General features: G+C 55.5%; 56 protein-coding genes (2 of these 56 only partly in view). 27 read left to right on the forward strand and 29 right to left on the reverse strand.

The genetic code is table 11. The features are described from left to right. On the reverse strand, positions 1-58 hold the 5' end (the start) of the coding sequence (locus PZBJ_RS04540) for a TRAP transporter small permease (RefSeq protein ID WP_101761396.1). It extends 449 nt beyond the left edge of the window; 58 of the gene's 507 nt are visible here — the first part of the coding sequence; the start codon lies at positions 56-58; its stop codon lies off the left edge, out of view. A 48-nt stretch (positions 59-106) separates the two neighbouring features. Further along, positions 107-1,084 carry a TRAP transporter substrate-binding protein gene (locus tag PZBJ_RS04545; protein WP_101761397.1) on the reverse strand — a complete coding sequence of 326 codons (978 nt, stop codon included), beginning with the start codon at positions 1,082-1,084 and terminating at the stop codon, positions 107-109. A gap of 368 nt (positions 1,085-1,452) precedes the next feature. Here PZBJ_RS04545 and PZBJ_RS04550 point away from each other — a divergent pair, with 368 nt between their 5' ends. From PZBJ_RS04550 to PZBJ_RS04590, 9 genes are all read left to right on the forward strand, one after another. Beyond that, entirely contained in the window at positions 1,453-2,448 is a 996-nt protein-coding gene (locus PZBJ_RS04550; RefSeq protein WP_101761398.1) for an MsnO8 family LLM class oxidoreductase, read from the forward strand. A gap of 22 nt (positions 2,449-2,470) precedes the next feature. Then, positions 2,471-3,628, forward strand: coding sequence for an amidohydrolase (locus PZBJ_RS04555; protein WP_101761399.1), 1,158 nt, complete (start codon positions 2,471-2,473; stop codon positions 3,626-3,628). An 82-nt stretch (positions 3,629-3,710) separates the two neighbouring features. Further along, on the forward strand, positions 3,711-5,024 hold the full coding sequence (locus PZBJ_RS04560; RefSeq protein ID WP_101761400.1) for an LLM class flavin-dependent oxidoreductase: 1,314 nt from the start codon (positions 3,711-3,713) through the stop codon (positions 5,022-5,024). Positions 5,025-5,042: 18 nt separating this feature from the next. Further along, entirely contained in the window at positions 5,043-5,975 is a 933-nt protein-coding gene (locus tag PZBJ_RS04565) for an ABC transporter substrate-binding protein (protein ID WP_101761401.1), read from the forward strand. A gap of 9 nt (positions 5,976-5,984) precedes the next feature. Continuing rightward, positions 5,985-6,497, forward strand: coding sequence for a GNAT family N-acetyltransferase (locus PZBJ_RS04570; RefSeq protein ID WP_101761402.1), 513 nt, complete (start codon positions 5,985-5,987; stop codon positions 6,495-6,497). A 9-nt stretch (positions 6,498-6,506) separates the two neighbouring features. Then, positions 6,507-7,433 carry an amino acid ABC transporter permease gene (locus tag PZBJ_RS04575; RefSeq protein WP_101761403.1) on the forward strand — a complete coding sequence of 309 codons (927 nt, stop codon included), beginning with the start codon at positions 6,507-6,509 and terminating at the stop codon, positions 7,431-7,433. After that, positions 7,417-8,211, forward strand: a complete 795-nt coding sequence (locus PZBJ_RS04580) for an amino acid ABC transporter ATP-binding protein (RefSeq protein WP_101761404.1) — start codon at positions 7,417-7,419, stop codon at positions 8,209-8,211. The genes PZBJ_RS04575 and PZBJ_RS04580 overlap by 17 nt, the downstream gene beginning before the upstream one ends. Beyond that, positions 8,211-9,116, forward strand: coding sequence for an ABC transporter substrate-binding protein (locus tag PZBJ_RS04585; RefSeq protein WP_101761405.1), 906 nt, complete (start codon positions 8,211-8,213; stop codon positions 9,114-9,116). Before PZBJ_RS04580 ends, PZBJ_RS04585 begins: the two co-directional genes overlap by 1 nt. 330 nt (positions 9,117-9,446) lie before the next feature. Then, the gene (locus PZBJ_RS04590; protein WP_240632876.1) at positions 9,447-9,872 is read left to right on the forward strand and encodes a hypothetical protein; all 426 of its coding nucleotides are present in this window, start codon (positions 9,447-9,449) and stop codon (positions 9,870-9,872) included. Between the two features lie 52 nt (positions 9,873-9,924). Here PZBJ_RS04590 and PZBJ_RS04595 read toward each other — a convergent pair whose 3' ends face one another. Then, the gene (locus tag PZBJ_RS04595) at positions 9,925-11,286 is read right to left on the reverse strand and encodes a putative bifunctional diguanylate cyclase/phosphodiesterase (RefSeq protein WP_101761407.1); all 1,362 of its coding nucleotides are present in this window, start codon (positions 11,284-11,286) and stop codon (positions 9,925-9,927) included. 198 nt (positions 11,287-11,484) lie between these two features. On the opposite strand from PZBJ_RS04595, the gene PZBJ_RS04600 reads away from it, so the two are divergent. From PZBJ_RS04600 to PZBJ_RS04610, 3 genes are all read left to right on the forward strand, one after another. Next, a complete protein-coding gene (locus PZBJ_RS04600; protein ID WP_101761408.1) occupies positions 11,485-12,045 on the forward strand; it encodes a non-canonical purine NTP pyrophosphatase in 561 nt (186 codons plus the stop codon). Further along, positions 12,042-12,836, forward strand: a complete 795-nt coding sequence (locus PZBJ_RS04605) for an SIR2 family protein (protein ID WP_008108794.1) — start codon at positions 12,042-12,044, stop codon at positions 12,834-12,836. The genes PZBJ_RS04600 and PZBJ_RS04605 overlap by 4 nt, the downstream gene beginning before the upstream one ends. Positions 12,837-12,909: 73 nt before the next feature. Then, positions 12,910-13,257: a YebG family protein gene (locus PZBJ_RS04610; protein ID WP_101761409.1), complete on the forward strand. Its 348-nt coding sequence runs from the start codon at positions 12,910-12,912 to the stop codon at positions 13,255-13,257. A 42-nt stretch (positions 13,258-13,299) separates the two neighbouring features. Here PZBJ_RS04610 and PZBJ_RS04615 read toward each other — a convergent pair whose 3' ends face one another. Continuing rightward, on the reverse strand, positions 13,300-14,406 hold the full coding sequence (locus PZBJ_RS04615) for a Fic family protein (RefSeq protein WP_420818497.1): 1,107 nt from the start codon (positions 14,404-14,406) through the stop codon (positions 13,300-13,302). 273 nt (positions 14,407-14,679) lie between these two features. On the opposite strand from PZBJ_RS04615, the gene PZBJ_RS04620 reads away from it, so the two are divergent. Beyond that, a complete protein-coding gene (locus PZBJ_RS04620; protein WP_101761411.1) occupies positions 14,680-16,620 on the forward strand; it encodes a methyl-accepting chemotaxis protein in 1,941 nt (646 codons plus the stop codon). A gap of 11 nt (positions 16,621-16,631) precedes the next feature. On the opposite strand, the gene PZBJ_RS04625 is transcribed toward PZBJ_RS04620, so the two are convergent. Next, positions 16,632-17,849, reverse strand: a complete 1,218-nt coding sequence (locus tag PZBJ_RS04625) for an MFS transporter (protein WP_101761412.1) — start codon at positions 17,847-17,849, stop codon at positions 16,632-16,634. Positions 17,850-17,928: 79 nt separating this feature from the next. Further along, a complete protein-coding gene (locus PZBJ_RS04630; protein WP_101761413.1) occupies positions 17,929-18,927 on the reverse strand; it encodes a GlxA family transcriptional regulator in 999 nt (332 codons plus the stop codon). Between the two features lie 108 nt (positions 18,928-19,035). Between PZBJ_RS04630 and PZBJ_RS04635 the strand changes: the two genes are divergently transcribed. After that, positions 19,036-19,872 carry an alpha/beta fold hydrolase gene (locus PZBJ_RS04635; RefSeq protein ID WP_101761414.1) on the forward strand — a complete coding sequence of 279 codons (837 nt, stop codon included), beginning with the start codon at positions 19,036-19,038 and terminating at the stop codon, positions 19,870-19,872. Between the two features lie 80 nt (positions 19,873-19,952). On the opposite strand, the gene PZBJ_RS04640 is transcribed toward PZBJ_RS04635, so the two are convergent. Beyond that, the gene (locus PZBJ_RS04640) at positions 19,953-20,918 is read right to left on the reverse strand and encodes a GlxA family transcriptional regulator (RefSeq protein ID WP_101761415.1); all 966 of its coding nucleotides are present in this window, start codon (positions 20,916-20,918) and stop codon (positions 19,953-19,955) included. 113 nt (positions 20,919-21,031) lie between these two features. On the opposite strand from PZBJ_RS04640, the gene PZBJ_RS04645 reads away from it, so the two are divergent. Then, complete coding sequence (locus tag PZBJ_RS04645) at positions 21,032-21,673, forward strand: HD domain-containing protein (protein WP_101761416.1); 642 nt, start codon at positions 21,032-21,034, stop codon at positions 21,671-21,673. Here PZBJ_RS04645 and PZBJ_RS04650 read toward each other — a convergent pair. Further along, complete coding sequence (locus PZBJ_RS04650) at positions 21,645-22,868, reverse strand: MFS transporter (RefSeq protein ID WP_101761417.1); 1,224 nt, start codon at positions 22,866-22,868, stop codon at positions 21,645-21,647. The two genes, PZBJ_RS04645 and PZBJ_RS04650, sit on opposite strands and share 29 nt — an antisense overlap. Before the next feature lie 137 nt (positions 22,869-23,005). Here PZBJ_RS04650 and PZBJ_RS04655 point away from each other — a divergent pair, with 137 nt between their 5' ends. Continuing rightward, the gene (locus tag PZBJ_RS04655; protein WP_101761774.1) at positions 23,006-23,629 is read left to right on the forward strand and encodes a TetR/AcrR family transcriptional regulator; all 624 of its coding nucleotides are present in this window, start codon (positions 23,006-23,008) and stop codon (positions 23,627-23,629) included. Between the two features lie 5 nt (positions 23,630-23,634). Here the strand turns inward: PZBJ_RS04655 and PZBJ_RS04660 are convergent, their stop codons facing one another. Further along, positions 23,635-24,750 carry a metallophosphoesterase gene (locus tag PZBJ_RS04660; RefSeq protein ID WP_101761418.1) on the reverse strand — a complete coding sequence of 372 codons (1,116 nt, stop codon included), beginning with the start codon at positions 24,748-24,750 and terminating at the stop codon, positions 23,635-23,637. Positions 24,751-24,874: 124 nt separating this feature from the next. Between PZBJ_RS04660 and PZBJ_RS04665 the strand changes: the two genes are divergently transcribed. Beyond that, on the forward strand, positions 24,875-25,228 hold the full coding sequence (locus PZBJ_RS04665; protein WP_101761419.1) for an MmcQ/YjbR family DNA-binding protein: 354 nt from the start codon (positions 24,875-24,877) through the stop codon (positions 25,226-25,228). Here PZBJ_RS04665 and cybB read toward each other — a convergent pair. Then, positions 25,212-25,766 carry a cytochrome b561 gene (gene cybB, locus PZBJ_RS04670; RefSeq protein ID WP_101761420.1) on the reverse strand — a complete coding sequence of 185 codons (555 nt, stop codon included), beginning with the start codon at positions 25,764-25,766 and terminating at the stop codon, positions 25,212-25,214. The two genes, PZBJ_RS04665 and cybB, sit on opposite strands and share 17 nt — an antisense overlap. Positions 25,767-25,857: 91 nt before the next feature. Beyond that, on the reverse strand, positions 25,858-26,352 hold the full coding sequence (locus tag PZBJ_RS04675; RefSeq protein ID WP_101761421.1) for a MarR family winged helix-turn-helix transcriptional regulator: 495 nt from the start codon (positions 26,350-26,352) through the stop codon (positions 25,858-25,860). A gap of 204 nt (positions 26,353-26,556) precedes the next feature. Between PZBJ_RS04675 and PZBJ_RS04680 the strand changes: the two genes are divergently transcribed. Beyond that, positions 26,557-27,705, forward strand: a complete 1,149-nt coding sequence (locus PZBJ_RS04680; RefSeq protein WP_101761422.1) for an MFS transporter — start codon at positions 26,557-26,559, stop codon at positions 27,703-27,705. 87 nt (positions 27,706-27,792) lie between these two features. Beyond that, positions 27,793-28,215 carry a nucleotide triphosphate diphosphatase NUDT15 gene (locus PZBJ_RS04685; protein ID WP_101761423.1) on the forward strand — a complete coding sequence of 141 codons (423 nt, stop codon included), beginning with the start codon at positions 27,793-27,795 and terminating at the stop codon, positions 28,213-28,215. On the opposite strand, the gene PZBJ_RS04690 is transcribed toward PZBJ_RS04685, so the two are convergent. From PZBJ_RS04690 to PZBJ_RS04700, 3 genes are read right to left on the reverse strand one after another with little or no spacing between them, the layout of a single operon-like run. Continuing rightward, on the reverse strand, positions 28,202-28,573 hold the full coding sequence (locus PZBJ_RS04690) for a RidA family protein (protein ID WP_101761424.1): 372 nt from the start codon (positions 28,571-28,573) through the stop codon (positions 28,202-28,204). The genes PZBJ_RS04685 and PZBJ_RS04690 overlap by 14 nt on opposite strands. A 10-nt stretch (positions 28,574-28,583) precedes the next feature. Continuing rightward, a complete protein-coding gene (locus tag PZBJ_RS04695) occupies positions 28,584-29,048 on the reverse strand; it encodes a GNAT family N-acetyltransferase (RefSeq protein ID WP_101761425.1) in 465 nt (154 codons plus the stop codon). 43 nt (positions 29,049-29,091) lie between these two features. Next, the gene (locus PZBJ_RS04700; RefSeq protein ID WP_101761426.1) at positions 29,092-29,787 is read right to left on the reverse strand and encodes a B3/B4 domain-containing protein; all 696 of its coding nucleotides are present in this window, start codon (positions 29,785-29,787) and stop codon (positions 29,092-29,094) included. Between the two features lie 43 nt (positions 29,788-29,830). Here PZBJ_RS04700 and PZBJ_RS04705 point away from each other — a divergent pair, with 43 nt between their 5' ends. Next, positions 29,831-30,433, forward strand: a complete 603-nt coding sequence (locus tag PZBJ_RS04705; RefSeq protein ID WP_101761427.1) for a helix-turn-helix domain-containing protein — start codon at positions 29,831-29,833, stop codon at positions 30,431-30,433. Here PZBJ_RS04705 and PZBJ_RS24480 read toward each other — a convergent pair. Then, positions 30,430-30,621, reverse strand: a complete 192-nt coding sequence (locus PZBJ_RS24480; protein ID WP_420818495.1) for a Rossmann-fold NAD(P)-binding domain-containing protein — start codon at positions 30,619-30,621, stop codon at positions 30,430-30,432. The two genes, PZBJ_RS04705 and PZBJ_RS24480, sit on opposite strands and share 4 nt — an antisense overlap. Between PZBJ_RS24480 and PZBJ_RS24300 the strand changes: the two genes are divergently transcribed. After that, on the forward strand, positions 30,620-30,790 hold the full coding sequence (locus PZBJ_RS24300) for a cupin domain-containing protein (protein ID WP_225608252.1): 171 nt from the start codon (positions 30,620-30,622) through the stop codon (positions 30,788-30,790). The genes PZBJ_RS24480 and PZBJ_RS24300 overlap by 2 nt on opposite strands. Next, a complete protein-coding gene (locus PZBJ_RS04715) occupies positions 30,766-31,113 on the forward strand; it encodes a helix-turn-helix domain-containing protein (protein WP_240632877.1) in 348 nt (115 codons plus the stop codon). Before PZBJ_RS24300 ends, PZBJ_RS04715 begins: the two co-directional genes overlap by 25 nt. Here PZBJ_RS04715 and PZBJ_RS04720 read toward each other — a convergent pair. Then, positions 31,110-31,439 (reverse strand): DUF2000 domain-containing protein, encoded by a 330-nt coding sequence (locus PZBJ_RS04720; protein WP_101761428.1) that lies wholly within the window; start codon positions 31,437-31,439, stop codon positions 31,110-31,112. The genes PZBJ_RS04715 and PZBJ_RS04720 overlap by 4 nt on opposite strands. 484 nt (positions 31,440-31,923) lie before the next feature. Here PZBJ_RS04720 and PZBJ_RS04725 point away from each other — a divergent pair, with 484 nt between their 5' ends. After that, positions 31,924-37,899: an autotransporter outer membrane beta-barrel domain-containing protein gene (locus PZBJ_RS04725; protein ID WP_101761429.1), complete on the forward strand. Its 5,976-nt coding sequence runs from the start codon at positions 31,924-31,926 to the stop codon at positions 37,897-37,899. A gap of 107 nt (positions 37,900-38,006) precedes the next feature. Here PZBJ_RS04725 and PZBJ_RS04730 read toward each other — a convergent pair whose 3' ends face one another. The 4 genes from PZBJ_RS04730 to PZBJ_RS04745 are packed head-to-tail and all read right to left on the reverse strand — an operon-like array spanning position 38,007 to position 41,388. Then, positions 38,007-38,843 carry a metal ABC transporter permease gene (locus PZBJ_RS04730; RefSeq protein WP_101761430.1) on the reverse strand — a complete coding sequence of 279 codons (837 nt, stop codon included), beginning with the start codon at positions 38,841-38,843 and terminating at the stop codon, positions 38,007-38,009. Continuing rightward, positions 38,836-39,699, reverse strand: coding sequence for an iron/manganese ABC transporter permease subunit SitC (sitC, locus tag PZBJ_RS04735; protein ID WP_101761431.1), 864 nt, complete (start codon positions 39,697-39,699; stop codon positions 38,836-38,838). The genes PZBJ_RS04730 and sitC overlap by 8 nt, the downstream gene beginning before the upstream one ends. Beyond that, positions 39,683-40,489 (reverse strand): manganese/iron ABC transporter ATP-binding protein, encoded by an 807-nt coding sequence (locus tag PZBJ_RS04740; RefSeq protein WP_101761432.1) that lies wholly within the window; start codon positions 40,487-40,489, stop codon positions 39,683-39,685. Before PZBJ_RS04740 ends, sitC begins: the two co-directional genes overlap by 17 nt. Continuing rightward, a complete protein-coding gene (locus PZBJ_RS04745) occupies positions 40,486-41,388 on the reverse strand; it encodes a metal ABC transporter substrate-binding protein (RefSeq protein WP_101761433.1) in 903 nt (300 codons plus the stop codon). The genes PZBJ_RS04740 and PZBJ_RS04745 overlap by 4 nt, the downstream gene beginning before the upstream one ends. A gap of 197 nt (positions 41,389-41,585) precedes the next feature. Between PZBJ_RS04745 and PZBJ_RS04750 the strand changes: the two genes are divergently transcribed. Then, positions 41,586-42,914, forward strand: coding sequence for an NAD(P)/FAD-dependent oxidoreductase (locus tag PZBJ_RS04750; protein WP_101761434.1), 1,329 nt, complete (start codon positions 41,586-41,588; stop codon positions 42,912-42,914). Positions 42,915-42,952: 38 nt separating this feature from the next. Here the strand turns inward: PZBJ_RS04750 and PZBJ_RS04755 are convergent, their stop codons facing one another. Next, positions 42,953-44,239, reverse strand: a complete 1,287-nt coding sequence (locus PZBJ_RS04755) for a methyl-accepting chemotaxis protein (RefSeq protein WP_101761435.1) — start codon at positions 44,237-44,239, stop codon at positions 42,953-42,955. Between the two features lie 449 nt (positions 44,240-44,688). On the opposite strand from PZBJ_RS04755, the gene PZBJ_RS04760 reads away from it, so the two are divergent. Together PZBJ_RS04760 and PZBJ_RS04765 are read left to right on the forward strand one after the other, a co-directional pair. Further along, positions 44,689-46,668, forward strand: a complete 1,980-nt coding sequence (locus tag PZBJ_RS04760) for an autotransporter outer membrane beta-barrel domain-containing protein (protein WP_101761436.1) — start codon at positions 44,689-44,691, stop codon at positions 46,666-46,668. Positions 46,669-46,988: 320 nt separating this feature from the next. Continuing rightward, a complete protein-coding gene (locus tag PZBJ_RS04765) occupies positions 46,989-48,845 on the forward strand; it encodes a putative phage tail protein (RefSeq protein WP_101761437.1) in 1,857 nt (618 codons plus the stop codon). A gap of 55 nt (positions 48,846-48,900) precedes the next feature. Here the strand turns inward: PZBJ_RS04765 and PZBJ_RS04770 are convergent, their stop codons facing one another. From PZBJ_RS04770 to PZBJ_RS04805, 8 genes are read right to left on the reverse strand one after another with little or no spacing between them, the layout of a single operon-like run. Beyond that, entirely contained in the window at positions 48,901-50,289 is a 1,389-nt protein-coding gene (locus PZBJ_RS04770) for an FAD-binding oxidoreductase (protein WP_101761438.1), read from the reverse strand. Between the two features lie 54 nt (positions 50,290-50,343). Then, positions 50,344-51,144 carry an ABC transporter permease gene (locus tag PZBJ_RS04775; protein ID WP_101761439.1) on the reverse strand — a complete coding sequence of 267 codons (801 nt, stop codon included), beginning with the start codon at positions 51,142-51,144 and terminating at the stop codon, positions 50,344-50,346. Continuing rightward, positions 51,141-51,974, reverse strand: a complete 834-nt coding sequence (locus PZBJ_RS04780) for an ABC transporter ATP-binding protein (RefSeq protein ID WP_101761440.1) — start codon at positions 51,972-51,974, stop codon at positions 51,141-51,143. The genes PZBJ_RS04775 and PZBJ_RS04780 overlap by 4 nt, the downstream gene beginning before the upstream one ends. After that, on the reverse strand, positions 51,971-52,942 hold the full coding sequence (locus PZBJ_RS04785) for an ABC transporter substrate-binding protein (RefSeq protein WP_101761441.1): 972 nt from the start codon (positions 52,940-52,942) through the stop codon (positions 51,971-51,973). Before PZBJ_RS04785 ends, PZBJ_RS04780 begins: the two co-directional genes overlap by 4 nt. A 9-nt stretch (positions 52,943-52,951) precedes the next feature. Next, positions 52,952-53,830 (reverse strand): creatininase family protein, encoded by an 879-nt coding sequence (locus PZBJ_RS04790; protein ID WP_101761442.1) that lies wholly within the window; start codon positions 53,828-53,830, stop codon positions 52,952-52,954. Positions 53,831-53,844: 14 nt separating this feature from the next. Then, complete coding sequence (locus tag PZBJ_RS04795) at positions 53,845-54,300, reverse strand: RidA family protein (protein ID WP_101761775.1); 456 nt, start codon at positions 54,298-54,300, stop codon at positions 53,845-53,847. A 7-nt stretch (positions 54,301-54,307) separates the two neighbouring features. After that, a complete protein-coding gene (locus PZBJ_RS04800; protein WP_101761443.1) occupies positions 54,308-55,489 on the reverse strand; it encodes an amidohydrolase family protein in 1,182 nt (393 codons plus the stop codon). Beyond that, positions 55,486-56,433 (reverse strand): PDR/VanB family oxidoreductase, encoded by a 948-nt coding sequence (locus PZBJ_RS04805; RefSeq protein ID WP_101761444.1) that lies wholly within the window; start codon positions 56,431-56,433, stop codon positions 55,486-55,488. Before PZBJ_RS04805 ends, PZBJ_RS04800 begins: the two co-directional genes overlap by 4 nt. A 143-nt stretch (positions 56,434-56,576) precedes the next feature. Here PZBJ_RS04805 and PZBJ_RS04810 point away from each other — a divergent pair, with 143 nt between their 5' ends. Further along, on the forward strand, positions 56,577-56,603 hold the 5' portion of the coding sequence (locus PZBJ_RS04810) for a LysR family transcriptional regulator (RefSeq protein WP_101761445.1). 894 nt of this gene lie beyond the right edge of the window; the window shows 27 of its 921 coding nt (coding positions 1-27); it begins with the start codon at positions 56,577-56,579; its stop codon lies off the right edge, out of view.

Genomic DNA, 56,603 nt, shown 5'->3' on the forward strand with positions numbered 1-56,603 from the left:
CGGCGATCGCCATGCACAGCAAATAAAGCCCATCCATCAGACGAGAGTATGCAGTCATAATGTTTACCTGATTAAAACGCCACGTAGGCACGTGGCGTGGGGAGGATTACTTCACATCAGCAATTTGTTTCATCAAATCCTGATATTTCCCGCCAAACTGATCGCGCACTGGCTGGGTGGCTTTCATGAAGGTTTCACGATCGGTTTCCTGGAAGGTCACGCCACCGGCTTTCATCTTCTCGATGGATTGTTGGGTGTAAGTTGCCCAGAGCTGACGCTCTTCCTCCTGCGCCTCTTTGCCTAATTTCTTCAGCAACGCCTGGTCGTCAGCCGAGAGGCGATTCCACAACGGTTTAGAGTAGAGAATCATTTCAGGCTGAATGAAGTGGCCGGTGAGGGTGTAGTACTTAGCGACGGGCATATAGTTGTGGGCAACAAAGGTTGGCGGGTTGTTTTCAGTGCCATCCACCACGCCGGTTTGCATGGCGCTAAACACTTCGCTCACGCCCATTGCCACCGGGTTTGCGCCCATGGCTTTTAAGGTCGCCAACGAAATCGCACTGTTTTGCACGCGGATTTTCATACCCTTAAGATCGTCGGGTTTGGCAATCGGCTTTTTGGTGATCATGTTGCGCACACCGGCGTCGGTCCAGCCGAGGAATATCATGCGGGCGTTAGGATCGTTATCGAATTTCTCGACGATATTTTTCCCGATATCACCATCAAGCACCTTGTGCATATGATCCTCATCGCGAAAAACATACGGCAAGGTTAATACGCTGGTTTCTGGCGCGATGGTGGTGACCGGTGCCAGCGAAACACGGATCATGTCAATGGCGCCCAGTTGCACCTGCTGCAGCGTCTGGTCTTCATCGCCGAGTACGCCACCGGCGTAAACCTTCATTTCTAATCGGCCATCAGTGGCTTTTTTTAGCTTCTCGCCCATGTGTTCAAGCGCCACCACGGTGGGATAACCCGCCGGTTGAACTTCGGCCACTTTAATGACCTTGGCAGAAGACACTGCCGGGCAAAACGCTGCCGCAGAGGATAACGAAACGACCAGAAGTAATTTTTTAAACGTCATGCTTTTTCTCCAGCTAAGGGGAGGCAGGAAGGTGCGGCGCATTAATTTGTCGAAGGATGCCGCGTGGTGTCAGCATAGAGAAAATAGTGGCTGGAAAAATAAGGGAATGGCGATTGGATGAATTACGTCACATTTTGAAACGATGTTTTAATAATTTTATATTGAGTGTCACATTTTCAAAACATCACCACAACAATCCATATCCTGTGGGGATAATTATGTGTTTTCAAAGGAGTTTAAACCACATGGTCCAATCTATCTCCCTGATATGCATAAAGTAAATATAGATACGACAATATCATGTTTTACGAATCCGCCTTCTCCGCCACAAACTACTCGCCATATTCATGACGAAAAGGATAAGGCGCATGTCATACCGACTGAGTTTGCTGGATAAATCGCCGATTGCCGACGGAGAGACAGCCAGCCACGCGCTACACCGCACGTTACAGCTGGCGCAGCAGGCGGAAGCCTGGGGCTATCACCGTTTCTGGTTAGCGGAACACCACAATACCGATCGTCTGGCGAGTCCGTCGCCGGAACTGCTGATCGCCTGGATCATCGGCCAGACACAACATATTCGCGTCGGCTCCGGCGGCGTGATGCTGCAACACTACAGCCCTTACAAAGTGGCGGAAAACTTCAACTTGCTGGCGTCCTTAGCGCCGGGCCGCATTGACGTTGGGGTCGGCAAAGCGCCGGGCGGCTTGCCGCTCTCAACGCGTGCGTTGCAGCTCGGTGTGCATCTGCAAGAGAAAGGCAGCTTCGCCGAGCAATTGACGCTGCTGGATAGCTGGTTGCAAGTGCCGCCAGTGGGCGATGAAGAGATTCTGCGCGCTACGCCACAGCCGCCGCGTCCGGCCAATCGCTTCCTGCTGGGTGCCAGCGAAGAGAGCGCCAAACTGGCGGCGGAACTCGGCTGGCAGCTGGTGTTTGCGGCGCATCACAACGGCGATCCGCAACTGATGGAAAAAGTCCTTAACAGCTATCGCCAGCACAGCAACGGCCAGCGCGCGCTGGTGGCGGTGCAAGTGGTGGTGGCGGACTCGCCGGCGGAAGCCGATCTACTGGTGGATAACCTGCGCGTTTATCACGTCAACGTGAAGGATGGCCCCAGCGTTAACGTCGGCAGCGTCGAGCAGGCCGAACGCTACGTGCGTCAGGGCGGTTATACCGATTACGTGATTGAACCGCGCACGCCATCGCTGCTGAAAGGCACCGCCGCGCAGGTGCATGCCAAGCTGGATGCGCTGCATCAGAATTTCGGCATTGAAGAATTCGTGATTGATACGCCGGTGGCTGAAGAGCAGGCGCGCGTGAAATCACTCGAACTGTTGGCCACTCACCGTTTAGTCACCGCATGATTCGCTGCTTCCGGAGGCAGGTATGACGCAATTTAGCGAACATCAGCTGATTGACTGGCGACGTGAGCTGCACAGCTGGCCGGAGTTATCCGGCCGCGAAGTCGAAACCACCGCGCGCCTGCGCCGCTGGTTACAGGACGCCGGTTTGCGTCTGCTGGATTATCCGCTGGAAACCGGCGTAATCGTGGAAGTGGGGCACGGCGACACGTTGATTGCGCTGCGCGCCGATATCGATGCGCTACCGATTCACGAAGCCACCGGACTCACTTACCGCTCGCGCAACAGCGGCGTAATGCATGCCTGCGGCCACGATGTTCACAGCGCGGTGATGCTGGGCGCGGCCTTGCAGCTGAAAGCCGTTGAAGATCAATTGCCGGGGCGCATCCGTATTCTGTTCCAACCGGCGGAAGAGAACGCCACCGGCGCACGCCAGTTGATCAATGCGGGCGTGCTCGACAGTGTGCAGGCGATTTTCGGCATGCACAATGAACCCGGTTTGCCGACCGGCACCTTCGCCACACGCGGCGGCGCGTTTTACGCCAATGCGGATAAATTTATCGTGCGCGTTTCCGGCAAAGGCGCGCATGCCGCGCATCCGGAAGAGGGCGTGGACAGCATTGTGGTCGCCAGCCAGATTATTCAGGCGCTGCAATCGCTCACCAGCCGCAGCTTCAATACGCTGGACAGCTTAGTGCTCAGCGTCACGCGCATCGACGCCGGCAAAACCTGGAACGTGTTGCCCGGCGAGGCCGAATTTGGCGGCACGGTGCGCACCCATGACAAACAGGTGCGCGCGGAGCTGGAGCAGCGCGCCCGCACGCTGGTGGAGAATATCGCCGCCGCCAACGGTGCCAGCGCCACCTTTAGCTGGCATCCCGGTCCGCCGGTGCTGGAGAACGATGCGCGCTGGGCGCAGTTTGCCAGCAATGTGGCGCAGCAGGTGGGCTACCGCGTGCAGACCGCTGAGTTACATCTCGGCGGCGAAGATTTCGCTTACTACTTACAGCAGATCCCCGGCGCGTTTGTCAGCATTGGCAGCGCGAGCGAATTTGGTCTGCATCATGGCGGCTTCAATCCTGATGAAGCGCTGATTGCCCCCGCTGCACACTACTTTACGCAACTGGCTCAGCAAGCGTTGCAGCACCTCAACGCGCGATGTCGTGACGCCATTCTGAACTAACGCGATTCACCCTTTAATTCCGGTTCTGTACGGCGACAGGCATGTCGCCGTCAGGCTGCGCCTTGGCAAAAGAGAGAACATTATGACTGCAAGACAACTGCGATTGGGCACCATTCTGCATGGCGCGTCCGGCAATATGTCCGCGTGGCGTCATCCGGCGGCACTGGCCGATGCCAGCATCAATTTTGATTACGCCAAACATATTGCGCGCAAGGCGGAAGCGGGCAAGCTGGATTTCCTGTTTGTTGCCGATGGCCTGTTTATTAATGAAAAATCGATTCCCCACTTCCTCAATCGCTTCGAGCCGCTGACCTTGCTGTCGGCGCTGGCGGGCGTTACCGAGCATCTTGGTTTGGTCGGCACGGTTTCCACCTCATACAGCGAGCCGTTCACCGTGGCGCGGCAGTTTTCCAGCCTCGATCATCTGAGCGGCGGTCGTGCGGGCTGGAACGTGGTGACCTCGCCGCTGGAAGGTTCGGCGAAGAACTTCTCGCGCCAGCAGCATCCGGAACACGCGCTGCGCTACCGCATCGCTGATGAGTATCTGCAAGTCGTGAAAGGGCTGTGGGATTCGTGGGAAGGCGACGCTTTCGTGCGTAATAAAGAGAGCGGCCAGTTCTTTGATCCTGAGAAGCTGCACACGCTGAATCACCACGGCGATTTCTTCCAGGTGCAAGGGCCGCTGAATATCGAACGCACGCCGCAAGGACGTCCGGTGGTGTTTCAGGCGGGCGCATCGGAAGATGGCCGCAAGCTGGCCGCTAAACACGCCGACGCCATCTTTACCCATCAGCCGACGCGCGAAGAGGCGCAGGCGTTCTACCGCGATGTGAAAAAACAGCTGGTGGCGAATGGCCGCGAACCGGGCGATCTGCACATTTTCCAGGGCGTCGGTGTGATTGTTGGCGACAGTGCGGAAGATGTGGAGCAGCAGTATCAAACCACCGCCGCGCTGGTTTCCATCAAAGATGCGCTCAACTATCTCGGTCGCTTCTTCGATCATCACGACTTCTCACAATATCCGCTGGATGAGCCGTTCCCGGAACTCGGCGATATCGGGCAAAACAGCTTCCGCAGCACCACCGACGAAATCAAACGTAAGGCGCGCGAGCATGGCCACACGCTGCGCCAGGCGGCGCTGGAAGCCGCGACGCCGCGTCCGCTGTTCCACGGCACGCCAGAGCAGGTAGCCGACGGTTTGCAGCTGTGGTTTGAGAGCGAAGCGACCGATGGCTTCATCATTCAGGGCGGCACACCAGATACATTCGAACGCTTTGTCGATCGCGTGGTACCGATTCTGCAAGCGCGCGGTTTGACCCGCAGCGAATACCCCGGAACCACGCTGCGCGCCAGCTTTGGTCTGAAAGATCCGGTTAACCAATACACACAAAAATAAAACTCGAGAATAAACGCTATGCAGAAAAAATCCCTTATTGCGCTGTTGTTGCTGGGCATGAGCAGCGCCGTATTCGCCGAAGATGTGGCGGTTAACGGTCAAAACATCAGTGTTGAAGCCAACAAAACGCCGATCAATACCGCGAAAAATGACGCCGCAGTGGCGCAGATCCCGGCTGGACATCGCTTTGCCGTGCCGGGTTCGTTCACCGTAGCGGTCGCCGCGCTGAATTCGCCGCCATTAACTGTATTCAGTGATGACAACAAAACCCTGCTCGGCAGCGAAGTGGATATCGCCCGCTTAGTCGCCGACAGCCTGGGTCTGAAACTCAACGTGGTGCCAACTTCATGGGAAGACTGGCCGCTGGGCGTGGCATCGGGCAAATACGATGCGGCGATCAGTAACGTGACCGTCACTAAAGAGCGCAAAGAGCGCTTCGATTTCGCCACCTATCGCAAAGATTCACTCGGTTTTTACGTCAAATCCAGCAGTCCAATTAAGTCGCTGACCAAAGCCGAAGATATTGCCGGACTGCGTATTATCGTCGGCTCTGGCACCAATCAGGAATCGATCCTGCTGGCCTGGGATAAAGAGAATCAGGCCAAAGGGTTGAAGCCGTTTACGCCGGTGTATACCAAAGACGATGCGGCCCAAACGCTGGCGCTGCAGTCAGGCCGCGCCGATGCCTACTTTGGTCCGAACGTAATTGGCGCCTGGAAAGCGGCGCTGACCAAGCAGACGCGTTTGGTTGGCAGCGTCGATGGCGGCTGGCCGAAAGCGGCGCACATCGCGGTGACAGTGAAGAAAGATGGCGGTTTAGTGCAGCCGATCAACACCGCGCTGAATGGCGTGATCAAAAACGGCGATTACGACAAGGTGCTGAAGCGCTGGGGTGAAGGCGTGGAGCGTATCGACAGTTCAGAGATCAATCCGGCCGGATTGGGCGATTAAGGAGGCCGCATGAGCGAGCAACTGTTCCGCGAAGTATCACCGGAAGCGCCTGAGCTGCAACCGATTTTGACCGGACTGTTTGGTGAATATACCGCGCGCTACGGCGCGTTCTTCACCAGCCAAAAAGAGGTGGAGCTGACCGAATGGTATTTACCGCCGCGCGGGCTGTTTATCGTGCTGGAGCGTGACGGCGAGATCATCGCGATGGGCGCGTATAAACCCTACGACGAGGTGACCGCTGAGTTTAAACGCATCTGGACGCGCAGCGATCTGCGTCGTCAGGGATTGGCACTGCTAATCCTGCAGGAACTGGAGCGCCGTGCGCTGCGTGCGGGCTATCAGCGCGTGTTTCTCACCACCGGTTTCCGCCAGCCGGAAGCGGTGAAGTTGTATATCGGCCACGGTTATCAGCCGCAGTTTGAGCTGCTGGAGGATATGGAGGTCTACAGCCAGCCGCCACACGATGGACGCTTGCGCTTCCTGAAAGTGATTGATGTACATAGCGTGGCGCAGGCCAGCTAAGGAGTTGTAATGCGTAATGAACCACAACGTTTAACCGTGGTGCCGGCGCGATATCCGGCACGTACCGTCGGCGCGATTGTCGCGTTGTTTATTCTGGCCAGCGTGATTGATTCGGTTGCGTTCAATCCGCGCTGGGAATGGGGCGTGTTCGCCAAATGGTTTTTTGATCCGGTGATCCTCAGCGGTTTGGGGCAAACGCTGCTGCTGACGCTGTTTGGCACCATACTCAGCCTGATTTTTGGCGGTTTGCTGGCGCTGGCGCGTCTCTCGTCATCCTGGCTGCTGAGTACGCTGGCGTTTGGCTATATCTGGCTGTTCCGCTCGCTGCCGCTGATCGTGGTGCTGATCATCCTCTACAACTTCTCCTATCTGTACGACACGTTGTCGCTCGGCATTCCGTTTACCGCGCTGTCGTGGGGCCATTTCCAGACCATCAACGTGCTCGGCCAGTTCCCGGCGGCGGTGATTGGTTTGACGCTGGTGCAGAGCGCTTATAGTGCTGAGATCATTCGCGGCGGCTTTTTGGGTGTCGATCACGGCCAGTTTGAAGCGGCTTCGGCGCTGGGATTATCCTCCACGCGCCGTACCTTCCGCATCATTCTGCCGCAGGCGCTGCGCGCGATTATTCCTACCACTTTTAATGAAATCATCAGCCTCGCCAAAGGCACCTCAATGGTTTACGTGCTGGCGATGCCGGAACTGTTTTACACCATTCAGATGATCTACAACCGCACACAGCAGGTGATTCCGCTGCTGATGGTCGGCGCGGCCTGGTATCTGATCATCACCACCATTCTGTCACTGCTGCAGCACAGCGTTGAGCGCTGGCTGGCGCGCAGTGTCACCCGTGAACCGCAGCCGTCGCGCTGGCGTCAATGGCGTAACCGCAGCGCCAAACCTGCAACCGAGGAGCTTTCCCATGTCCGAAGCCATTGATTACCGCAATCTGCATACCGCTGGCGCCATTAGCATTACCGGCGTGAGCAAGTCGTTCGGCAAACTGAAAGCGCTGGATGATGTGTCACTGGAGCTGGAACCGGGATCGGTGACGGTGATTCTCGGGCCGTCTGGCTCGGGCAAATCGACGCTGCTGCGCACCATTAACCATCTGGAGCGCGTTGATGAAGGCTATATCCAGATCGATGGTGATTACATCGGTTATCAGCGTCGCGGCGACAAGCTGTATGAGCTGAAAGAGCAGGCAATTCTGCGTCAGCGCATCAACGTTGGCTACGTGTTCCAGAACTTCAATCTGTTCCCGCATCTGACGGTGCTGGAGAATCTAATTGAAGCGCCGATTGCGCATCGTCAACTGTCACGCCATGAAGCGATTGATCGTGCGGGTGAATTGCTGGATGTGGTTGGCCTGCGTCACAAAGCCGATGCCTGGCCGCGCCATTTGTCGGGCGGCCAGCAGCAGCGTATCGCGATTGCGCGTGCCTTGATGCTCAATCCGCGCGTGATGCTGTTTGATGAACCGACGTCAGCGCTCGATCCCGAGCTGGTGGGTGAAGTGCTGGATGTGATCAAAAAGCTGGCGCGTTCCGGCACCACGCTGGTGATTGTCACGCACGAAGTCGGTTTTGCGCGTGAAGTGGCGGACAACGTGGTGTTTATGGTCGATGGACGCATTGTTGAGCAGGGCAGCAGTAATCAGGTACTGAATCAGCCGCGCCACGAGCGCACCAAACGTTTTCTGGCGCGGGTACTTTAATGGAACGAGTGATTATTGCGGCGTTGCTGATAGTGATGTCAGGCGCGCCAGCCATCGCAGCAGAAACGCTGGATGCCAAAAACAACGAAACGCCGATCAATATAGCCGCGAATCCCCAGGCTATCGCGAAAATTCCGGCGGGTTTTCACTTTGTGAATCCGGGTTATTTGACCGTCGCCACTACGGCGATGAACTCGCCGCCGATCGGTTTGTGGGCGTCGGATAATAAAACGCTGATCGGCAGCGATCCGGATATTGCGCGTCTGCTGGCGGACAGTTTGGGCTTAAAGCTGAAGCTGGTGCCAGCCGCGTGGGAAGATTGGCCGCTGGGTATTACCGCTGGACGGTATGACGTGGCGATGTTCAATATTGCCGTCACCGAAGAGCGCAAAAAGAAGTTCGATTTCGCCACCTATCGCGCGGATAACCACGCCTTTGCGGTGAAAACCAACAGCGCGATAACCGCGATTAAGGGCCGCGAAGATGTGGCGGGTAAGCGCATCATTGTGGGTTCGGGCACCAATCAGGAGCGGATTTTACTCAGCTGGGATGAGAAGAACCGCGCGCAGGGCTTAGCGCCGGTGCAGCCGATCTATCTCAACGATGATGCGGCGGCCACGCTGGCGCTGCTTTCGGGACGTGCGGATGCAACGTTTGGCCCTCAATCATTGGCAGCATGGAAAGTCGCTTCGCGCGGGCAGACCAAAATCGTCGGCCACGGCCCGTTCCGCGCTTGGGTAGCGGTGACCACTAAAAAAGGTAATGGATTGGATGTGGCACTGCAGCAGGCAATTAATGGCGCGATTGCCAGCGGCGAGTACAAACAAGTATTGGCACGCTGGGGCGAACAGGAAGAGGCGGTGGAAACCTCGCAGGTAAATCCGCCGGGGATTGTTTACCAGTAATTTTCTGTTCTGCTTAATTTTGCGAGAAAGCTCACGATGTGAAAGTTGTGAGCTTTTTTTTATTTCATTGGGTTTTAGGTCGGCCCACATTAAATTGTCGGTAGATTGTTACTTGCTCAGTTAATTGATTATCTTCTTTGTTTTTTTGACAGTTATTTTTATTTTCTTATTCAAACCACTAATGTTTTTGAAAAAAACCGGTGTTAAGATGTTCAGGGTTTTGGGCCAGTGCGGTGTTTAACGTTTACCATTGCAAAAGGGAGTTTGATTATATGGCCTACCGTCAACCTGCATTACCCAATCAAAAATGAAAACGATTGGGGTGAAATAATGTTAGCTGAACCGTTAAATAAAAGTGTTATCAATTATGCGTGCCGTCAACGTAAATGCAAACAAGGCGGACAACCACCGAGCGGAGGTAAAGGAATGCAAGAGCGTGTTAAAAGTCTGGAAGACAATGTTACCGTATTGGTTTCTGACGTAGCGGTGATTAAGTCAAACTATGCCACGAAACAGGATGTCGAAGCGGTCAAAGCGGATGTAGCGGTAATCAAGTCAAATTATGCGACTAAAGAGGATGTGGCTGCCGTGAAAGCGGATGTAGCGGTGATCAAGTCTAATTACGCTACCAGGGAGGATGTTACGGCGATAAAGGTCGATTTATATAAAGCAATGATTACACAAACCAAATGGATGGTGACTACCCAATTTGTAACCTTAGGAGCGGGTCTTTCACTTGCGAAACTGCTGTTTTAGTTAATATTTCGTGTGCCGGTCGCCATAAATGGCGACCCTGCAAAACAGGAGATTATATTTTGGCTTTCTTGATCCATACCTGCGCATCTGCGGGCGGCAGCGGGCGGGCGAAATGGTAGCCCTGAAACAGATGGCAGCCTTTATCGCGCAGGTAGGTGAAATACTCCTCACTCTCGATGCCTTCAGCCAGCACATTCAGACCCATTTCACGCGATAACTCGATGGTTTTCTGCACCACAATCGCCGATGACTCATTTTTAAAAATCTGCATGATTAATGATTTATCAATCTTAATATCATCAATGGCAAAATCACTGATCGATTTAAGCGATGAATAGCCGACGCCAAAGTCATCAATCGCCCATTTAACACCTAATTGGCTAAAATGGCTGATTACGTCGCCAATACGCTTCTGGTCGTAGACAAAGGTGGTTTCAGTAATTTCAAACTTGAGGCGTTCGGGGCGGATTTTATAATGTGACAGCGATAACAAGGTATCCTGGGTGAAATCGCGGTGTATTAACTGCAGCGGACTGATGTTAACAGAAAACACCAAATCACTAAGGTGCTGACCGCGATCCCATTCGGCGATTTGCTGTAAGGTGTGTTCCATCACCCACTTGCCAATGTCGATAATCAAGCCACTTTTTTCGGCCACTGGAATAAACACTTCGGGTGAGATAAAGCCTTTAACAGGATGCTTCCAGCGCAGCAGGGCTTCAAATCCAATCAGCTTTTTATTGCTGTCGACTTGTGGCTGGTAATAGAGCTCCAGCTGATTCTTTTCGATGGCTTGTGAAAGTTCGCGTTTGATCAAATCGGTTTCGGAGTAGTTGCCGCGCAGCGTGAATGCCGTCAACAACAGCGCGATCATTGGCACTGCACAGTTGACGATATAAAAGCCGGATTCATGCGGAATATTGAGCTTAAACGCGCTATGTTGCCAGGTTAATCCTGTCGAGATAAAAAACAGATAAACCACCAGGCAGATTAACGGGAATATTTTACTTAAGTAAGGTGTTTGCTGGCGTAATACCAATGCTGAGCCGACGGTTAATGCCACCAGATAATTGTACTCTGAGTGTTTTTCTACTCTGTGGTCATTATCCAGCAGAAACAACAGCATTATGATCAGTAACAAAGCATGCACGATGATGTAGAGATGTTTGTTCAGCTTGTCACGGAATGCCGCAATGACAATATAAAATCCCATCGCGGTGCTCAGGCAATATAAGGCGGAAACACCATTTTCTCCCTTAATGAAATTCGTCGCTACCATATAAAAACCCGCCAGGATACTGGAAAATCCAGCAATGAGCAGAGTTAAGCGCAATTTTTTTTCTGGGTTATCACCCTGCAAAATGAAGGGTAAATCTTTTAGCATGGAATATCTGGAGCTAAAATAAGAAATCATCTGAGGTTCTCATTTTTACTGTCATATTTATTAAATTGAATCGCATAATTATTCTAGATTCTTGCATCGATAAAGTCATAATTTTGTTTTCTCCTATCAGAGATTGTTCCTACCCAGTGCCCGGTAGGCGCGCTAGAATCAACGACCAACGGAAAGGCTTTCACAAAGCTTAAACTCACCTTCAACATACTGATTGCAATGAAAATACGATTCCTGTCTGCCAATGAACTAAAGCTGGCCGAGGTGCGTACCATCCTTGAGCCGGTCGGTGTCGAAGTGCTGCCCATCGCACGCCGTATTGAAGAGATTCAGACTGAAAATGAGGTTGAACTGGTGCGCGACAAGCTCACCAAAGCGTTCTCTATTATTGGTCGTCCGCTGTTTGTCGAACACACCGGGCTCTATCTGGATGGCCTGAACGGCTTACCGGCCGGATTGACGCGCATCTTCTGGAGCCGCCTGAATGCCGAGCGCTTCACCAAACTGGTGAACGGTTTAGATAGCGCCTGCGTCACGGCAAAAACCGTGCTTGGCTATTGCGATGGGCAAAAAATGTATCAGTTCGAAGGCGAACTGCGCGGCACCATCGCCACCGAGCCTGCTGGTCCACGCGAATTTCAATGGGACTGCGTGTTTATCCCGGAAGGGCACACGCAAACTTTCGCCGAAATGGGCGAGCTGAAAAATGAGATTTCGATGCGTCGCCTGGCGCTGGATCGCTTCGCAACCTTTTTGAAAACATCGCGGGGATTGGCATGAAACCCGAGCTAAAACGCGCCTACGACGCCGGTAAACTGATCCTTTTCGCCGGTGCAGGCATTTCACGCAATCTTGGCCTGCCGGAATGGCATGAGCTGATTGCGCACCTGGCTAAAGAGCTGGGCTACGACCCAAAAATCTTCAATACCTACGGCACGCATCTGTCGCTGGCGGAGTATTACAAGCAGCGTAAAGGCTCGCTGGGACCGCTGCGCAGCTGGATGGATCGCGAATGGCATCGTCCGGATATTGACGTGCGCAGTTCTGAAATCCATACCATGATCACCCAAGGCAATTTCTCACGCATCTACACCACCAATTACGATCGCTGGCTTGAAATGGCGCATGAGGCGCACAACGTGCCTTACAGTAAAGTAGCGAACGCGGCAGATTTGGTGTCGTTGACTGAAGATAAGCGCCACATCATCAAACTGCATGGTGATTTCGACGACGATACGTCAATTGTGCTGGATGAAAGCAGCTACTTTGAACGCCTCTATTTTGATTCGCCGCTGGATATCAAACTCACGCACGACGTCATGGGCAACTCGGTGTTGTTTGTGGGCTACAGCATCAGCGATTTCAATATTCGTCTGTTATTCTACCGCCTGACAAAAATGTGGGGCCGAACCGGATTGGCCACCGCGCGTCCTAAATCGTACCTGTTCACCAACCGCAATAACCCGGTGGCAAAAGAGGTATTAGGGCAGTGGGGCATTGAGATGATCGTCTCTGAAGAGGACGATCCGCGCAAAGCGTTGGCGCTGTTCCTGGAAGAATTACTGGCTTAACAGCAGAAAGTCATTGCCTGGAAAAGTTTGATCAGAATATACTGTATATAAATACAGTTAATCGAGGTGCATCATGGCAGTCGAAACCAAATATGTTGTAGTCAGAAAGGGTGAAGAAAAGATGACGTTTGCCAATAAAAAAGACGCGGATGCCTGGGACAAAATGCTCGATATGGCAGACGCCTTTACCGATTGGCTACAGCAACATCAGCCAGAGTTGGGTGAAGCGCAGGCCGAAGCATTGGGTCTGCTGTTGGCTGAACAGAAAGACGCGGTGCAGCATATCCTGCGCACCAGCAAGCTGCCGGATATTGTAAAGGCAGAAGAAGTTGCGCAAGCGCCTGAAGCCGCTGCGGAAACCGAGAGCGAAGCGGAAGCGGTAGCGCCGGAAAAGAAAGTCCGCGCGGTTAAAGCGGCGTAAGCCGTTTTGTCAGGTGCGCATTGATGCGCACCTGGTTACTCATCAATGTTTAATCTGGTAGCGCGTGCTGCGCCCGCCGCCGGGTAATTTCTCCAGACAACCTTTCGCCAGCAGTTCTGTCAGATGTCGCGTCGCCGTGGCTTTACTCACTTTCGCCACCTTCTGATACTGGCCGGCGCTTATGCCTGCGTTAAATCCCTGTTCACCGCCATCCAGTAAGCGATTCAGCACGCGGGTTTGCTCCGCACTCAGCTCAGCAGCATTGTGCATTAACCAGAAGCGCGCTTTGTTTTGCGTGCGCGTGACGGTTTCCAGCGCGCGCTCAAGGCTGTCATTCAGCACATCACAAAACCACAGCAGCCAATCGGTGACGTCCAGCGCACCGCGCTGCGTCTGCTGCAGGATGCGGTAATAATCGGCACGTTGCGCCAGAATCGATGCGGACATGGCATACAAGCGGATGCTCTGGCTATCCGCTTGCGCCAGCGCCAAATCGGTCAGGGCGCGGGTGATGCGTCCATTACCGTCATCAAACGGGTGCAGCGTAACGAACCACAGATGGCACAGCGCGGCGCGCAACAGCGGATCGAGCAGCGGATCCGCGCGGCTGTGATTAAACCACGCGATAAATTCTTCAAGCTGTGCCTCCAGCCCGGCGCGCGGCGGCGCTTCGAAATGTACTGTTGGCCGATCGATACGCCCCGAAACGACCTGCATCGGTTCATCACCGCGCAGCGTGCCGACATTCAGTCGCTTGATGGTCCATTCGCTTGCGGGGAATAACCAGCGATGCCACTGGCATAAACGCGCCAACGTGAGTTCCTGATCGCGTTGCGTGATGGCATCCATCATCATGGTTGCCAAACCTTCGGAACGTTCGGAAACCGGGTAAGGCTGATCGAGCGAAACGCCTAAACGGCGGGCAAGGGACGATCGTACCGACTGCGCGTTGACGCGCTCATCTTCAATCGCTGAGGAAGAGAGGATATTGCTGAGTAGCGTATCCAGCGTTTGTTGATCGCTGTTATCTTGCACGCTAGCGCGGCCCAGCAAGACGCCGCGCTGCTGCTGCAGCTGGCGCAGGCGCGGCAGTAATTTCTCTTCCTGCCAGCGAAACTGCGGCCAATCGGGCTGCTGCCAAATCCACATCATAAAGTCACTCCTGAATCGCATGAGCTGAATAGAACGGCTATTCGGCTCATATGGTGAGCTGAATAATAGTCTGTAATCGGCTCATTGACCAGCTGAGCTTGCAGGCATCTGGCGCTGAGCTAATGTCGGTGACCATCAATGGCAATCCACCGGAGTTTGGCACCTTGCCATCAAGTTCTACCGACGCGCGCCGATAGAGTGTTCAAAGGGATGCACGCGCACAGGGAGTGGTTCTGAATACCGAAAAGTGTCAACTCCAGGAGCGCCATAATGGCCAAACACGCATCACCTAAGAAAACAATGAGCACCCGCACGCAGATGCTGCTGACGGGCGCCTTAACCATCACACTCGGCTTTGCCGTAACCATCGGCGTGCTGAGCTGGCAATCCAGTAACGAACAAAAGTCGCTGGCCGAAAGCTATCTGCAGCAGATTGCACAAAGCCAGGCGCTGCAAATTCAGCATGAACTTAGCTACGCGCGCGATGTGGCGCATAACCTCGGCCACAGCTTGATCTCACTGCCAGCGGCGGGCATTCAGGACCGTAAAGTTGCTGATAAGCTGATGGAATCGGCGCTGCGCGATAATCCCGATTACCTGTCGATCTCGGTGATCTTCGAAGAGAATGCCTTCGACGGACGTGACGCGGAGTTCGCCACCCAAGCCAATGCGGCACCGAAAGGTCGCTACGCCTTCTTCGTTGATCGCGATCAAACCGGCAATTTTAACCTGCATCCGCTGACCTCGATCTTCACGCCAGGGCAGGGCGATTACTATCTGCTGCCGCAAAAAAGTCAGAAAGATATGCTGATTGAACCTTACAGCTACGCCTACAACGGCGTGCCGACGCTGCTGACTTCGGTAGCGGCGCCGATTGTGAGCCAGGGCAAACTGTGGGGCGTGGTGACGTCCGATATTTCGCTGGCGTCGCTGCAGGAAAAGGTCAACAAAATCAAACCGTGGGATGGCAGCGGCTATGCGATGTTGCTCTCCAGCGCGGGTAATGTGGTCTCTTATCCGGATAAAAGCCAGACCAGCAAGCCGTGGAAAGGTGACACCCATAACTTCAGCAGCAGCGTGATGGAACATCATGATGCGTTGCTGGGTGAAGATGCGCTGGTAACCTGGCAGCCGGTGGTGATTGGTAATAGCGATCAGAAATGGTATCTCGGCGTGGTTGCGCCGGTCAGCCAGGTGATGGCGGCGGCGCATCGTCAACTTATTAACGCGGTGATCCTGATGATCATCAGCATTCTGGTGGTGTGTACGCTGCTTGGCATGCTGTTCAGCCGCAAAGTGCTGAAGCCGATTGGTGGCGAACCGCTGGAAGCCGCGACCATCGCGCTGGCCGTCGCCGATGGCAAACTCGATAACGTCATCACGTTGAAAGGGCGCGATAACAGCAGCTTGTTCTATGCGCTGCATACCATGCAAAATCAGCTGCGCGATATCGTGGGACAGATTCAGGATGCCAGTTCGTCGGTGCGTCAGGGCGCGGGTGAAATCGCCAGCGGCAACCTCAATCTCGCCTCGCGTACCGAGCAGCAAGCTGCCGCGCTGGAGCAAACGGCCGCCAGCATGGAGCAGATCACTGCTACGGTGAAACACAACGCCACCAACGCGCATCAGGCGACAACGCTCACCGACAACGCCACGCACATTGCCAGCCGTGGTGAAACGCTGGTGGGCGAAGTGGTGCAAACCATGGCGCAAATTGACGACAGCGCGAAGAAAATTGGCGACATCACCGCCATCATCAATAGCATCGCCTTCCAGACCAATATTCTGGCGCTTAACGCCGCAGTAGAAGCGGCGCGTGCCGGAGAACAAGGACGCGGCTTTGCCGTGGTGGCGTCGGAAGTCCGTAATCTGGCCCAACGCAGCGCCAATGCGGTGAAAGATATCGGCGCGCTGATTGAAGAATCCACGCAGCGCGTCGGCAGCGGCGTGCAGCTGGTGCAGGATGCGGGCAAGACCATGCAGGAGATGACGCAGGCGGTGAATTCGGTGCGCACCATTATCGGTGAAATCGTGATTGCTTCCGATGAGCAGGCGCGCGGCATCAGCCAGGTGACCATCGCGGTCAACGAGATGGACAGCACCACGCAGCAGAACGCCGCTCTGGTGCAGGAGATGTCTGCCGCCGCCAGTTCGCTGGAAGATCAGGCCTCGCAGCTGGCGAACACCGTTGGGCGTTTCCAGCTGAGTTAATCGAGCCTCAGCTAAGAACGCGCTGAGCGTGGCACGCCGTTTTTCTCTGAATAACGGCTGCCTATCCACCAGGTGATCAGCGCCGCCAGGGCAATTGCGCCTAGCACGGCAAACGCACTGCGATAGGAATAGGCTGCGGCAATGTTTCCCGCCAACGCGGGACTCATTGCCGCGCCGACGCCCTGCATGAGCATGATAAAACCCTGACCCGCATTGGTATGTCCGCTGCCCTCAAGCACCTTCACGATATAACCCGGCACCGCCACGCCCAGCAGACCCGCCGCTACGCCATCCAGAATCTGTACCGGAATCATGAAATAAGCGCCGTCAAAAGCGGAGGCAATCAACGCACGTAATGGCAGCACCAGCAGCGCCGCCGTGATCAGCACGGGGTAGCCAAAACGCGGTGCGTGACGTGCAGCATACAGCGCCATGGGAATCATCACACATTGTGAAATAACCACCGTGGCGGCAGCATAAAGTCCAGGGCTGATGGCTGCGTTGTGCGCTGCCGCCACCCGCAGGCTCAGCATAGGTAATAGCGCGGCATTGCCAAGATGGAAGAGTAACAGCGTGACTCCCGTGATAATGACGGCAGGATTACGGGCAATCTGATAAAGACGCGGGACGTTGCTGGCCGATTCGCTGCCAGAAAGCCCGCGCGCGGCAAGGTTATCGATGTCGTTATGACGAATAGCCAGCACGGCTGCACCTGCGCACAGCGCCATCGTCGTCATGAGTACAAACACCGCACCCGTTCCCCACAACCACACTGAAGCACCCGCAATAATGGCGGCTGTCATATTTCCGCCGTGGTTGAAGGCTTCATTTCTCCCCATTTGATGGCTGAATCCTTGCGGACCGGCCAGGCCAAGGGTAATACCCGTCAACATCGGCGCGATGAGCGCGGCGGAAAGGCCAGTCACAATCTGCGATAAAACCACGATCCATCCCTGATGGAAATACCACAGCAGCAAGGTGGATAGGGTGATCAGGAGTGAACCGATGAGCAACAACGATCGTTTATGGCGAGTAGCGTCTGTGGCTAAACCCGCCGGCAGGGTGGCAACCAGACCTGCAAGGCCACCGGCGGTCATCACCCAGCCAATATCTCCTGCATTCCAGTGGCGTTCTGTCAGAAATATGCCGAGAAAAGGCCCAAGACCATCTCGTACGTCAGCCATAAAAAAGTTAACCAGACACAGAGCCTGAAGCGAACGCAGTGGCATAGGAATCCTTAGCAAGTAATCGGAACGGGACGAACGTAATCATGGCAGGAAAACGGCAATTTTCCTGCTGTGATGGGCGTTAATTATGTTGCCGGGTACCAAACCGCTGCCGATACTGGCCGGGCGTGACGCCGGTGAGTTTGCGGAAAATTTTGCGGAAAGCGGAAGGGTCGCTGTAGCCGATCTCCCAGGCGATCTGATCGACCGAACGATTACTCAGCTCTAGCGCGTCGCGCGCTTTCATAATGCGTACCTGCTGCAAATAATCCGTTGGCCGCAGGCCGGTCGCTTTCTGGAAATGGCGCAGAAAAGTACGTGGCGTCATGCTTGCCAGCGCCGACATGCTCTCAATGCTGTGATGCTCGGCAACATGGGCATGAAGATGATGCTGCGCGCGCAGAATTTGGCTATCGCCGTGATCGAAATTGGGGATAAATGCCGAATAGGTGCTTTGCTCGCGTCGCGGCGGGTCGATCAGTAAAAAGCGTGAGGTCGCCAGCATGGTGCCGGTGCCGAGCACTTTTTCGATCAGCGTTAAACCCAAATCGGTCCACGCCAAAATCCCACCGGCGGTAATAATGTCGCCATCGTCAATCACCATATTTTCCACCGCGACGTCTACCGAAGGAAAACGCTCCGACAGCGTCTGCGCAAAGGCCCAGTGCGTGGTGGCGCGACGGTGATCGATTAGTCCGGTTTCGGCCAGCACAAAGGCACCGGCGCACACCGAACAGAGCGTTACGCCTGCGTCATAAAGCTCACTCATCCAGTCGGCGGGCACCTTCATGGGCACCATTTTCGCTGGCACCACCAGACTTGGCGGCGCAATCACGTGGCTCAGGCGATGTGCTGTATCGGGATGGCTATCCCAGACGCAAACCATGTGATCGCTGTGCGCATCGATCTGCCAATGTGAAACACGAATCGTCCGCTTACGCTCTTCACCCGATATATTCTCGGCCCATTCCGCAGCAATCCTGAACATATCGGTTAAGCCATATATCGCCGCGAGTTGGCAATCGGGATAGATCACCAAGCCAATCTCCGCGACAACGCTGCTTTCGTCAGTTTTTTTCATTTGTCAGTTACGGCCCTTAATGTGTCATATTTGACAATATTAGCCGCTGCCGCTTTCCATAACAATAAGCCCATCGAACGCAGACAATCACATACAGAGGACTTACTCATGAGCAACGGCATCATCACCACTCAAGACGGTACCAAAATTTTTTACAAAGACTGGGGCCCAGAAAACGCCCAACCGGTAGTGTTTCATCACGGCTGGCCGTTAAGCGCCGATGACTGGGATAACCAAATGTTGTTCTTCCTGGCACAAGGTTATCGCGTTATCGCCCACGACCGTCGCGGCCACGGACGTTCCGACCAAACCGCTAGCGGCAACGATATGACCACTTACGCCGCTGACGTGGCAGAACTGGCCAAAGCGCTGGACCTGCGCAACGCCATCCATATCGGTCACTCTACAGGTGGCGGCGAAGTGGCGCGTTATGTGGCGCATGCCGAAAAAGGTCGCGTGGCGAAAGCGGTGTTGATGGGCGCCGTGCCACCAATCATGTTGCAAACCGCCGCCAATCCAGAAGGTTTGCCGAAAGAGGTGTTTGATGGTTTCCGCTCGGCGCTGGCCGCTAACCGCGCGCAGTTCTTTATCGATGTGCCAGCGGGGCCGTTCTACGGCTTTAACCGTCCGGGTGCGAAAGTGAGCCAGGGTTTGATCGATAACTGGTGGCGTCAGGGCATGGCGGGCGGCGCTAAGGCGCAGTACGACTGTATCGCTGCGTTCTCGGAAACCGATTTTACCGAAGATTTAAAAGCGATCACGGTGCCGGTATTGGTGCTGCACGGGGAAGACGATCAGGTGGTGCCGATTAATGATTCGGCGCATAAGGCGATTAAGCTGCTGAAACAGGGCACGCTGAAAACCTACCCAGGCTTGTCGCACGGTATGTTCGCGACGCATCCTGAGCAGATTAATCCTGATTTGTTGGCGTTTGCGAAAGCGTAAATTACCGAGTTCACGAATCGTAGCGGCGCAATTATTTGCGCGATAAATCGCGCCGCTACGAGATATTCAATATTTTTATTTTATTCGTTATTTTCCGTCATTTTGCGGTAAGCGGCGGGTGTAATGCCTGTCACCCGGCTGAACGCCCGCCGCATCACGTCAGCGCCGGAAAATCCGCACTGCAATGCCAGCGTTTTAGCGGGCAGCGATTTTTGTTCCAGCAGCTGTTTTGCTTTCGCCACGCGCTCGCGCTCCAGCCATTGTCCCGGCGTCATCCCCAATTCATTGCGGAACAATCGCGTCAGATGCCTTTCACTGATCGCCATATGTTCGGCCATCATCACCACGGTTTTAACTTCCGCCAGATGCGAAATCACCCAACGCTGTAACTCCTGCAACGCCGAACGGCCGCTCAACGACGCGCTGTCGCTGCGCATAAAATGCGTCTGATTGACCGGACGACGGAAAAACATCACCAAATGCGCGGCAATCTCAATCGCGACTTCACGCCCAAGATCCTCTTCCACCAGGCGCAGCGCCAGATCCAGCCCAGACGTGACCCCCGCGGCGGTACGCACTCGCCCATCTGCAACGCACAACGCATCGGCATCTACGGTGATCTCCGGATAGCGTGAAGCCAGCAAAGCGGCGCTTTCCCAGTGCGTGGTGACGCGTTTTCCGGCCAGCAATCCGGTGCGCGCCAGCAGCAACGCGCCGCTGCACACCGAGCCGAAACGCTGGCTGCGCTGGCATAAACCGCTCAGCGCATGCAGCAGGTTGTCATCGGCAGCAAAATTTTCTATGCCCGGCGCGCCGGCGATCAGAAAGGTGTGCGGCGCATAGTTCTGCGTTTCAGCCAGCTGCATATCGGCGCTCAGCCGCACGCCGGATGATGCGTGAATCTCACCGCCCTCAACCGCGATAATGCGTGGCGTGTAAATCTGGCGCTGCAGCAGACGGTTGGCTTCGGCAAACACATCCAGCGGGCCGGAAACGTCGAGTAACTGCACGCCCGGCACCGCCAGAATCGCTATTTCATGACGCATTCATTTCCTCATGTCGCAAAACATCACAATGTCTTTAATCGTCTGTATTGGGTGCTTTAAGACTTTTAGCCTGCGCTCTATGGTTGAAAAAGACAACCAACAGGAGAGAAAAAATGAGCGTGAACATTACCGGCATCCGCATCCCGGACAGCAAAATGGCCCGTGAAGCGACAGAGTTTGTGCGCGATACCGAATCAGAGTTGCTGTTTAACCACTCCAGCCGCGTCTTTTACTGGGGCGCGCTAGCGGGGCAGCAGCGTGGAGTTAACGTCGATCGCGAGCTGCTGTATATCGGCTGCATGTTCCATGACATCGGCCTGACGCACGAACACTGCAGCTGCGATAAGCGTTTTGAAGTAGATAGCGCCAATGCCGCGCGGGCATTTTTGCAGGGCTACGGCATCGCCAGCAGCGATATAGACAAAGTGTGGACCGCGATTGCACTGCACACCACGCCGGGAATCCCGGAGTTTATGGCACCAGAAATAGCGCTGGTTACCGCTGGCGTGGAGATGGACGTGCTGGGCATCGGTTATGAAAAGTTCGCGGAAGAGGAGATTGTCGCCGTGACGGCGAACTATCCGCGCCCGGCGGCGTTCAAGGAGGCGATCATTCAGGCCTTTTACGATGGCATCCGGCATAAACCGGATACCACCTTTGGCAATGTAAAAGCTGATGTGATTAAGGATAAAGAGCCGGATTTCTCACCGCTCAATTTCTGTCGCGTTATCCGTCAGTCTCGCTGGCCGGGCTGAGTGAGGTTTTCGCCCGGCTGTTCGCAGCCGGGAAACCCTGCTTAGCACGCAGCGCAATTCTCAACGCGACCAACAGCAATAGCAGAATCGCCCACGGAAAAGATTGGGAGCCGACATGTTCCAGCAACATTCCGCCGGTCAAACCGCCGAGGGCGATAGCGCTGTTCCAAGTGACGACATTCATGGAGAGCGCGACATCGGCATATTCGCCGGCGGCATCTGCCAGAGCCGTTTGCAGCAGCGTCGCGGCGCCGCCGAAGGTGAGTCCCCAAACGGCTATGCCCGCATAGATCACGGCGGGTGTTGGCGTACTCAGACCAAAAATCACCGACACCGCAGCAAAGATGGAGAGTGACAGCAGCACCGCTTTGCGCAGATGCGTATCAATGATCTTACCGGTGATGAATATTCCCCCCAATGCCGCCATACCAAAGATCAGCAGCACCACATCCACGCGATGCGCCAGACCGGCTGAAGCAATGAACGGTGCAATGTAGGTATAGAGAATGTTATGCGCCAGCATCCAGGTCAGCACCACACCCAGCACGGCACCTACGCCGGGGAGGCGTAACACTGCGCCGAGCGGCATTTTTTGCGTAGCAGATTGGCCGGGATAGTTCGGCACGGCCAGCAGAATCCAGCCGATAAGAATGAGAGAGAGACCCGACATGGCGGCAAATGTCAGACGCCATCCCAGCAACGAACCCATCCATGTGCCTGCCGGAACACCGAGTGAAAGAGCTATTGGCGTGCCCACCATGGCGAGCGCCAATGCACGTCCCTGCAGCGATGGAACCACCATTCTTCGCGCATAGCCCGCAATCAGACTCCACGCCAAACCGGCTGACGCACCAGCAAAAAATCGCGCTATTAAGATGATGACAACGTCAGAAGAGACGGCGGTAAGAGTGTTAAACAGCAGAAATCCACACACGGTGCTCAGCAGCACAACCCGGCGCGACCAGCTTCGGGTCAGCAATGTGAGCGGAATCGCGGCCAGTAGCGAACCGGCTGCATAGGCGGTAACCCATTGACCGGCCAGCGAGGGGGAAATATTAAGCCCCTGACTGATTTGTGGCAGCAATCCGGCGGGTATGGTTTCAGTCAGGATGCAGATAAAACCTGCCATTGCGAGCGCCAAAAGCGCCAGGATGGGCAGCCGTTGGGCTTCTTCGTGCTTAAACGTTGAATTCATTATTTAGCCTTCTCTTGATTTGCAACAGCGCCGCGAAGCGCCATGGATATATGTATCGATCGGTATTTATATTGCGGAGGCGAGCTGTGCGTTGTCAATGAATTCTGTATCGATTAGTATAAATGGCGGAGGATGTGATGATGAGAACAGGCAGACCAAGACAATTTGACCGGGATGAAGCGGTGATCAAAGCGATGCACCTTTTCTGGGAAAACGGCTATGAATCAACCTCGCTGGCGCAGCTCAAAGCCTCAATAGGCAAAGGCATCACCGCGCCAAGCTTCTACGCCGCGTTTGGATCGAAAGAGGCACTCTTTGCTGAAGCCGTGAACTGTTATTTGCAAACCCATGCTCAGGTCACGGAAGCTTTGTGGGATACCCGCGTGCCCGCTCGGCAGGCGCTGGAAACCGCGCTGCTCAACTCCGCCAGAATGCAGTACGATCCTGCGCATCCGCGTGGATGCATGGTGGCGCTAAGCGTGATGTCTTCATGTTCTGAAGAAAATCGCCACGTGCTTAAACCGCTTGAAGCATCGCGCATGCGCACCCGTGAAGGGATAAAGCATTGCGTTGAAAGAGGGATTGGCAGCGGTGAGTTGCGGGATGAGGAGGAGACGCTTTCGCTGGCGGTCAGCTTCAACAGTTTTATGCTGGGGATCTCAACGCTAGCGCGCGATGACGTTCCTCTCCACGAAGTTGAGCGCGGAATCGCACAGATGATGAGATTGTGGGATGCCTCGCGGGCACTCCCACAATCTTAAGTGCGTTACGGTTTGCGCTGCAGCGTAATGCGGGTCAACTCTGAGGGGCGGCCCAAACGCACCGCCATGCCAGGCCAGAGCGCGGTGCCATTGTTGACGTAGAGCTGCATGCCGTCGACCTGATACAAACCCGACACGAAACCCGCGTTGGGTTTGGCAAATAGGCGATCGAAGCCAACAATCAGGCCGCCGTGCGTGTGGCCAGACAGCTGTAGATCGATGTTTTTCAATGCGTTTTGCCGGGCGTTGCGCGGCTGGTGGTCGAGCAAGATCACCGGAGCGTCTTCCGGCGCACCGGCCAGCGCCAGTTCCAAATTGGGGCCAACTGCGCCACGTCGTGCTGCTGACGTATCCGGCATGCCGGCGATCACCAGCTCGGCGTTATCGCGCTTAATCACCGTATGGCGATTGAGTAACGGCTCCAGACCTAGCGACGCCAGATGTGCGGTCCAGCGCTCCTGCTCAAAGAAATATTCGTGATTGCCGGTGATGGCGAAAACGCCATCGCGGGCGTGTAATCCGCGCAGCGGTTCGACGTCCGCACGACGGTTCTGCAGCGTACCGTCAATCACATCGCCAGTGACCAGAATCAAGTCAACGTCCAGCGTCATGGCTTTTTGCACTAGCGCGCGCGTCCATTTCTCATTAAAAAGTTTGGTGATGTGCATGTCCGTTAACTGCAACAGTTGATAGCCTTCGAATTCGCGCGGAAGGTTGTCGATTTCGATGGTCACATCTTTGATCGGCGGAACGCGGATAGCCTGATAAACGCCAACCGTGGCCAGAATCAAGGCAAACGCCGCCGCCACATAACGCACCGCGGGTACGATTTCGAACGGATGGCGGAACAACAGCGAAACCAGCGCCACTCCATCAATCACAAACTGCGTCAGCGCGAGGAATAAAACGGCGCTGAAACCCCAGTTGAACAGGATGACGATGGCGCGCGGCATTTCCGGCGAGAACATGCTGCCAGAGGTAAAACGGCTCACCAGCAGATATTGCGAAGCCAGCAACACCAGCAGAGAAAGGATGATTTTTAACAGCAAGGGCATGGCTAACGGGAACAAAAATCGGGCGATCACATACCAGCTCGGTATGCTGAAAATCAGATGGAACATCATTCACTTCCCTGGTTTAAGGGCACTGATTTAGCGCAAGAAATCTATACGCAGTGTAGACGTAACTGATTACTATCATGGCTTCGCACGTACTTTTTTAGGCGCAATACACCACGGAGGATGCATGCAACGCCAGCAGCTGTTCGACTACATCATTCAGCACTATCAGGTAGAACCCGATTATCCGTGGAAAAAGCACAGTGAATATGCGGTGCTGCGTCATCCGCGGCACCGCAAATGGTTTGCGCTGGTGTTCCCGCTGGAGAGTCACAAACTCGGTTTACCGGATGGGCCGGTAATTGATGTGATGAACATCAAAGCGCGACCTGAACTGATTGGGTCGCTGCGCCAGTTGGCCGGCGTTTATCCGGCTTACCACATGAACAAAGAGCATTGGCTGAGCATCACGCTGGAGAACGGCTTACCGGATAGCGAGATTCTGGCGTTGCTGGATGACAGCTTCAGTCTGACGTTTTAGCGCCCGAGCGGCGCGCAGGCATCATGCGCACTAACGTATTGTCTTTGAACAGATAATGGTGCGCCAGCGCGGCCACGGCATGAATGCCGATCAGCCAGTATCCGTAAGGCGCGAGGGTTTCATGCCAGTCCGCAATCATGTCGGCGAAATCCGGATCCGGATCGCCACTCACCGGCATCGGAATGCCAAAAATCCACCAGGTGCGGCCCATATAGAAGCGCGACAAAATGCCCAGCGTGGGTAAGACAATGAAAAACACGTAGATCGCCAGATGCATCAGATGCGCCAGGCCGGTTTGCCAGTGCGGCGGCTTGGGCAAAATCGCCGGGCTGCGATGGCGGAAACGCAGCAGGATGCGTGACAGCATAATCACCAGCACACAACTTCCTGCGCTGAAGTGACCAATAATCATGGCAAAGCCTTGCCACGAACCGCGCGTCGCCAGTCCACGAAATTCCATGGTGCAATACGCAGTGACGACCAACAGGAAGGTCAACCAGTGAAGAAAAATCTGCGATGGGGCGTATTTATTGCTCATTTTTAATCCGTAAAAAGGCCTGGCGGGACGGTTACTTTAATGGAAAATGCGCTGAATGAATTCATTATTTGACACATCAGCAACAGCGTTTTTACCTTTCCGCTTCTGTTGCCACCAACAATTGACTCAGCAAGGTTTTCAGCTGCGCTTGCTGCGCTGCATCCAGCGTTTCCAGCAGGCTATTTTGCGTTTGCGTGTGTACCAGCAGGGCTTGCTCGATCTTCGCTAATCCTTCTTCAGTCAGCGCCACCAGCATGCTGCGCTTATCGTCGGGATCGGCAACGCGCACAATCGACCCCACTTCTTCCAGCCGATTGAGGCGATTGGTCATCGCGCCCGATGTCACCAGCAATGATTTATACAGCTGGGTCGGCGATAAGCGATAGGGCGCACCCGCGCGCCGCAGCGTCGCCAGCACATCAAACTCGCCATCGCGAAATCCAAACGGTGCCAGCGCTTCAGCGCGCGTTTTCGCCAGATGTTTCATGATACGCAGCATGCGACCAAATACCGCCATCGACGATGCATCCAGCTCCGGCATCGCGCTGGCCCACTGTTCAACTACAAAATCGACGTGATCGGTCAAATTGATTTCTCCTGATGCTGTTGTTGCCTGTTTGCACAATCCGTAGCGGCGCGATTCATCGCGCAATAAATTGCGCCGCTACGGATTGTGCGGTGATTAATATTCGCCATCTCATCCCCATTTGTTGCTTTGTGCGCATGGGCTGTTGCTGCTGCGAAAATTATCTTAACGTTAAGATACTTTTAATGAGCATGGAGATGCAAAGTGAATCGTACTTTACCTGCGGTTGGGATGTTTGCCTTACTGGTTTTTGTTATCGCACTGAATTTGCGGCCGATTATGGCGGCGATGGGACCGCTCTTTCCACTCCTGCAGCGCGACGCGCAGCTCAGCGCCACGCAGCTTAGCCTGCTGACCACGTTGCCGGTCATCATGATGGGATTGGCGGCGATGGCCGGGCCGCTGCTGTTGTGCCGGCTCGGCGAAGTACGCGGTATCGCTGCCGGATTGCTGTTGCTGGCGCTGGCGAGCGTCGCGCGTGGGTTCGAGCAATCTGCCACAGCGTTGATTACCAGCGCGCTGGTGGCGGGTTGCGGAATCGGATTGATTCAGGCCTTAATGCCAGCGCAGATCAAACGTCACTTTGGTGCGAAAGCAGGCACGCTGATGGCGCTCTTCACCACCGGGATTATGGCGGGCGCAGCGATTGCCGCCGCCAGCGCCGCACCATTGGCGAAATCGCAAGGTTTAGCGTTAACGCTGGCAATTCCTGTTGTCCCCGCAGTCATCGCGCTGTTGCTGTGGTTGACGTTTTCACGCGGCGTAACGCCAATGCAAAGCAGCCAGGCTCCACGCACTGCTCGCTCACCGCGTGCCTGGCTGTTGATGATCTTCTTTGGCATTGGCACCGGCGCGTACACCTTGGTGCTGGCGTGGCTGCCGCCATTTTACATGCAGCACGGCTGGCAACCTGAACAAAGTGGCTATGTGCTGGGCGCGCTCACGCTGACGGAAGTTGCCGCGGGTTTTGTGCTGTCGGCGTTGATTCATCGCTTCCGCGATCGTCGCCGTCCGTTGCTGGTGGTGTTAACTTTGATTCTGCTGGGCTTGATCAGTCTGCTGTGGCTTGGTGGGGCGCAGGCGTGGTTGCCTACATTGCTGCTCGGATTAGGCATTGGCGCGCTGTTCCCGCTCTCGCTGATCGTCACGCTCGATCACGCGCACACGCCGGAAGAAGCGGGCGCATTGCTATCCTTCGTGCAGGGCGGCGGTTATTTGCTGGCGGCGTTGATGCCGCTGATCGCTGGCATCGTGCGTGACCGCGCCGCCTCGCTCGATAGCGCGTGGATAATCATGAGCGTAGGCATTATGTTGCTGATGGTGATGGCGCTGCGGTTTAAAACGCAGCGATAAACGCACGGCACAGAATGTGATAAAACGTGGGGCAATTTTTAACGCAGGGCCGTCATTTTTGACGGCCTGGCAAACCAAGGAGCAACCATGTCGCCACAAGTGGGAATCGGCGTTTTAATTTTCCGCGATGGAAAACTGTTATTAGGGCAACGCAAAGGCAGCCACGGCGCGGGCGACTGGTCTGCGCCGGGCGGGCATCTGGAGTTTGGCGAATCGCCGGAAGCCTGCGCGCGTCGCGAAGTGCTGGAAGAAACCGGCTTACAGCTTGGTGAACTGCAAAACGGCGCGTTCGTTAGCGATGTGTTTCCCGAGGTCAACAAGCACTACATTACGCTACTGATGGTGGCGCAGGACGCAATCGGTGAACCACAACTGATGGAGCCTGAAAAGTGCCACGGTTGGCAATGGTTCGTACCAGACAATCTGCCGCAACCGCTGTTTGCGCCGCTGCGCACATGGATGGCACGCGACGGATTGGCGGCGCTGCAGGCGTTGGCTACAGGGCGATAATCGCCTCGATCTCAATCTTTAAATCCGGCGAGAAAAGTTGACTAATTTGTACCAGCGAACTCGCCGGAAGATGTTCGCCATAATGTTTAAACAGCACGCCGCGTAAGGCGTTGATCTCATCGAATGAGGTGATAAAAATCGTCACCTTAATTAGCTTTTCCAGCGAACTCTTTTCTTCAGCCGCGATGGTATGCAACTGCTGGAATATAGTTTCTGCTTGTGTAGCGATATCGGCCTGCTGCGCTGGCGTACCGAAAGCGGTCAAGCCAGAGACATATAAAGTTTCATTGTGCTTTACCGCGTGCACATAAGGCGCTTTGACTTCACCCAATTGCGGATAGTTTTTACGCATCAGCATCTGCTTCTCCTTAAACAATGTTTAGAACCATCACCGTAACATCTTCATGAGCAATCTCGCGCTGCTCCACATCCTGCCAGCCGAAGCGGCGATACAGGGCTTGTTGATCCGGTGTATACAGCCACAACGCGGTGATCCCACGCTGACGCGCTTCGGTAATTAAGCGCGTCACCAGGCCACTCGCCAACCCTTTTCCACGGTGTGTTGCGGCAGTAATGACTTCGCCGAGCCAAAACTCGCGCTCGGCGATATCGTGCAGTTCGTAATGGATAATGCTGGCGATCGCCATCAATTCGCCGTCGCTTGTGGTGGCCACCAGCGTCAGCGTTTTGGCCTCGACGGCATTGCGCGCCTGTAATCGCTGCTCAATCACTGCCGCATCGCGCCAGTTGGGGAAATCTGACCATTCTTGATGCAGCATTTGCGTCACCGCATCCAAAAACTGTGGCTGTTGTGCCAGCAGGCTGATGTGCATTCCGATTCCTAAAAGGTGGCGGGCGAGAGTGACAACATAGCGATTAGTGATTGATATTGCCAAGCAAACTGCGTTCAATAATAGCGCCGGGCATCATCTGCTGAATACCTTGCTCCAGCATATCGCCCGCATGTTGCAATGCTTCGAGTGGCATCGCCGGTAATCGCTCCAGCACAAACCACATCTGCGTTTGCTCAATACTGAGACGCGTGCGCACACCTTGTCGCCAGTTCCAGCGACGACAGGTTACGCCTGCGTCATCCCGCCACACCACTTCGCCAGGTTCGGGAGATTCATGGCTCAAGACGCCTTCTTTATAGACATCGAAGGGTTCGCTGCCATCGGCGCGCGTCAGCCGCGGGTTGCCCACGTAAGCGGCCACATTCTCACCACCAACCGGAATGGCGAAACGAATGCTCACCGCATTGTAGAGATCCACGATTGGATCGATGGCTGCCATTGATCCGTCGCGCTGCACGCGCTTGCGCAAGGCATCTGCCGAACAGGGCGTGCGTTTCGGTTTGGCACCAAAATGTTTGAACATTTCCGCCCATTGCGTCAGATGTGCTTCTGCCCAGGGAAAATCATCCTGCAGCATATCGAGACAAGCTTGTACGAGGGCTTCTTTACCAACTTGCGGACGCAACACTGGCGCAGCCTGAACTAAAATGCTGAGCGCGGTAAAGTCAGGCGCTAAGGCAGAAACGGAAGGATCGATTGACGGGCTTAAGGCGAACATAACATAATCCTGTAATGACTAATTTATTCCATGATAGTGACCGATGAAGACAAAAGTCAATAAATTGACCGAAGCAGGTTCTGATATCGACTATGTCAGCGCCGCCGTTTCAGCCAGCGTCAAAAGTTTCCGCCAACAGCAAAAACTGTCGCTGGATGAGCTCTCGCGCCGCGCGGGCGTCAGTAAAGGCATGTTAGTTGAGATTGAAAAAGGCAGCGCGAATCCCAGCATCGCCATTTTGTGCAAAGTGGCGGCAGCGCTGGGAATATCGGTGGCCGATATTGTGAATGTCACCGCCGATCCGCTGGCGCATCTGGTTGCTGAAGAGGACATTCCAATACTTTGGCAAGGGGACAAGGGCGGTACGGCGCGTTTGCTGGCGGGCACGCAAGGCCCGGATATGATCGAGCTATGGCGTTGGGAGATGTTCCCCGGCGAACAGTTCGCCTCGCCGGGCCATCCGCAGCGCACTTACGAACTGCTGCATGTCGAGCAAGGTGAACTTACGTTGACGGTTGATGAACAGCAGTTGCAGGTGCCGCGCGGCAGTTCAGCGGTGGCGAAAACCGCCGCACCGCACAGTTATGCGAACCTCGGCGAACTGCCGCTGGTTTTCACCATGGCAGTCGCCGAAATTCACAGTTAACCCACTTCGTTCGCCAGCGCCACCGCATCTTTGCCAGCTGGAATGCGCATCGGAGCATGCGGATCGGTCGCCGCACGCCACACAGCTTCCGCCACATCCAGCGCCTTGGTGGTGGGTTGTGGCTGCTGCATCGTGCTGAAAACGCCATCTAACAGCGGCTGATACGGCTCAAGCTGCGTGTTCTCCATGCGCGGAGAATCGCGCCTGACCACGCTGGTGCAGTTGGTGATGGATGAGTGCCGCGCACAGCGTCCGGCGCGTCATGTGGTACTGGAACGCTTGCTAGAGCTGCTGTTAATCGAAGCGCTGCGATCAATGCCGATCTGCAATGCGTGTCCGGGCGTGATGAGCGGTTAGCTGACGAACGGCTGGCGGCGGCAATCCGCGCCATTCATGCCAATCCTGCGCACAGCTGGACGATGGCCGAACTGGCGAAAGCCGCCGCGCTGTCACGCTCCTCTTTCTTTGTGCGTTTCCGCGAAGCGGTTGGCGTGGCGCCGATGGTCTACCTGCTGACGTGGCGTATGGCGCTGGCGAAAAATCTGCTGCGCGGTAAAAGCATGGCGGTGGCTGAAGTGGCGGAGCGCGTTGGCTATCGCTCCGCCAGCGCCTTCAGCGTGGCATTCAGTCGCTACGTCGGCCAGCCGCTAGCGTGGTACGCCGCCGAAGAGGATGTTTAGCGATAAAGCTTAAAATTGCCGGTTAAACGGGTAATTTTTTTCTTAGGACCGATCAAACCGATCGCCACCAACTCAATCTGATCGCTGTGCGCGTCAGCAATACGCTCGCCATACTCTTCGTAGGTTTTGCAGGATTGCGCCAGCGGCGCGTAGATGACGCCGGGATAATCAACGCCATCCTGGCTTTGCTGATTCGGCCCCACCAAATTTCCTGGTAATTTGCCAAAACTAATGCCGATAATGCTGGCAGCGTTCATTGCCAATCCGGCGGGCAGTTGCTGATCAATCAAGATGGTGCAGCGATGGGTGTTTGCGTCGAAATCCATGTTGAGTATTTCACCTTGAGTGGGAATGCAAAAGTAAGCGATCGCTGGAGTATAAATTCCGCACATTTTGTAGCGGCGCGATTTATCGCGCAGTTGGAGATGCAGAGTATGTTTGTACTGCAGGAATTAAAGGGATTAGCGGCCTGGCCTTTGGCTGAATAAAAGATTCGAATAAATCACAATGAATTCATGAGAGTTTTATTAAATCCCATATTGCTTACTTGATGTTTCAATATCATCATCTTTACGACTATTAGGTCCGGATAATTATAAAATCACCCTGGCTTAATTCCTAAATCCTTTCTCCCACCTCACAAATCCTTAACTCAAACTGGACGCTTGCCAGCTAAAGCGTAGATACTCATTTCACCCGATTTCAAACATTAAAAAGCTGAAACAAAATAATTCGATTACTTAAACAAACCTAAAGCGCAACGGTAATAATCCGTGCGCGTATTGTCTTTTCTCTGTTGAGGAAAACATTGTGTTTAAATTAAATCCGGTGTTACTAAGCCTTGTGGCTGCGCAAGGCGTGATGTTCCCTGTGTTGCCGACAACGGCAGCGATATTAAAGCCTTATACGCCTGAAATTAATGACAATAAGGTTGGTGCTTACTGTTTATGTAATGGCAGCACGCAAACGCTGAGCGGATTGCCGCAGTTCGCGCCGGGTGAAAACGGTACGGGCAGCGTAACGATTGGTGAGTTGCGCAATATTGGGCGAATTATCAATGACAACGTGATTGGCGCGGCGCGGCTGCAAATCGGTGCGCAGAATTACGCTATTGGCATCCCCAATTACGAAGAAAATACCTACACCACCTATCAGGTATTTAATACTGCAGAACTGGTCGATTTACCTGCAGTAGGTCTGGATACCGTGGTGCCAGATTATTTTGATGTAAACGACAAACAATATATCAACGCGCGTGTCGCTTCCGTCAGTAATGGCACGCTGAATATCGATATTGGCAAGCATAACGCGGCGACGACTTCCTCCAGTAATAGCTGGTCGATGGCGGCGAAGCAAAGCCAGTTATTTACCGCCAGCAAAAAAGGCAATTTGAACTGGAATTCCAATAACCGTATCGCCTTCACCGCCGGCACCACGCCGTACGGTGGCGATCGCCTGGCTTACGATGTCGGCAACGTGGTGGAATACGCGGGTGTATTCACCGTCAATACACTGGATGGCGGCACTAACACGTTCAACGTCACTAATCTCAATGAACTGCGCAATTACAACGACTGGCTGATCGATCAGCTCTCCAACGCCAACCTCAGCACCGAAAGTTACAACACAGAATTCAATAAGGCCTACGCGCTGCGCGAAGGGCGCGTGGTGTATCGCATGAGCACCAACAACTTCGATGATGAAGTGGCGCTACCGATATTCGATCAGGTGGTGCTTAGCGCCGATGGTCCGAAGGCAACAGTGAAAATCAATCGCGGCAAAACGCTGGAAGTGGTGAACAGCAACAGCGCGGTGATGCGCGCCAGCAACGGGGCGAAGGCGATAGTCGATGGCAAACTTGCCAGCACCGGTTCTGGCCTCGAGTTGCTCAGCGGCGCGCGCGGCTTCAACAACGGCGTCATCAACGCCGGTTTTCTTAATAACGCCAATGGCAAAGGCGTCGATATCAGCACGGTTGGCGCGGGCGGCAGCGCGGTCGACGTCAGTTATGAAAGTCGCTTTATTAATCGTGGCGTGATCAACCTGCAACCCGGCGCGGGCTTCAGTACCGGCATCAATGCCTATAACAGCAAAGTGGTTAACCACGGCAACATCAACGTTGGCGTCAGCGATGTCAGCAGCGGCGGCACAGCAGCGGGCGTATTGCTGAGCAGCGACGGCAAAGGCGGTTTCGTTAACGCCAAAGATGGCACCATCTACATCGGGCGCACACCGCAAAATCGCAAAAATGATCCCACCGAAGATGTCGCCGTCAATCTAAGTGGCGGCGCCAGCGGCATCTATCAATTTCTTGATTCAAAAGCCGTGAATAATGGCCACATCGTGATTGGATCCAAAGTGCAAAACGCGGCAGGGATGAAGGTGGAGCTCGCGCCTCACGCGGTTACGCTGAACAATGGCGTCATCGACGTTAACGGCAAGGCGCAAGTTCAACCCGCCGAGAACGTTGGCATGTTGGTGCTGGATTCCGGCAGCCTTGGCAAGGTTGGCAATATCGGCACCATCAATGTCAACGGCTACAACAGCACTGGCCTAAAAGTCATCGCGCGCGATGGCAATGACTCCGTGGCATTTTCCAGCGGCGCGATCAACGTGCCTGGCGATGGCGATCGGTTTGTTAACTCCTTTAACACGGCGGTATGGGTGAAGGGCGATCCGGGCGGCACAGCTTACGCGAAACTGACCGGACCGATCCGGCTCGGCGGAAACTCGAATATTGGTATTCGTGCAGAAGGGCTTGCTGTGGTTGATGTCAGCGCTAATGCGGTGCCGCTATCCGTGCCTGATCCCAACGTGTATACCGCACGGCATATCAGTTTTTATACCCTTGGCCCCAACGCCAGAATCAACTTGCCCGCCAACGGCAGCTACAGCGCAACCGTGCCGTACGGCAATATTTTCCGTGTTGCAGATGGTGCAGATTTTGACGGCACCGGCCGCACGCTTTCCATGAACAACTCGTTCTCCACGGGCGTGTACGGCAGCGGTGAGTTCACCGACGTCAACACCAATGGCGCGACCTTCAACGTTGCCGGCAATTACGCGCGTGCTATTGAGATCAGTGATGGCGCGCACGCCACCATTGATGCGGCGACCCGCATCAGGCTGCTCAGCAACGGCGCGACCGGCGCGGTGGCGGATGGCAATAAATTCACCCTGACAGGCGACCCGATCAATCCGCAAACCCAGTTCAATCCGGACACGCTGCTGGTCAACCATGCGGCGCTCAGCGGCGTTGCTGACAATCAGCAGGCGCTGGTTGTCAGCAATCACGCCCAGTTGATCAATACCGGCGACATTACCTTAGGCGGTCAGAGCACCAACGGTATTTATGCGCAGAATGGTGCCTTTACCTTCAACCGTGGCGATGTCACCGTGACGCGCAGCAGCACCGGTCTGTATGCGTACGGCAATCCCGAGTACACCGATGGCGTAACGCCGACCGAGGTTATCAATATTGGTTTGCTCAATGTGTATAACCTGGATGCCGAGAGTTTCTCACCCAGCAGAGGATTGATCTCTTATCACGAGCTGGCGCGCTTCTATCAAAACGGCACCATCAATTTGTTTGGCTCAAACGCGCTGGCGGGCGCGGTGTTTGCCGGTGGACTACTTGATTTAGGTGATGGCAATCGCGTGGTGTTCCACGACAGGAACCAATACGGTTTTCGCGCCGCAGATCCCGGCACGCGTTTGATCAGCCACGGCGGCAGCGTTGATGTCAGCACTGAAAACTCCAGACTATACGAGATTGTCAACGGCGCGTGGCTGTATGCCGAAACGCCAGGCAATGTAACGCTCAGCGGGGAAAACAGCACTGGGATGGAGGTGAGCGGATACGACGCGATGGTTTCCCGCACCGACAATTACACCGTGACCGGCAAAAATGCCACCGTGATGCGCGTCAGCGGCAGCGCCGAGGGCGTGATCACCAGCGGCATTGCCCTGAATGGCGAAAACGGCACCGCGGCGGTGGTCGGCGGCGATGAGTCGGAAATCTACGCCGCCTCGCAAATCATCGGTAACGGCAGCAATAGCACCGCTTTTGATGTGAGCGGTGGCGCACGGTTGTTTAATCAGTATCAAGGCGTCGTCGATCTCACCGGACCAAACAGCACCGGCGCGCGCGTGCATGACGGCGGTAACTTCATTAACCGTGGCAGCATGCGTATCGCGTCGGGCATCGGTGTGGATGTCAGCAGCGGCTACGGCCAATACGTACCGGTGGACAGTTCCCTGCGCGTTGATGACGGCACCGCAGCGTTACGCGTTGGCAACGGCGGCTGGCTGAGAATCTACGGCGACGGGCAGGGCGCGAGCAATATTTATGCGATGGGCAAAGCCGATGGCTTGTTGCTGGATAATGGCGCGCAGGGCTTTGAAGCCAACGACATCATTCTCGGCGCTTATGGCAGCGGCAGCGTAATCAACAACCGCGCGGAAACCAGCAATATCTCGCTGGATAACGTGATGCTCGATGTGAGCGGCGGCAACGGCGTGCGTTCGGCGACCTCGTTTGATCCTAATGGTCGCGCGTTAATCAACGTCAGCGGTGGTGCTACCGGTTATCGCTTCGAAAATGCCGATGGCTCAACCACCAGCAACGATCTGGTGATCGGCAAGGATTACGCCATTCTGGTTTCCGGCCAGGGTACCGGCGTTCGCGCTAACACCAGCGGAAAAGTGATTTCGCAGGGCTCAATTGGCATTCGCGATTTCAACGGCGGTTCGGCGATTGTCACCAGCACCGCCAGCCAGGTGATCAATCAGGGTTCGATTGCCTCACTCAGCCGCGTCTCTCCGCTGATCGATTTGCGCGGTGGCGATACGGTATTTATCAACCAGGGCACCATCTCCGCGCCGTTCCCGGATCAGGTCGTCGTAGCCGGAGGCGCAGGCAATGATGTGATCGCGCTGCTCGATGGTGCGGTGGTCGGCGATGTGAATACCGGCAGCGGCAACGATGAACTGGTGGTGACCGGCGGCACGCTGAACGGCAGCCTGACGATGGGCAATGGTGCGGCGAATCAGGCGACGGTGCAGAGAGTCAGCCTGGCCGATACCCGTCACATCACCACCGAAAACGGCGCTGGCAGCACGCTCAATCTCAGCGAACTGACGGCGCGCGGCGGCTCGTTTACCCGCGATGATGTCAGCAAAGGCACCAACCTCGGCGCGGGCTGGAGCACGCTCAACTTCTTCGCCACCCAATGGACGCTAACCGACAACATCAAGCTAGCGCACAGCACCATCAATATCGACGCCGGCAGTACGCTGTTTGCCGGTGATAACGTCAATCCGCTGCTGCAAGGCGCGACCGATGATTCGCTGGTGGTAAATAACGCCGGTACGCTGGATCTCACTAACGGCGGCAACGCGGCGGCGAATGTTTTAACCATTGATGGCCAACTGGCATCGGCGGGCGGCAGCCTGAAACTCAACTCTACCGCCACGCAGAGCGACAACCTGCGCGTAAACGGCAATGTGTCGGGCACCACCTTGATCGACGATACGCTGATCGGCGGCCCGCAGCTGGATAGCAATCGCGATGGCGTGATTGCCGCCAGCGAAGGTGTGTCGCTGGCGCAGGTAACCGGCAGCGCCAGCGCAACCAGTTTTGCGCTCAAGAGCGGCTATGTGGCGTCCGGGCCGTGGCAATATGGTTTGGCCAGCTTCGCGCCGGGCAGTTCAACATCCGGTGCGTGGGATTATCGACTCGCTAACACCTTTGTCTGTGAAGACGGTTCGCTGTGCCAGCCACAAGCGGGCAGCAATCAGCGTGCCGCGCGGCTGGCCGTGACGCCGCAGGTGCCGTCCTACATCTCCGCGCCGGTGGGTTTGGCGTATTACTCGCTGGCGGTGACCGACGATCTGCATAAACGTCTTGGCGAACTGCGTCAGCAGCAAACCGCATCCGATGCCGTGGGCGGCGAGATGTTTATCCGCTATCTCGGCTCCAACCTGAAGTATCAAAGCAATCGCGGTTTGGCCGATTACGGCTATGACTTCGATCTGGATTACAGCGCGGTACAGCTGGGCGGCAACGTACTGCGCGCCGACGGCCCACAAGACAGCTTGCGCGGCGGCGTGGCCTACACGCGTGGCAACACGCGCATTCGTCCTCATGCAGCCGACGGTTACAGCTCCACCAGTTTCGACAGCGACAGCATTTCGCTGTACGGCACCTGGCTGCGCGACAGCGGATTCTACCTCGATGGCTCGCTGAGTTGGGGTTGGTATCGCGGTGAAACCGACATCGCCCGGCAGAAAGAGGTGGCAACACCGAAAGGCAAAGGCTGGACGGCGTCGGTGGAATCGGGCTATCCGTTCACCTTCGCCAACGGCGTGCGCCTTGAACCGCAGGCGCAAATCACCTGGCTGCAGATGAAGATGGACAGCTTCACCGATCAGGATCGCACGCGCGTGTCGTACAACGATTACGATCAAACCATCGGCCGACTCGGCGCACGCCTCGATCGCACCTGGCTGGATACCAGCCAGAACGCCTACACGCCGTACGTTCGCGCCAATTACTACAAAGGCTGGGGCGGCACCGCGAAAACCAAAATCGGTGCGGCGGATACTGAAGGCAGTCAAATCTTCGAAAGTGGCAAGTTTGGTCAGATGTGGGACGTTGGTTTAGGCGGCAGCGCCACGCTGAATAACGACGTTGCGCTGTATGCCGAAGCCGATTACCGCAAAGAGATCGACGGCAACGGCGCCAAAGGCTGGCGCTATAACGCGGGCGTGAGGTGGTCGTTTTAAAATTCAGCCTGTCCATCGCGCATGCTGGAGTGCGTCAATATAAGTGGTTTTCAACCCCTCAAAGATGAGGGGTTAGAGGTGATTTAATTTCCTGGCGACCAAAAACATTAGCCAGGCACTTGCTGCGTGCGCCGATCCTTCACCGTGACATACAAAAACGCCAGCACGAACAGCGCCGCGTAGATCACCACAATGGTTGGGCCCGGCGCGCTATCGAGGAAGAACGAGGCGTACACGCCGCTGAAACCTGTCACCACCGCAATGCCAATCGCCAGCAACATTACCTGCACGAAACGACGTGCCAGCAGCAAAGCGATAGCGCCAGGCGCGATCAGCATGGAAATCGACAGAATCACGCCCACCGATTTCAGCGCAGCGACGATGGTTAACGAGATTAAACACAACAAGCCGTAATGCATCAGTTTGCCGTTGATGCCGCAGGCGCGCGCCTGATTGGGATCGAATGCGTGCAGCAGTAAATCTCGCCATTTGATGCCAATCAACAGGCTAACAATCAGCGCGATAGCCGATGTCTGGATAATATCCGCCAGGCTGATGCCCAACATATCGCCGAACAAGATGTGGTCGAGATGCACTTCGGGCTGCAATTTCAGATACAGCACCAAACCGGCGCCAAACATGCCGGAGAAGACGATGCCCATTACCGTATCGGGTTTGATGCGGCTGTTCTCACTGATGTAGCCGGTAGCGACGGCGCACACCATGCCAGCGACAAACGCGCCGATGGCGTACGGCAAACCAATCAGCCAGGCGATCACCACGCCAGGAAATACCGCGTGGCTCATCGCATCACCGAGCAATGACCAACCTTTCAGCACCAGAAACGCCGACAGCATCGCGCACGGCAGCGACAGTACCAAGGTGGTGATCAGCGCCATGTTCATAAATTCGAACTGGAACGGACTCAACAATAATTCAGCCATTTACGCCGTCCTCCATGGTCTGACGCGCACGGCGTCGCGAAGCCAGTACGCCATGTTTTGGCGCGAAAACAAAGGCCACTAAAAAGACCAGCGTTTGCGCGACCACAATTACGCCGCCGGTCGCGCCATCGAGGAAGTAGCTGCTCCATGCGCCGAGGAAACTGGTGACGCTGCCGATGGTCACGGCGATCAGCAACAGGCGTGGAAAACGATCGGTCAACAGATAGGCGGTGGCGCCGGGCGTCACCACCAGACAAATCACCATAAACGCGCCGACGGTTTGCAGCGCAGCGACGGTGGACGCCGAGAGCAGGGCAAAGAACAGGATCTTCAGCCGCAGCGTATTCAAACCGAGCGAGCGCGCGTGGCTCTCGTCGAAGAAGGTCACCATCAGATCTTTCCACTTCAGCAGCAGAATGGTCAGGGTGATAAAGCCAATCGCGCCGAGCTGCCAGATATCGGCGGGCGCGACCGACAAAATATTGCCCAGCACGATGGTTTGAATATTCACCGACGTGGGATTGAGTGAAACCAAAAACAGGCCGATGCCGAAAAACGACGAGAAGATCAGGCCGATAATGGCATCTTCTTTTAAGCGTGTGCGCTGATTGAGAAACAGCATGCTGCCCGCCGCCAGCCCGCCGGAGAGAAACGCGCCGAGGGAAAAGGGCAGTCCGAGCATGTACGCGCCCGCCACGCCGGGCACAATTGAGTGCGACAGCGCATCACCGATCAGTGACCAGCCTTTCAGCATCAGGAAGCAGGAGAGAAAGGCGCAAATCGCGCCGACCAGCGCTGCGATCCACATCGCATTCAGCATGTATTGATAGCCAAACGGTTCAATAATCCACGACATGGTTCGCTCCCCGGTCAGGATTTTTGTCTTTCATCAGCTGCATTAACACCGCGTTACGCTCATGCAGCGCGCCATCAAAAGTCTGCGCCAGATTATCGGCGGTGAAGGTGTCATGCAGCAGGCCGCTCGCCAGCACGGTATTTTTTACCAGCACGCAGCGATCGCAGAAATCGGGGATGGCGTTGAGATCGTGAGTGGAAACCAGCATGGTGCGGCCTTCGTCGCGCAGCTCTTTTAGCAGGGCGATGATCGCGGCTTCGGTTTTGACGTCCACGCCGGTAAACGGCTCATCCAGCAGGATAATCTGACCACTTTGTGCCAGCGCGCGTGCCAGAAAAACGCGTTTTTTCTGCCCCCCCGACAGCTCGCCAATCTGCCGGTGGCGATAAGCGCTCATGCCCACGCGCTCCAGCGCTTGATCAACGCTGAGTTTATCGGCGGCACGCGGAATACGCAGCATGCCCATATAGCCGTAACGGCCCATCATCACCACATCTTCCACCAGCACCGGGAAGCTCCAGTCCACTTCCTCGGACTGCGGAACATAGGAAACGATGTTGTGTTTGAGGGCCTTATTGGCCGGTAAACCCGCTAGCGTTACCGCGCCCGAGGTGAGCGGCACAAATCCCATGATCGCTTTGAACAGTGTGGATTTGCCGGAGCCGTTAACGCCAATCAACGCGGTAATGCTGCCTGCGGGCACGCTGAAAGAGGCTTTACGCAGCGCCGTGTGGCCGTTGCGGTAGGTAACACCCACATTCTCGACGATTAATCCTGCGGCTGGGTTCATTTCTGACTTCCTTCTGTGATGCCTTTCACCACGGTTTCGGTGGTGACGCGCAGCAGATCCAGATAGGTCGGCACCGGGCCATCGCTGTTGCTCAGCGAATCGACGTACAACACGCCACCGTAATGAATGCCGGCTTCACGCGCCACTTGCTGAGCGGGTTTGGCAGAGATGGTGCTTTCACTAAAGATGGCAGGAATTTGATGATCGCGCACCGCATCGATCACCTTACGCACCTGCTGCGGGGTGCCTTGCTGATCGGCGTTAATCGGCCATAAATAGAGCTCTTTCAGACCGAAATCGCGCGCCAGATAAGAGAAGGCACCTTCACTGGTCACCAGCCAGCGTTTATCGGCGGGAAGCTTGTCGACAGCGGCACGCATCGGCGCGATGGTTTGCTGAATCTGCGCTTTGTAACGCTCGGCGTTGGCCTGATAAATTGCGGCATTGGCGGGATCGTATTTCTGCAGCGCGTTGCGGATGTTATCGACGTAGATCAGCGCGTTATCCGGCGACATCCACGCATGCGGATTCGGTTTACCGTTGTACGGACCTTCAGTAATGCCCATCGGCTCAATGCCTTGCGTTACGGTGACCTGCGGTACATCGTTAAGGCGCTGGTAAAACCGGCTGAACCACAGTTCCAGATTAAAGCCGTTTACCAAAATCAGATTGGCACCCTGCGCGCGACGAATATCGCCTGGCGTGGGTTGGTATTCGTGGATTTCTGCGCCGGTTTTGGTAATCGACGTCACATCCGCCGCATCGCCCGCGACGTTTTTCGCCATATCGGCGATCACCGTAAAGGTGGTGACCACTTTGAGTTTTTCAGCCGCTGACGCGGTAAATGCGCTGAGTGACAACAGGACGGCAATCGCAGGCAAAAGGCGTTGAGTGAACATGATCATCTCCAGAGTAATATAGCCAATGCTATAATATATAGCTGATGCTATCTATATGAGTCATTTTTGTTCACAACGCCAGTGTAAAGACAAAAATTTACGAAAGGGGCAAGTGTCATAAAGACGGAATTAAACAGCATTTCCCCTAAAACATTAAATATGGTTACATCAACAAAAAGCGGACAGGATTTAAGACGATGCGCATCAAAATCAATGCAGTAGCAGACAGTGAACGCTTTCCCGAATCCGTTGATGTGATTGTGATTGGCGGCGGCATCATTGGCACGTCAGTGAGTTACGAACTGGCAAAGCAGGGCGTTTCCGTGGCGCTGTTTGAGAAGGGCGTGATCGGCGGCGAGCAATCCGGCCGCAACTGGGGCTGGGTTCGCCAGCAAAACCGCGACCTGTACGAACTGCCGATGGCGATGCGCAGTTTGCAGCGCTGGGACGAGTTGAGCAGTGAAATTGGCCTCGATCTCGGCTTCTCGCGGCAGGGCATTACTTACGGCACGCAGAGTGAAAGCGATCTGGCGCGCTGGGAAGCGTGGGGCAAGCAGGCGCAGCAACTGGGTTTCGTCAGCCATTTGATGACCGCAAAAGAGACGCGCGAGCGCATCGGCAACAATGCGCCGTGGATTGGCGGCGTGTGGTCGCCCAGCGATGGTCGCGCAGAGCCGTCGCTGGCAGCGCCGGCGATGGCGACTGGCGCGAAAAATCTCGGCGCATCCATCCAGCAAAACTGCGCGGTGCGCGGCCTCGATGTATCTGGCGGACGCGTCACCGGCGTCTGGACCGAGCGCGGCCTGGTGAAAGCTAACCGTGTAATCTGCTGCGGCGGCGCGTGGAGTTCGCGCTTCTGCAAGCAATATGGCATCGAACTGCCGAGCGCCAATATTCTGGGCACCGCGTTCAAAACCACGGCGGCGCCTGAAGTGATCAAAGGCTGTCTCAGCACCGGCGGGTTGTGTATTCGCCGTCGTCAGGATGGCAGCTACACCGTGGCGCTCGCCGGACGCGGGCAGATTGATCTCGCGCCGCAAAATATCCGTTACGCCACCAGGTTCTATGCGATGTATCGCAGCAAGATCGCTAAGAAGCTCAAGGTGCGCATCAACGGCTCGTTTTTCAACGGCCCGGAAGCCGCCGGTTCGTGGTCCAATCAAAGCGAGTCGCCGTTCGAAAAGATCCGCACCCTCGATCCGGCAGCGGATAACGGCATTGTGCAGGAAGCGATGCAGGCGCTGGTGCAGCTCTATCCGGAGTTGAACGGCATTAAGGTGGATTACGCGTGGGGCGGGTGGATTGATACCACGCCGGATTTAGTGCCGGTGATTGATGAGATGACGAGAATACCGGGCTTGTTTATCGCCTCCGGCTTCAGTGGCCACGGTTTTGGTATTGGGCCAGGCGCAGGCTTGCTGTGCGCGCAGATGGTCAATAACAAACCGCTGTTCACTGATGTGAAGCCGTACAGCCTGGCGCGGTTCGCCAAAGGTCAGGCGATCCGTGAACCGCAGATGATGTGAGGGTGGGCCGGTGCGCGTTGTTGCACACCGGCCGAACATTACACATCCAACCGATGAATCACGTTCACAAACTCATGTACGCCGCTGTTAATTTCTCGCAGGCTGCGTGACAACACGCTGATTTTGTCCTGCTCGGTCACCACAAACTGCTTGACCTCATTAAGCTGCTGCTCCATTTGCGCAATCAGGCTGGCGTTGTGTTCCACCACTTGCGTGATCTGCTTCGTCGCGCTGGAGGTGGACGCCGCCAAACGTCGCACTTCGCCCGCCACCACGCTGAATCCGCGTCCTGCTTCACCGGCGCGCGCAGACTCAATTGCCGCATTCAGCGCCAGAATATTGGTTTGCGAGGCAATCAGGTTGATGGTCTCGACCACTTCGCTAATGCTTTTCGCCGAGGCGTTGAGCTCGCCCCCGATCGCCGTTGCTGCATTAACCTGCAGCGCCACCAACCCTGAATTGCGGATGGTTTCGTCCAGCACCTCGTTGGCGTTGTCGGTAATTTGTGACGTTTCTTCTGAGGTCGTCAGCGCGATGTCGGCCACGCGCTTGGCGGCTTCCACGCGCGCGGTGATATCTGAGGCGATTTTGATCACCTTGTACACCTTGCCATCGGCGTCATAAACCGGGTTGTAGCTGGCCTCAAGCCAGATGCGTTCGCCGCCGGCGGTTTTGCGTTCGAAGCGGCCGACAAAGTGCTGGCCTTTGGCCATTTTGCGCCAGAAGTCGGGATTTTCACTATAGAAATTATCGAAGCAGAACATGCGATGATGCTGCCCTACAACCGCAGCCAGCTCATATCCCATGTGCTTAAGGAAGTTATTGTTGGCCGTGAGGATTTGTCCGTCCGGCGTGAACTCAATCACCGCCATGGAGAGATCCAGCGCGGTGATCACCGCTTCTTTATGCTCCAGCTCCTGATGACGTTCTGTGATATCCGATGCCACCTTGATCACTTTGTAAACCTGGCCTTTGTCATCGCTCACCGGGAAGTAGGTGGCGCTGAGATAGAAACGCTGACCTAGCTTATTGAAGCGCTCAAAAATGCCGGTCACCGATTCGCCAGACGCCAGCGTTTGCCAGAAGGCGAGATAGCGCGAGGATTGGCTGTGTTGTGGGCTGCAGAAGAGGCGGTGATGCTTCCCCTGAATCTCATTTAACTGGTAGCCGGTGGTGGCAAGGAAGAGGTGATTGGCGGTGAGAATCTCGCCGTTAGGCGTAAATTCAATCCATGCCACATGCTGTTTGATCGCATTGATATCTTTAGCCACATCGCCACTTTTATAAAACGGCAAAGAAAGACTCGACTTTTTCACACCAAACATGGGAAGCCTCAGGTGATTATTGTGCTGTTGAACGTAATGCGTGCAGTGCAAAATTGGTCACGCTCAACATGCGTCACCTGAGCTGCCCGCAGATTCCCCTTCGCCGTACACTTAAGTGTCTCTGTGCGCCGCAGCGCCGCACGGGGTATGTAATTAACCTACCTGATGTTTTCGAAATGTACCGTTCAGAGCGTACTCGCACTCCGCAACACTAGTTATCGGCGGCCTTATTTAAAGGTTTAATTTAAATGCATGTAAAAGGGCTGTTAATAAACTTAAGTTTATTTGCCGCTGCAAACTGGCATAACGCCCCCTTCCTGACTAAATAGTTAAACGTCCTTGATATTTTCTTAACGCATTCCTGATGCGATGTTGCGGGTTCGCTTGATGCGCGGACCTTACCTTTTGCCGGTCAGACGCTGCATCTCTGGCCCATCACGGAGTTGATGATGAACAACCACAAATCTGCGCTTTCTGCCGTCGCCATCGCCACACTCACTGCGTTGTTGACGCCCGCACCTGCGCTGGCATGGGACAGGCTGACCGTGTTTGGCGATAGCTTGAGTGATAGCGGCAATGTGGGCCGCTTTACCTTCGACGGTGCACAACATCCTTTATATGATGAAATTCTTGCCGCGCATTTGGGGGAGGATTTACAGCGCTCAACGTTAGGCGGCAGCAATTATGCGCAGGGTGGCGCGGTATCGGTACCCAAGCTCGATCCTGATTTAAACACCCAGGATCAGCTGGCGGGTTATCTCGCTTCAACCGGCGGTCGCGCGGATAGCAACGGTTTGTATATTCACTGGGTCGGTGCCAATGACATCGCCGTTGCCGTCACCAATCCCTTAACCGCCAGTGAAACCATCAGCAACAGCGCCAATCAATCGGTTGCGCAAATTAAAACCCTGCTGGATGCCGGCGCAGGCGCAGTGATTGTGCCCACCGTGCCGCAGCTCGGCTCAACGCCCTATATGATTCAAACCGTGCTGCGCGTGCTGGGAAGTGAAGCCACACCAGCGATGGTGGCGGCGTTTCAGTCACTGGATGGCGTGACCACGCCAGATAAAGCCGCGCGACAGCAAGCGGTGCAGGATGCCTTCACGCAAGCGGCAGGCGAAGTTTCGTCGGTTCCAGCGGTGCGTGACGCACTAGCGCAACAGCTTTATAACGCATGGCAGGAGCTGAGCGAGCAGGTCACGGCGCTCTCCGACGGTTATAACCAGCAGGAAGAAGCGGGGCTGGCGACCTTGAATGGCAATATTGTGCGCGTGGATATCGCCGGGCTGTTCGATGAAGTGATCGCCAATCCAACCCAATATGGCTTAACCAACACCATCGGCATCGCTTGTCCGATTGGCACCTCAGCGGATGAGTGTCAATCCAGCACGCCGGGCTTCTCCACGGCGCAGGATTATCTGTTTGCCGATCGTCTGCACCCGAGCCCAGCGGTGCACGCGATGATTGCCGATTACATCCAGTCGATTCTGGATGCGCCAGCGCAGGTGGCGGCGTTATCACAATCGCCACTGATGATGGCGCGGGATACGCAAAACACGCTGGATGGACATTTGCAGCAGCAGCGTCAACAGCCCGCCAGCGCCGGAAAGTTCACGGTATTTGGCGGCTATGCCGGGCAACATGTCGATTATCAGGGCGACAGCTGGAGCGACGGAAATGCCAACACCACCAACTTAACGCTGGGTATCGGCTATCAGATCACCGACAACTGGCAAACGGGTGTGCTGTTCTCCAACACCAATCAGCGCCAGGAACCTTCGTCGAACTACGACTACAAACTACGCGGCAATCTGGTGGCGCTTTACAGCCAGCTGACGGTGTTCGATCAGGGCTGGATTAACGCCGATCTGCATTATGCCGATCTCGATTTCGACAGCATCGAGCGTGATATCCACATCGGCCCGGCCAAACGTACCGAGCAGGGTAGCACCAGCGGTAAATTGCTCGGCATGCGCGTGCAGACTGGCTGGACGCTGCCAATTACTGATAATCTCAGCACCGGGCCGGTCGCCAGTTACGCGCTGGATTACGGTCGCGTCGGCGGCTACAGCGAGAACAGTGATAGCAGCACCGCGATGCGCTACTCCGATCAAACCACCCATTCACAGATTGGCTCAGTGGGTTGGCGCATCGACAGCAAACAGTGGGTGGTTAATCCCTGGGCACAGGTGAGCTACAACCATCAGTTTGGCGATACCGATTCCACGGTGCGTGCCGGATTGAAATCGACGCGTACTTCGTTTGAACGCAGCGTTGAGGCGCGCGATAAAAACTGGCTGGATCTGTCGCTAGGTGCCAACGTGCCGCTCGGCGAAACCGTGAATGCGTTTGCCGGGGTTTCAACCGTCGGTGGGAATAGCGATTACCATCAGGTGACCTGGAATGTCGGTGTGAACGCCACGTTCTAAGCATGCAGGCCAGTAACTGTTAGTTGCTGGCCTGTTAATTTATAACGATCACAAATGCTTTCTCTGCTTAGCAATCAACCTTGTAATTCCGCGTAACCTCTCCTGTTTCGTGCCATGTAAATAAAGAAGTTGTCTGCGATTAATCTGTAAATCGCCTCGCTGCCGCTACGCTTTTTTCCATTAATCATATTGTTGTCTGGCCATGCAAAAATCACATAAGTCAAATGCCCCAGTTAGAGTGGTACGCATCAACACATTAATTTTCAGTTACTTATACTCGATGGTGCAGTTACTTTCTCTTAATAATTAAGGGGTACACCATGGCGAATGCGTCCAGCAATACGAATACCACACCACAAAATACTGTCACGGCGGCGGCACCGGTTATTCAGGTCATAGATATCGAACAGCTTAAAGCCACCGAACCCACCACCGGCGGTGAACTCGCTACGGTGCTGGAGTATAAGCGCGGAACAAAAGCTGGCGGCGGCGTATTTGTTTATGACGCAACAGATACCACATCGCCAGACGATGGTGGGTTGGTGATTGTGACAGCGGGAAAGAAACGCTGGAAAAGGGTGATACTGGATTATAACTCGGTCACCGTGCTGGATTTTGGCGCGGTGCCTGACGGGAAAACCGACTGCATCGAGGCGGTAAAACGTATGTTTAACTGGTCGCAGCGCGTGTTGCCATCAGCAGGGATACGTTTTACTGCGGGCGAATTTAGTATGTCGACGTTTGATATCTCAGATAAAGAAATTAACCGTTTTAAGGTGACCGGTGCGGCAGTCAATTTCGGTTATTTCCCAACAACGACGTTGTTTTTTGACTGGGATACCATACCTCGCGGTCAGCATTTCTTTAAAGTGCAGGCACGCTATGCCGAAATTTCTGGGCTGGTTGTGAAAGGCATGAGTTCGGACAGCGGTGGTGATGGCGGCACGGCGTTCAATAATGTCGGTTTCTATGCCAACACCATTATCGGCGGCCAGTTCTTGCGCGTCAGCAGTATGGAATTCCGCTATTTGGGCGGACGTGCGCTTGATCTTATCGATACGCTGGATTGTAAAATCGACCAGTTCTATTCCCGTGGTTGTCAGGACAGCATTGTTTATGCTCGTTGGTCCGATCGCCAACAAGGCGCGTGGGATCACTCTACGGCAATTGAGCTGTCGAATTTTAACTTACAAGGCAGCACGAAGAAGCCAGTATTGGATCTTCCGCGCTGTACGCAATCCTTTATTCGCAACGGCTGGATTGAACACTCCGAATTCGCCGGTGATCTCTCCAATGGCCAGTGGGTGATTGAGGGATTAGCCATTGAATCCACCGATAACCCATTAAAACTGGGTTATTGCCGCGCCACTATTATTCAAAAAAGTATTCATAACCAAAGTGCCGGATTCGATTACAGTACCGAAGGTATTGAGGCGTGGACGCTTATCGGTGAAGGCGATCGTGGCGTACTGGAGATGTCGGATTGGGGAATCGTTGCGCAAGGTTCATTGAGCTATGACTATATCTCCTCGCAGTATCACATGGATAATCAGGGGAAGGAGGCTGAACAGTGGTTTTATGTCGGGGAATTCGCCTTCTCTAATGCCAACTCGCAAATACATGTGCGAATTATTGGCACCGCACAATTCCTCTCACAAAGTGAAACCCAAACTGACTTTAGTAGCCGTACGCCGGAAGGCGTGGCAAATATCTATCTGCAGGCAAGAAATGGTGCAGATTCTATTGGCAGCTGGTACGGCGAGGGTTCCAGTCCGGTGACCAAAGTGCATATTTCGGGTAATGGTGCCCGAACCAAACTCTATGTGAAAATTGCGGGCTTTACCGCCTATTCCATTGCGCTAGTCGATACCAATGGCAAAGACCGATACCAGGCTGGAAATTGCTTTATTTTCCGTAAAAGCTTCACGGCCTGTAGCGCCGAAGAGAGCACCAGACTGAATGCGGAGAAAGTTGTTGCCTTTGAACAGCACTGGATTGGTAATAAACAAGTTGGCTTTGGGTACAACGACAATAAAGAGTTGTTATTGCATGGTCCGGTGTTCGAAAAGAGCGTGCAAAATCCCGATGGATCATGGAGAACGCGTCGTTTCTTAAAAGTTCGAGTCAATGGAACGGAGCGCAGTATTGAATTGCACAGTGCTACCGATCCCTATTAATTTTATCGAGCCAGCAATCGAGGTTGCTGGCTCGACAATAATAAAATCTACGTGGTTAATTCACGCCAGGGATATGCACATCCGGCAACTTATCGCGTACTTCCCAGCCGCGCAATTTGCCGGGATTTAATAAATTGTGGGGATCACAGGCGCGTTTCATCGCCACCACATCAGCACGCACCATGCCCTGTTTGCCATCTTCAATATGAATCACATGTGGATTATTAATTTTCACGCCATTCGTGCGGTAAGTAGCCATAATCGCGTTGAGGCGATCTTCGTCCTGATAACGCACCAACGGTAAACCGCTACAGGTAATGCTGCCGTTCATATCGCGTAAGAATTCAATGTGCGACATCACCTCATCGGATAATTGCGCTTCCAGCGTTAACGCCTGCTGCAAATAGTTATCCGTCGTGTAAGCAGTTTGCAGGTAAGTTAGCGTCTTATCGATTTTCAGCGCCTGCAGCGTGGTGTGATTCCAGCAATATTCAATCAGCGAATGCCCGCTATTTTCCCCTGCGGCAAAATGCAGCGCATTGCGGCCCGCATGCTGGCTCAGCAGCGCAGGTAACAGCCCGTCGCTTTCGCTGCCCACCACGGAAATCACCCCATGTTTGCCCGCCACATCGGCATCGGCCAGATCGCTGAAGTAATCAAGCATCGGCGCGGCGAACACGGCGATTTGGCGCTTCACCATGCCCGGCGAACGGGCCAGCGCATCGGCAAAGGCCATCGCCGTAGGGAAGTCGTTGAAAGTGTCGAGACGTTCGATCCAGTCGTGACGCGGTGCCAGCGCCAGTTCAATCTCCAGCACGATGCCATTGCTGCCGTACGCGTGATGCAGCAGCAGCGCATCCGGCGCTTGCAGGGTGATAATGCGCGGCGTCTCTTCCATGGTCATCAGGCGCACCGACAACACATTGCCTGGCGCGGCCAGCGGACCGTAATTAATCGAACCTACGCCGCCAAATCCGCCGCCAAACAGGCCGCCGAGCGTCGCCAGTTTCCAGGTGGAGGGCATGCAGCGCAGCTCCCAGCCGAGTGGGCGGGTATGCGCTTCGAGGTCGCCAAGGCGAATACCCGCCTGCGCACGCACCGTGCCGTTACCGACAGCCGTGACGGCGTTGAGGCGCGTCATATCAACCATCACGCCACCGTGCAGCGGAATCAACTGACCGTAATTACCGGTGCCGCCGCCGCGCAAATTGAGCGGCACGCGCTGTTTAGTGCAAGCCGCGACGATGAGCGCCAGCTCCTGTTCATCACGCGGACGTACCGCCAGTTCGGCAAACTTCGCTTCCAGCTGCGGTTTCAAGACCGGGCTGAACCAGTGGAAATCGCGCGACAGACGTTTGACCTTCGGCGCTTCTTTGATCCAGTCGAGTTCAGGCAACGCCGCGACCAGCGCCGCCAGTGCAGACTGGCGATCGGAATCAGACATGTTTATTTCCTGTGTGAAAAGGGTTAGTGCGCCGCTACGGCGCATGCGTGTTTCTTAACTGGGGCTCAATTCACTCTCATGCCATGCCGCCAGCACGCGGCGCGTTAGCCACGACATCAGCGCGAACAGCAGGAAGCCTGCCAGTGAAATCAGCAGCAGCGCGGCAAACATCAGCGGGATATTGAGCTGATAACCGGCCTGCAAAATCTGGTACGCCAGCCCGGTATCGGTGCCGCCGGTGCCAGCGACAAACTCTGCCACCACCGCGCCAATCAGCGACAAGCCGCTGGAGATGCGCAGCGCGCCGAAGAAGTACGGCAGCGCCGAAGGAATACGCAGGCGCAGCAGAATCTGCATGCGTGACGCATGATTAAGGCGGAAATAGCTCAGCAATCCTGGCGACACGCTACGCAGACCTTGCGTGGTATTGGAAATTATTGGAAACACCGCCATTAAGGTGGCGCACACCACCAGCGATAGCGTGGTGTCTTTCACCCAGATGATGATCAGCGGCGCGATAGCGACAATCGGCGTCACCTGCAAGAACACGATGTAGGGAAAAAGGGCGGTCTCAATAAAACGATTTTGCACCAGTAGAAACGCCACAATCGAACCAATCACAATCGCCACCGCAAAGGAGATAACGGTGATTTTCAGGGTGTAGAGCAATGACATAAACAGCGTCGGGAAGTTCTGCACCAGACTTTGCGCCACCACTAGCGGCGACGGCACCAGAAACACCGGCACCTTGAAGGTGGTGACCAGAAACTGCCACAGCAGCAGCATGGCGACCGCGACGATGGCGGGGAACAGCCACTGCTGAAATTGTCGATGGGACGCTAAGGGTTTCATCATTGACTCTCCTTGCTCGCCGCCAGCAGGCCGCGTTGCAACTGTTGCGCATAATGCGTGAAATCCTGGCTGACGCGAAACTCATCGTCGCGCGGCAACGTGGTTTCAATGCGGATGTCATCTACCACGCGTCCGGGGCGCGCCGCCATCATAATCACCCGCTGCGACAGAAACACCGCTTCCTGAATTGAGTGGGTGACAAACACCACCGTCAGCTTCTGCTCTTGCCACAAATCCAGCAGATCGCTGTCCAGCTTGTTGCGGGTGATCTCGTCCAGCGCGCCAAACGGCTCATCCATCAGCAGCACCTTCGGGCGCGTGACCAGACCGCGCGCTATCGACACGCGCATCTGCATGCCGCCGGAAAGCTCGCGCGGCAATACGTGACCAAACTGGCCGAGACCGACCAGCTCGAGGATTTCGCGCACGCGGGTGTCCGCTTCGGCACGCGGCACGCCCGCCAAATCGAGCGGCAGACACACGTTTTTGTGCACGTTGCTCCACGGCATCAGCGTCGCTTCCTGAAACACAAACGACAGCGGCAGATCGCGCTGATTTTCGCGCCGATCGCGACGAAACAGCATTAACTTGCCATCGGTGGGCTCAATCAGCCCGGCGATCATTTTCAGCAAGGTGCTTTTGCCGCAGCCGGACGGGCCGAGCAGCGAGACAAATTCGCCCTGACGAATGGTGAGATCGACCGGCAGCAGTGCGCGCGTACCGTTGGGATAAATTTTTTCCGCTGAAAGCACCTCAATCGCCGGTGGCGCCGCAGAACGCGGCACCGCTTGCGCATCGGGATGCAGCAGCGTTAGATGGCTGGCGCTATTCATGGCAGAACCTTGACGTCTTGGATAAATTTCAGCGTGTAGCTGCCGTCAAACGGCACTTTGGCCGCATCGATCAGCTTGGTATCGACCAGCAGCTGCCAGGTTTGCTTGAGGCGCGCTTCGGTCATGATGCCGATGCCACCGGTTTGCGCATCGCCGCCGGTCAGCATCTGGTATTTCTTCATCTGCGCGATGCCGAAAGCGATCTGTTCATCGCTCATCTGCGGGTTCTCTTTCTTGATCAGCACGTTGCCAGCGGCAGGATCTTGCAGATAGTTTTTCCAGCCCTGCATCGACGCTTTCACAAACGCCGCCACCGCAGCCGGCCGTTTCTCAATGGTCGATTTCATGCACACGATGCTGTTGCCGTACGGCGGATAACCCCAATCGCTGATTGGGTAAACATTGGCCTGCGCATTGGCTTTTTGCACCGCAAACGGTTCGGAGGTGATATAGCCTTGCTGCACCAGATTTTTATCGGCGAGGAACGGCTGAATGCTGAAGGTGTAAGGTCGCACGCGGGCATTTTTCAGCTTCAGCGCGCTCTGCGCCCACGGCCAATATGAGGTGTAGGCTTCCGCCGCCAGCAGGAAGGTTTTGCCCTGCAAATCGGCCTGGTTTTTCACATCCGGATGGGTGAGAAAGGCAATCGCCGAGTGCTGGAAGGTGGTGGCAACCGGCATCGCCTGCACGCCTTGCTGCCAGATTTCCAGCGCCTGCATGTTATCGCTGATGATGCAGTCGGCCTGACCGGCCGCCATCAGCTGCATGGTATGCACCTGCGGACCGCCCATCTTGATGGTGACGTCGAGGCCGGCATCGCGATACAGATTCTGCGCCTGCGCCTGATAGAAGCCGCCGTGTTCGGCCTGCGCATACCAGTTGGTCATAAAGGTGAATTTCTCCGCCGCCATGCTCGGGGCCGAGAGTGCCAGCGCAAGCGCGGCAATAGTGCTCAATGTTTTTTTCATCGTTATTCCCTAGCGAGGTGTTAAAAAGGCGGCTGCGTCGTGGTGATCTAATACTTTGCCTTGCCACTGGCCGGTGCCCCACGCCGGTTCGGCGCGGGTTACCCATGTCATCTGGTGCACTTCGGTAATCACCTGCGCCCAGCTTTCTGCCAGCGAATCGAGGATGGCTGCACCTTGCTCGAGCGTGGAGGGCAAAGGATCGCCAATCACGCCGCTCGGGCCGAAATCGTAGGAGGCCCACGCCGCCATCGGTTTGTTGGTCGAAAGCGTCGGGCAGGGGAATGCCGGCGGATAATTAGCCACCGCTTTCTCCATCTGCACGGTATCGGGCGCCAGCGCCAGCATCAGCGCGGTTTCGGCATGTCCCGCGTGCATCGCCATCTGCCGCTCTTTGTCGTCCATAAAGCTTTCCGCGCAGTTCGGCACTTTGAAGGTGTCTTGCATGATGATGATCATGTCGCCGTGGCGCAGACGCAGTTCGCGCGCCGCCATCTGCAACGGCTGCGGCTGGCCGCCGTGGCCGTTAACCATCAGGAACTTGCGGAAACCGGCGCGATAGAGTGATTCGCCAATCTCCAGAATGGTGTGCAGCAAGGTTTCGCCGGTCAGCGTTAGCGTGCCGGGAAAATGCAGATGCTCATCCGATTTGCCATAGGTGATCGGCGGAATGGCGTAAGCCGGGATTTCCGCCGGTAAGCGCGCCAGCGCATGGCCGACCACGCCGGAGGCGATCACGCTATCCACCGCGCACGGCAAATGCGGGCCGTGCTGCTCAATCGCGCCGGTCGGCAACACGATCACGGTGTTGGCTTTATTTTCCAGCGTGGCGATGTCGGTCCAGCTCAGGTACGGCAAAAAGCGGTTTGCCGGAATATAACCATGAAACATTTGAACTCCTCGTGTTATTGCGGCAACCACGCCGTGGCTTCAACTTCAATTAAGACGTCCGGACTCGGCAGCATCTCGCTCACCTGCACCACGGTAGAAACCGGCGGCGCATCGGGAAAAAATTGCTTACGTACCCGGCTGTAGTGGGGAAAATGGTCGAGATTGCGGAAGTACTGCACCAGTTTGAAGACATCGCTCATCTGGCCACCGGCGCTTTCGATGGTGGTGCGGATGCTCTCCAGCACGTACCAGCTCTGCGCCAGAATCGGCCCCTCTTTAATATCGGTGGAGAACTCGCCGGTGCGGCCAAGCAGCTGTTGCGCCGCTGCGGGAATGTCGTCGTAGCCGCGCACAATGGTGGCGGTTTGCGGATTCACCGGAATAATGCCGGAGAGGAAAATAAAGTCGCCCGCGCGTCGCCACGCGGCATATTTCGCCAGCGGTTTTCCCGCTCCTGCATCAAGCGCCATCTGTTGTTTATCCATAACGCACACCCCTTTTCAGCCGATAGCGCTGACGTTGACGCAATGGCCAGCTCGCCACATCGACATGCGGAAAAATCACCAAATCATTGGCCTGCAGCGCGTGGCGTTGGCAGATCAGCGCGGAAGCCTGATCAAAGGCCGCGCCCAGTTGCAGGCTCAGCAAACCGCTAAACAGCGTATCGAGCGGGTCGTAACTGCCAAACGGACAGAACGCGTCCTGCACGTTGTCCGCGCCGAGCAGCAGCGGAATGCCCAGCGCCTGCGCTTCTTTCACCAGCGTTAAACCGCGCAAACGCGGCGTGCGGCCGGGCACCGCGTCCTGTAACAGCAGGTTGGTGAGCGGCAGCGCAATCAACGTCACATTGTGTTGCGCCAGTAAGGCAAGAATCTGTTGCGCATCGTCCTGCTGCGCCAGCGCGCAGCTGTGGCTGCAGGTGATCGCGCCGCTAAATGGATGCTGCTGCAAATAGTGCGCCAGCCAGCGCAATCCCTGCGCCTCGACGTTAAGTTCTTCATCAATATGCAGATCAATATCCAGCTGCCACAATTCGGCGGCTTCCATCAGATGCTGAAACGCCTGCGCATCCCAGTTGCTGCTGTGAATAAAGCCGCCCAACAGCGCGCCGGGACCGCTGGTTGCTACCTGCGCGGCAATATGCTGCGCATCGCTGGCGTCGGCAAAGAAGGTGAGTGGCGCGAGGGCCACGCGCTCAATGCTGCACAGCGGATGGTGCAGATCGCCAATCACTTGCCACGCTAATGGTGCATCAACGGAGAACCAGTCGATGTGGGTGCGCAGCAAACCGACGCCAGCTTCTACCGCCCAGCGCAGCGCCTTCGTAGCGCGATGCTGCAGATCTGCTGTGTTCCAGTGCGCGCGGTCCTGATGCATGGCAGCAATCGCGGCCAGCAAACCGGGCTGTTGCGCCGGGCTGCGTTGAATAGTGAAGGTTTTATCCAGATGCGCGTGCGGTTCGATAAACGCGGGCAGCACCAGCGCGCCGTGAAGCGGCAGATAATCAGCGGGTGCTGCTGCATGGTCGGGTTCGAATTGCAGGCCCGCGGCGTGGAAATGTAAGGTCGCCAGCTGCGGTTGATTGTTGGCTTCAGGCCAGTTTTCTGGCAGCAGCCAGCGGGGTAAACGTGCGCCGGTCGCACCCGGATAGCCGCTCATAGATCCAGTACCAATAAGGGTGAACGCGCACGTGAACAGCACAGCACGATGCAATCGTTGGCCGCACGCTCTTGCTGGCTCAGCACATCATCACGGTGATCCGGCTCGCCCGCCAACACGCCGGTGATGCAGGCGCCGCACATGCCTTGTTCGCATGAGAGTTCAATCTCAATCCCTGCTTCTTCAAGTACTTCAGCGATGGTTTGTTGCTCGCCCACGGCAAAGCGTGCGCCGGAGGAGGCGAGCTGCACTTCGAAGGCAGCGCCAGCCATCAGCGAAGATGTGGATTGGAAGCGCTCGCTGTGCAGCTGTGCTTCGTCCCAGCCATGTTGCAACGCCAGCTGCTGCAGATGATGCATAAACCCCGCCGGGCCGCAGAACACCAGCGCAGCGTTGTCTGGCTGGGTGAGATCGTCGGGAACGCGCTGGCGCAGGCTGTCGCCTTCGCTGCTGTAGTGGATGACCACGCACGCGCCGAGATTGCACAGACGTTGGCTGAAAGCCAGTTGGTCGGCATGTTTCAGGTAAAGGTGCAGGGTGAAATCCGCCTGACGCGCCGCCAGTGCTTCGGCCATCACCAACAGCGGCGTCAGGCCGATGCCGGCGGCAAACAGCAGCGTGCGCGACGCGTGCGGCAGCGGAAAGTGGTTACGTGGCGCGGATATCTCTAGCTTATCGCCGGTGGTTAACTGCTGATGCAGCCAGCGCGATCCGCCGGTTGAACCCTCATCCAGACGTACGCAGATTTCATAATGATCGGCTGGCGCAGAGCAGAGTGAATACTGGCGTTTACCGCAGTTGGGAATAATGACATCGATGTGCGCGCCGGGCGTGAAAGCAGGCAGCGGCTGCCCGCTGCGATTCGCCAGCGTCAGTAACACATTGCCTGCACCGTTGAACTGCTTTGCGATGACGGTGACGGCGAGAGGAGTGGATTTCATCATCTATCTGCCTGAGCAGGGATGTCGTCGGCTGGAAGGCCGCGCAAACCCTTGTTTTAATCATGGCAGCGATTATTATTTTGCCCATGTGTAAGCGTCCATCTGTTTAATTCGAATGATGCGTTGCAAAAAAGAGAGCACCCCTTATGTTCGCCTTCTCCCGATTTCTGCTC

The organism is Pantoea endophytica (assembly GCF_002858935.1).
In the GTDB taxonomy this organism is placed as follows: Bacteria; Pseudomonadota; Gammaproteobacteria; order Enterobacterales; family Enterobacteriaceae; genus Pantoea; species Pantoea leporis.

Excerpts from the sequence above, each read along its gene's own strand:
- PZBJ_RS04545 (WP_101761397.1), bottom strand. The coding sequence starts at position 1,084 with ATGACGTTTAAAAAATTACTTCTGGTCGTTTCGTTATCCTCTGCGGCA.
- PZBJ_RS04550 (WP_101761398.1), top strand. The coding sequence starts at position 1,453 with ATGTCATACCGACTGAGTTTGCTGGATAAATCGCCGATTGCCGACGGA.
- PZBJ_RS04555 (WP_101761399.1), top strand. The coding sequence starts at position 2,471 with ATGACGCAATTTAGCGAACATCAGCTGATTGACTGGCGACGTGAGCTG.
- PZBJ_RS04560 (WP_101761400.1), top strand. The coding sequence starts at position 3,711 with ATGACTGCAAGACAACTGCGATTGGGCACCATTCTGCATGGCGCGTCC.
- PZBJ_RS04565 (WP_101761401.1), top strand. The coding sequence starts at position 5,043 with ATGCAGAAAAAATCCCTTATTGCGCTGTTGTTGCTGGGCATGAGCAGC.
- PZBJ_RS04570 (WP_101761402.1), top strand. The coding sequence starts at position 5,985 with ATGAGCGAGCAACTGTTCCGCGAAGTATCACCGGAAGCGCCTGAGCTG.
- PZBJ_RS04575 (WP_101761403.1), top strand. The coding sequence starts at position 6,507 with ATGCGTAATGAACCACAACGTTTAACCGTGGTGCCGGCGCGATATCCG.
- PZBJ_RS04580 (WP_101761404.1), top strand. The coding sequence starts at position 7,417 with ATGTCCGAAGCCATTGATTACCGCAATCTGCATACCGCTGGCGCCATT.
- PZBJ_RS04585 (WP_101761405.1), top strand. The coding sequence starts at position 8,211 with ATGGAACGAGTGATTATTGCGGCGTTGCTGATAGTGATGTCAGGCGCG.
- PZBJ_RS04590 (WP_240632876.1), top strand. The coding sequence starts at position 9,447 with ATGTTAGCTGAACCGTTAAATAAAAGTGTTATCAATTATGCGTGCCGT.
- PZBJ_RS04595 (WP_101761407.1), bottom strand. The coding sequence starts at position 11,286 with ATGATTTCTTATTTTAGCTCCAGATATTCCATGCTAAAAGATTTACCC.
- PZBJ_RS04600 (WP_101761408.1), top strand. The coding sequence starts at position 11,485 with ATGAAAATACGATTCCTGTCTGCCAATGAACTAAAGCTGGCCGAGGTG.
- PZBJ_RS04605 (WP_008108794.1), top strand. The coding sequence starts at position 12,042 with ATGAAACCCGAGCTAAAACGCGCCTACGACGCCGGTAAACTGATCCTT.
- PZBJ_RS04610 (WP_101761409.1), top strand. The coding sequence starts at position 12,910 with ATGGCAGTCGAAACCAAATATGTTGTAGTCAGAAAGGGTGAAGAAAAG.
- PZBJ_RS04615 (WP_420818497.1), bottom strand. The coding sequence starts at position 14,406 with ATGTGGATTTGGCAGCAGCCCGATTGGCCGCAGTTTCGCTGGCAGGAA.
- PZBJ_RS04620 (WP_101761411.1), top strand. The coding sequence starts at position 14,680 with ATGGCCAAACACGCATCACCTAAGAAAACAATGAGCACCCGCACGCAG.
- PZBJ_RS04625 (WP_101761412.1), bottom strand. The coding sequence starts at position 17,849 with ATGCCACTGCGTTCGCTTCAGGCTCTGTGTCTGGTTAACTTTTTTATG.
- PZBJ_RS04630 (WP_101761413.1), bottom strand. The coding sequence starts at position 18,927 with ATGAAAAAAACTGACGAAAGCAGCGTTGTCGCGGAGATTGGCTTGGTG.
- PZBJ_RS04635 (WP_101761414.1), top strand. The coding sequence starts at position 19,036 with ATGAGCAACGGCATCATCACCACTCAAGACGGTACCAAAATTTTTTAC.
- PZBJ_RS04640 (WP_101761415.1), bottom strand. The coding sequence starts at position 20,918 with ATGCGTCATGAAATAGCGATTCTGGCGGTGCCGGGCGTGCAGTTACTC.
- PZBJ_RS04645 (WP_101761416.1), top strand. The coding sequence starts at position 21,032 with ATGAGCGTGAACATTACCGGCATCCGCATCCCGGACAGCAAAATGGCC.
- PZBJ_RS04650 (WP_101761417.1), bottom strand. The coding sequence starts at position 22,868 with ATGAATTCAACGTTTAAGCACGAAGAAGCCCAACGGCTGCCCATCCTG.
- PZBJ_RS04655 (WP_101761774.1), top strand. The coding sequence starts at position 23,006 with ATGATGAGAACAGGCAGACCAAGACAATTTGACCGGGATGAAGCGGTG.
- PZBJ_RS04660 (WP_101761418.1), bottom strand. The coding sequence starts at position 24,750 with ATGTTCCATCTGATTTTCAGCATACCGAGCTGGTATGTGATCGCCCGA.
- PZBJ_RS04665 (WP_101761419.1), top strand. The coding sequence starts at position 24,875 with ATGCAACGCCAGCAGCTGTTCGACTACATCATTCAGCACTATCAGGTA.
- cybB (WP_101761420.1), bottom strand. The coding sequence starts at position 25,766 with ATGAGCAATAAATACGCCCCATCGCAGATTTTTCTTCACTGGTTGACC.
- PZBJ_RS04685 (WP_101761423.1), top strand. The coding sequence starts at position 27,793 with ATGTCGCCACAAGTGGGAATCGGCGTTTTAATTTTCCGCGATGGAAAA.
- PZBJ_RS04690 (WP_101761424.1), bottom strand. The coding sequence starts at position 28,573 with ATGCTGATGCGTAAAAACTATCCGCAATTGGGTGAAGTCAAAGCGCCT.
- PZBJ_RS04695 (WP_101761425.1), bottom strand. The coding sequence starts at position 29,048 with ATGCACATCAGCCTGCTGGCACAACAGCCACAGTTTTTGGATGCGGTG.
- PZBJ_RS04700 (WP_101761426.1), bottom strand. The coding sequence starts at position 29,787 with ATGTTCGCCTTAAGCCCGTCAATCGATCCTTCCGTTTCTGCCTTAGCG.
- PZBJ_RS04705 (WP_101761427.1), top strand. The coding sequence starts at position 29,831 with ATGAAGACAAAAGTCAATAAATTGACCGAAGCAGGTTCTGATATCGAC.
- PZBJ_RS24300 (WP_225608252.1), top strand. The coding sequence starts at position 30,620 with ATGCGCGGAGAATCGCGCCTGACCACGCTGGTGCAGTTGGTGATGGAT.
- PZBJ_RS24480 (WP_420818495.1), bottom strand. The coding sequence starts at position 30,621 with ATGGAGAACACGCAGCTTGAGCCGTATCAGCCGCTGTTAGATGGCGTT.
- PZBJ_RS04720 (WP_101761428.1), bottom strand. The coding sequence starts at position 31,439 with ATGGATTTCGACGCAAACACCCATCGCTGCACCATCTTGATTGATCAG.
- PZBJ_RS04730 (WP_101761430.1), bottom strand. The coding sequence starts at position 38,843 with ATGGCTGAATTATTGTTGAGTCCGTTCCAGTTCGAATTTATGAACATG.
- sitC (WP_101761431.1), bottom strand. The coding sequence starts at position 39,699 with ATGTCGTGGATTATTGAACCGTTTGGCTATCAATACATGCTGAATGCG.
- PZBJ_RS04740 (WP_101761432.1), bottom strand. The coding sequence starts at position 40,489 with ATGAACCCAGCCGCAGGATTAATCGTCGAGAATGTGGGTGTTACCTAC.
- PZBJ_RS04745 (WP_101761433.1), bottom strand. The coding sequence starts at position 41,388 with ATGTTCACTCAACGCCTTTTGCCTGCGATTGCCGTCCTGTTGTCACTC.
- PZBJ_RS04750 (WP_101761434.1), top strand. The coding sequence starts at position 41,586 with ATGCGCATCAAAATCAATGCAGTAGCAGACAGTGAACGCTTTCCCGAA.
- PZBJ_RS04755 (WP_101761435.1), bottom strand. The coding sequence starts at position 44,239 with ATGTTTGGTGTGAAAAAGTCGAGTCTTTCTTTGCCGTTTTATAAAAGT.
- PZBJ_RS04760 (WP_101761436.1), top strand. The coding sequence starts at position 44,689 with ATGAACAACCACAAATCTGCGCTTTCTGCCGTCGCCATCGCCACACTC.
- PZBJ_RS04765 (WP_101761437.1), top strand. The coding sequence starts at position 46,989 with ATGGCGAATGCGTCCAGCAATACGAATACCACACCACAAAATACTGTC.
- PZBJ_RS04770 (WP_101761438.1), bottom strand. The coding sequence starts at position 50,289 with ATGTCTGATTCCGATCGCCAGTCTGCACTGGCGGCGCTGGTCGCGGCG.
- PZBJ_RS04775 (WP_101761439.1), bottom strand. The coding sequence starts at position 51,144 with ATGATGAAACCCTTAGCGTCCCATCGACAATTTCAGCAGTGGCTGTTC.
- PZBJ_RS04780 (WP_101761440.1), bottom strand. The coding sequence starts at position 51,974 with ATGAATAGCGCCAGCCATCTAACGCTGCTGCATCCCGATGCGCAAGCG.
- PZBJ_RS04785 (WP_101761441.1), bottom strand. The coding sequence starts at position 52,942 with ATGAAAAAAACATTGAGCACTATTGCCGCGCTTGCGCTGGCACTCTCG.
- PZBJ_RS04790 (WP_101761442.1), bottom strand. The coding sequence starts at position 53,830 with ATGTTTCATGGTTATATTCCGGCAAACCGCTTTTTGCCGTACCTGAGC.
- PZBJ_RS04795 (WP_101761775.1), bottom strand. The coding sequence starts at position 54,300 with ATGGCGCTTGATGCAGGAGCGGGAAAACCGCTGGCGAAATATGCCGCG.
- PZBJ_RS04800 (WP_101761443.1), bottom strand. The coding sequence starts at position 55,489 with ATGAGCGGCTATCCGGGTGCGACCGGCGCACGTTTACCCCGCTGGCTG.
- PZBJ_RS04805 (WP_101761444.1), bottom strand. The coding sequence starts at position 56,433 with ATGATGAAATCCACTCCTCTCGCCGTCACCGTCATCGCAAAGCAGTTC.